38 protein-coding genes and 1 riboswitch (1 of these 39 running past the window's edge) are annotated in these 57,671 nt (G+C 46.0%); of the genes, 35 read left to right on the forward strand and 3 right to left on the reverse strand.

The features are described 5' to 3' along the window. Positions 1-340: 340 nt before the first annotated feature. From AC58P7_RS26790 to AC58P7_RS26900, 23 genes are all read left to right on the forward strand, one after another. Entirely contained in the window at positions 341-1,693 is a 1,353-nt protein-coding gene (locus tag AC58P7_RS26790; protein WP_497348453.1) for an ABC transporter substrate-binding protein, read from the forward strand. A gap of 161 nt (positions 1,694-1,854) precedes the next feature. Then, complete coding sequence (locus tag AC58P7_RS26795; RefSeq protein WP_497348455.1) at positions 1,855-3,609, forward strand: sensor histidine kinase; 1,755 nt, start codon at positions 1,855-1,857, stop codon at positions 3,607-3,609. Between the two features lie 8 nt (positions 3,610-3,617). Further along, entirely contained in the window at positions 3,618-5,240 is a 1,623-nt protein-coding gene (locus AC58P7_RS26800) for a response regulator transcription factor (protein WP_497348457.1), read from the forward strand. A 401-nt stretch (positions 5,241-5,641) separates the two neighbouring features. Then, positions 5,642-6,982, forward strand: coding sequence for an arsenic transporter (locus AC58P7_RS26805; RefSeq protein ID WP_497348459.1), 1,341 nt, complete (start codon positions 5,642-5,644; stop codon positions 6,980-6,982). A gap of 36 nt (positions 6,983-7,018) precedes the next feature. Then, complete coding sequence (locus AC58P7_RS26810) at positions 7,019-7,687, forward strand: YwrJ family protein (RefSeq protein WP_497348460.1); 669 nt, start codon at positions 7,019-7,021, stop codon at positions 7,685-7,687. Positions 7,688-8,036: 349 nt separating this feature from the next. Beyond that, positions 8,037-9,884, forward strand: coding sequence for a GH32 C-terminal domain-containing protein (locus tag AC58P7_RS26815; protein WP_497348462.1), 1,848 nt, complete (start codon positions 8,037-8,039; stop codon positions 9,882-9,884). A gap of 25 nt (positions 9,885-9,909) precedes the next feature. Next, positions 9,910-10,842 carry a carbohydrate ABC transporter permease gene (locus AC58P7_RS26820; protein ID WP_497348464.1) on the forward strand — a complete coding sequence of 311 codons (933 nt, stop codon included), beginning with the start codon at positions 9,910-9,912 and terminating at the stop codon, positions 10,840-10,842. 19 nt (positions 10,843-10,861) lie between these two features. Further along, positions 10,862-11,698 (forward strand): carbohydrate ABC transporter permease, encoded by an 837-nt coding sequence (locus AC58P7_RS26825; RefSeq protein ID WP_497348466.1) that lies wholly within the window; start codon positions 10,862-10,864, stop codon positions 11,696-11,698. A 23-nt stretch (positions 11,699-11,721) separates the two neighbouring features. After that, positions 11,722-12,699 carry a carbohydrate kinase family protein gene (locus AC58P7_RS26830; protein WP_497348468.1) on the forward strand — a complete coding sequence of 326 codons (978 nt, stop codon included), beginning with the start codon at positions 11,722-11,724 and terminating at the stop codon, positions 12,697-12,699. A gap of 135 nt (positions 12,700-12,834) precedes the next feature. Beyond that, positions 12,835-14,295 (forward strand): glycoside hydrolase family 32 protein, encoded by a 1,461-nt coding sequence (locus tag AC58P7_RS26835; protein ID WP_497348553.1) that lies wholly within the window; start codon positions 12,835-12,837, stop codon positions 14,293-14,295. A gap of 102 nt (positions 14,296-14,397) precedes the next feature. Further along, entirely contained in the window at positions 14,398-15,525 is a 1,128-nt protein-coding gene (locus AC58P7_RS26840; RefSeq protein WP_497348470.1) for a glycoside hydrolase family 88 protein, read from the forward strand. A 212-nt stretch (positions 15,526-15,737) separates the two neighbouring features. Further along, a complete protein-coding gene (locus AC58P7_RS26845) occupies positions 15,738-16,697 on the forward strand; it encodes an ABC transporter permease (RefSeq protein WP_497348472.1) in 960 nt (319 codons plus the stop codon). 18 nt (positions 16,698-16,715) lie between these two features. After that, positions 16,716-17,597 carry a carbohydrate ABC transporter permease gene (locus tag AC58P7_RS26850; RefSeq protein ID WP_497348474.1) on the forward strand — a complete coding sequence of 294 codons (882 nt, stop codon included), beginning with the start codon at positions 16,716-16,718 and terminating at the stop codon, positions 17,595-17,597. Between the two features lie 121 nt (positions 17,598-17,718). Beyond that, positions 17,719-19,284: an extracellular solute-binding protein gene (locus tag AC58P7_RS26855; RefSeq protein ID WP_497348476.1), complete on the forward strand. Its 1,566-nt coding sequence runs from the start codon at positions 17,719-17,721 to the stop codon at positions 19,282-19,284. A 100-nt stretch (positions 19,285-19,384) separates the two neighbouring features. Beyond that, positions 19,385-25,669 carry a fibronectin type III domain-containing protein gene (locus tag AC58P7_RS26860; protein ID WP_497348478.1) on the forward strand — a complete coding sequence of 2,095 codons (6,285 nt, stop codon included), beginning with the start codon at positions 19,385-19,387 and terminating at the stop codon, positions 25,667-25,669. Positions 25,670-25,848: 179 nt separating this feature from the next. Then, positions 25,849-27,639, forward strand: a complete 1,791-nt coding sequence (locus AC58P7_RS26865; RefSeq protein WP_497348480.1) for a cache domain-containing sensor histidine kinase — start codon at positions 25,849-25,851, stop codon at positions 27,637-27,639. A gap of 18 nt (positions 27,640-27,657) precedes the next feature. Beyond that, positions 27,658-28,746 (forward strand): response regulator transcription factor, encoded by a 1,089-nt coding sequence (locus tag AC58P7_RS26870; protein WP_497348482.1) that lies wholly within the window; start codon positions 27,658-27,660, stop codon positions 28,744-28,746. 133 nt (positions 28,747-28,879) lie between these two features. Beyond that, positions 28,880-30,220, forward strand: coding sequence for a glycoside hydrolase (locus tag AC58P7_RS26875; RefSeq protein ID WP_497348484.1), 1,341 nt, complete (start codon positions 28,880-28,882; stop codon positions 30,218-30,220). Between the two features lie 84 nt (positions 30,221-30,304). Then, positions 30,305-30,532 (forward strand): hypothetical protein, encoded by a 228-nt coding sequence (locus AC58P7_RS26880; RefSeq protein WP_497348486.1) that lies wholly within the window; start codon positions 30,305-30,307, stop codon positions 30,530-30,532. 536 nt (positions 30,533-31,068) lie between these two features. Next, positions 31,069-31,782 carry an ABC transporter ATP-binding protein gene (locus tag AC58P7_RS26885; protein WP_497348488.1) on the forward strand — a complete coding sequence of 238 codons (714 nt, stop codon included), beginning with the start codon at positions 31,069-31,071 and terminating at the stop codon, positions 31,780-31,782. A gap of 16 nt (positions 31,783-31,798) precedes the next feature. Then, entirely contained in the window at positions 31,799-33,019 is a 1,221-nt protein-coding gene (locus tag AC58P7_RS26890) for an ABC transporter permease (protein WP_497348490.1), read from the forward strand. Between the two features lie 184 nt (positions 33,020-33,203). Beyond that, positions 33,204-35,234 carry a Na+/H+ antiporter gene (locus tag AC58P7_RS26895; RefSeq protein WP_497348492.1) on the forward strand — a complete coding sequence of 677 codons (2,031 nt, stop codon included), beginning with the start codon at positions 33,204-33,206 and terminating at the stop codon, positions 35,232-35,234. A gap of 107 nt (positions 35,235-35,341) precedes the next feature. Further along, positions 35,342-35,557 carry a hypothetical protein gene (locus AC58P7_RS26900; RefSeq protein WP_497348494.1) on the forward strand — a complete coding sequence of 72 codons (216 nt, stop codon included), beginning with the start codon at positions 35,342-35,344 and terminating at the stop codon, positions 35,555-35,557. A 96-nt stretch (positions 35,558-35,653) separates the two neighbouring features. Here the strand turns inward: AC58P7_RS26900 and pdxR are convergent, their stop codons facing one another. Continuing rightward, on the reverse strand, positions 35,654-37,093 hold the full coding sequence (pdxR, locus tag AC58P7_RS26905) for a MocR-like pyridoxine biosynthesis transcription factor PdxR (protein WP_497348496.1): 1,440 nt from the start codon (positions 37,091-37,093) through the stop codon (positions 35,654-35,656). Between the two features lie 430 nt (positions 37,094-37,523). On the opposite strand from pdxR, the gene AC58P7_RS26910 reads away from it, so the two are divergent. From AC58P7_RS26910 to AC58P7_RS26965, 12 genes are all read left to right on the forward strand, one after another. Beyond that, positions 37,524-38,810, forward strand: coding sequence for a hypothetical protein (locus AC58P7_RS26910; protein ID WP_497348498.1), 1,287 nt, complete (start codon positions 37,524-37,526; stop codon positions 38,808-38,810). Positions 38,811-38,815: 5 nt separating this feature from the next. Beyond that, positions 38,816-39,313 carry a hypothetical protein gene (locus AC58P7_RS26915; protein WP_497348500.1) on the forward strand — a complete coding sequence of 166 codons (498 nt, stop codon included), beginning with the start codon at positions 38,816-38,818 and terminating at the stop codon, positions 39,311-39,313. A 357-nt stretch (positions 39,314-39,670) separates the two neighbouring features. Further along, positions 39,671-39,763: riboswitch (cyclic di-GMP riboswitch) on the forward strand. Positions 39,764-39,814: 51 nt separating this feature from the next. Beyond that, positions 39,815-39,991: a hypothetical protein gene (locus tag AC58P7_RS26920; protein ID WP_497348502.1), complete on the forward strand. Its 177-nt coding sequence runs from the start codon at positions 39,815-39,817 to the stop codon at positions 39,989-39,991. 111 nt (positions 39,992-40,102) lie between these two features. After that, the gene (locus AC58P7_RS26925; protein ID WP_497348504.1) at positions 40,103-42,121 is read left to right on the forward strand and encodes an S-layer homology domain-containing protein; all 2,019 of its coding nucleotides are present in this window, start codon (positions 40,103-40,105) and stop codon (positions 42,119-42,121) included. Between the two features lie 21 nt (positions 42,122-42,142). Beyond that, positions 42,143-48,208 (forward strand): RHS repeat-associated core domain-containing protein, encoded by a 6,066-nt coding sequence (locus AC58P7_RS26930; RefSeq protein ID WP_497348506.1) that lies wholly within the window; start codon positions 42,143-42,145, stop codon positions 48,206-48,208. 12 nt (positions 48,209-48,220) lie between these two features. Next, entirely contained in the window at positions 48,221-48,973 is a 753-nt protein-coding gene (locus AC58P7_RS26935) for a hypothetical protein (protein ID WP_497348508.1), read from the forward strand. Positions 48,974-49,210: 237 nt separating this feature from the next. Continuing rightward, a complete protein-coding gene (locus tag AC58P7_RS26940; protein WP_497348510.1) occupies positions 49,211-49,564 on the forward strand; it encodes a hypothetical protein in 354 nt (117 codons plus the stop codon). 17 nt (positions 49,565-49,581) lie between these two features. Continuing rightward, complete coding sequence (locus AC58P7_RS26945) at positions 49,582-50,148, forward strand: hypothetical protein (protein ID WP_497348512.1); 567 nt, start codon at positions 49,582-49,584, stop codon at positions 50,146-50,148. A 654-nt stretch (positions 50,149-50,802) separates the two neighbouring features. Then, positions 50,803-50,988, forward strand: coding sequence for a hypothetical protein (locus AC58P7_RS26950; protein ID WP_497348514.1), 186 nt, complete (start codon positions 50,803-50,805; stop codon positions 50,986-50,988). Positions 50,989-51,601: 613 nt separating this feature from the next. After that, complete coding sequence (locus AC58P7_RS26955; RefSeq protein ID WP_497348516.1) at positions 51,602-51,844, forward strand: hypothetical protein; 243 nt, start codon at positions 51,602-51,604, stop codon at positions 51,842-51,844. Positions 51,845-51,937: 93 nt separating this feature from the next. Continuing rightward, complete coding sequence (locus AC58P7_RS26960) at positions 51,938-52,786, forward strand: stalk domain-containing protein (RefSeq protein WP_497348518.1); 849 nt, start codon at positions 51,938-51,940, stop codon at positions 52,784-52,786. A gap of 175 nt (positions 52,787-52,961) precedes the next feature. Further along, on the forward strand, positions 52,962-54,449 hold the full coding sequence (locus tag AC58P7_RS26965; RefSeq protein WP_497348520.1) for a protein adenylyltransferase SelO: 1,488 nt from the start codon (positions 52,962-52,964) through the stop codon (positions 54,447-54,449). Positions 54,450-54,495: 46 nt separating this feature from the next. On the opposite strand, the gene AC58P7_RS26970 is transcribed toward AC58P7_RS26965, so the two are convergent. Together AC58P7_RS26970 and AC58P7_RS26975 are read right to left on the reverse strand one after the other, a co-directional pair. Further along, entirely contained in the window at positions 54,496-55,968 is a 1,473-nt protein-coding gene (locus AC58P7_RS26970) for an oligosaccharide flippase family protein (protein WP_497348522.1), read from the reverse strand. 150 nt (positions 55,969-56,118) lie between these two features. Beyond that, positions 56,119-57,671: the 3' portion of an immune inhibitor A domain-containing protein gene (locus AC58P7_RS26975; RefSeq protein ID WP_497348524.1), read on the reverse strand. Its footprint extends 820 nt past the window's final position; the window shows 1,553 of its 2,373 coding nt (coding positions 821-2,373); the start codon falls outside the window, past its right edge; it ends in the stop codon at positions 56,119-56,121.

Below are 57,671 nucleotides of genomic sequence, written 5' to 3' on the forward strand. Positions count from 1 at the left end.
CACATTAGCACTAACTTAAGTATCGCGTCCTACGTAGTATCATTTAACTAGTCTAAGTTCTCCTAGCGCCCCAATTCCCACATTAGCACTAACTTAAGTATCGCGTCCTACTTAGTATCATTTAACTAGTTTAAGTTCCCTTAACGCCCCAAGTCCCACGTCAGCATCATGCAGTTCCTCTCCCACCCAGCACTCGCCAGCAACTCACCCCCTTTTACTTTCACATCCGGGCATGATAATTTTATAAGTTAGAAGCAGAGCATTTTGAATTTAATGTTCCGTCCCCTTTGATAAGATGATGACAAGAACAACAACAGATAAATGAGAGGGGTAACAATCGATGAAAAAGCTCAGTCAAACAGTCGTAAGCGTTATCGTAGTTGGCGGTTTATTGGCGGGATGTTCCACGCAAAGTGATAGCGGGAGTAAAACATCGGCAGCACCAAGTCAAACAGACACAGCCGTGAAAAAAGAAGAAAAAGTAAAACTCACGTTCTGGAGAAACTCAGGGAATGATACGGAGAATGCGGCCTACGACAAATTAGTGGCATCCTTTATGCAAAAATATCCGAATATTTCCGTGGAAATGACACCGATTCCCTACTCGGATTATGACACGAAATTACGTGTATCCATCGCTTCTGGAAGTCCTCCGGACATCATGGCACTAGATGCACCAACTGTCGGTTCGTATGCAAACGCGGGAGCTCTCAAACCGTTAACGGCTTACTTCAAGCAGGACGGTCATATGGACGATGTTCCGAAATCAACACTAGCCACCTACACGTATCAAAATGAAATCTACATGGCACCGCTGACCGAATCTTCGATTGCGATGTTCTATAACAAAAAGCTTTTCCAAGCGAAAGGCATTCCGCTTCCTTCCAAAAACCCAGACGAGCCTTGGACTTGGGATCAAGTTTTGGATGCTGCGAAGAAAGTAAATGATCCGGCGAATGGGATCTTCGGTATCGATCCTGCGCAAGGGTTTGGAAACGCGGGTGGTACAGCGTATTTCAAGTATCCGATCATTTGGCAGCTCGGTGGCGAGATCATGAGCCCAGACGGTAAAACGTCCAAAGGCTACCTAGATTCCCCACAAACAAAAAAAGCCGTACAGTTCTTCTCTGATCTATATAACAAAGATAAAGTATCTGCGTTGGAGTATCCACCGGATCCGTTCCCGAACGGCAAGCTGGCAATTACGATCGACGGCTCGTGGTCCCTTGCTAATTTGAAGGATAAATTCCCGAATTTCAAGCTAGGCGAAGACTATGATATTGCACCATTGCCAAAAGGAACAACGCAAGCTGTTGCCAACGGCAGCTGGGCACTCGGTATTTCCGCGAAAAGTAAGCACCCAGATGAAGCTTGGAAGTTCATTAACTGGGTGACTGGAGAAGAAGGACAGAAAACGTACGCAGGCATGACGAAGGATATTCCATCCCGTTATTCATCTGCCAAGGCTTTCCCAGAGTTGAATGAATATCCGAAGAATATCTTCGTTATTCAAAATCAGAAGTACGGCAGACCGCGTCCGATCACGCCGATCTTCCCGCAAATGTCTGATGCGGTGAACAAAATGTTTGAGGATGTTACGATTGGCAAACGGAACATTGATGCCTCCATTGCAGAAGCTGTTACGACGATTGATAAGGCGTATGCAGATGTCCTAGCACAGCAGAAGAAGTAAGCAGCTCCAGATAAGTGAGACGAATCATTTTGATGATCGTCTCTTTGTCGTTGTTTTGTTAGACGGCCCAGAGGTATGATAAGTAGATCATACTTTATAAAAGGAAATGCTTTTAGTCGTAACGGGGGGATATCATGTTTTTCTCATTGAGGAGCCGTTTGATGGCGGTTTTCTCGGTTCTACTACTTCTCCCTTTTGCCACATTGGCCTATATTCTTAGTGAGGAAGCGACGAAAACGATCAAGTCGTCCATCGAGGCTTCAACGTCTCAAACAATTGAGCAGTTCGCTTCGCATGTGGGGACGCTGCTGACGCAGGTTGAGGATACGGGCAATCAGGTGGTGAGTTCTCGAACGACGCAGGATTGGTTGACCGTACATTTGAATCCGGATAGCACCATTCAGGAACGAGTTCTCACGAAGCAACGTTTACGGGAGTATTTCTCGTCCTATGGGGTGAACAACTCCAGCGGCATATCCATTAGTGCGTTTGCCGAGGATGCTGGCGGCGTGTGGACGCAGGACAAAACCTACAAGAGCAGCGCGTGGTTTCAGGCTTTTCTGACAGAAAACAAGCGTTGGACGACCGCCCATAAGGATGTCGATCAGTCGGACGAATTCATGAGGGCGAGATCGATCAATAGTTTTCTTTTTCCACTCGTACAGCTGCAGTCGCTTAAAAATATGGGGTTCATCAAGGTAAATTATCCGACAACCCTGCTTCGCAATGCCATTGAGAAAATCCATGTTGGGAAGACAGGGAAGGTCGTTTTACTGACGCATGAAGGCAATAGTGTGCTGGATCAAAATTTGTCCGAAGACGGGGACATGCTGGGGAAAGGGCTGCAGCAAATCGATGCCCGTTTTGACGGGGATGCGAGCGGAATCTTTCCGATGGAGGCGAAAGGAGAGACGAATTTGCTCTTTTTCCGCAAGCTGCCTGCACAGAATTGGACGATTATCGGAAGCGTGCCCGAAGCCGAATTGTATGAAAAAATCACACAAATTCGCCAAACGATGCTTGTAGTTACCGTTGTCTTGCTGATCCTTGCGATCCTAACAGCTTTCTGGTTGTCCGCCGGCATTACCAAGCCGCTGAGCGTCATGGGGAAGGCGATGAAGCATGTCCAGCGCGGAGAGTTCAATCAAGCACTGCACGTGATGCCGAAGGTGGGCGAGGGTCATAGTGAAGTGAACTATGTGACGGGTGTTTTCGAACAGATGACCCATCGACTGCGCTATTTGATCGAAACGGAGTTCGAGACGAATTTACGTAGGAAAAATGCGGAATACAAGGCGCTGCTGCTGCAAATAAATCCGCATTTTTATAATAATACGCTTGAAATCATTAGCGGTCTAGCCGCCATGAAGCGGGAAGATCTTGTCATGGATGCGACCGAAGCTTTGGGCAAAATGATGAGATACTCGCTCAACCTCGGTAGTGATTTGGTACGTGTAGCTGAAGAAATGGCGTATATTCGGGATTATTTGTTCATCCTTCATTTGCGACATGAGGAGCGATTACAGGTTGTGATCGAGGAGGATCCCGCGGCAGCGCATTTCTTGATTGCCAAGTTCATCATACAACCATTGGTGGAAAATGCGGTGAAGTACAGCTTAGAGAAGGACGGCGTCGCACAGATTACATTGAGGACGAAGCTGCAGGAGGATAAATTGCTGATCTCCGTGAAGGATAATGGCATTGGCATGTCCCCTGAATTAGTCCAAAATTTACTGGAAGAGATCAAAACGGGAGATTCCGTAGCGATTCTCAGTACCGAGGGGCAGAGTATCGGACTTCGCAATGTATTATCCCGCTGTCGCCTGAATTATGGTGAGCAATTCGAATTAGACCTGCATGCCAAGCTGGGGGAAGGGACGGAACTGAATCTGATCCTGCCGCTGATAAGGAGCTGACAACCAAGATGTACAGAATCATGCTGATTGATGATGAGGTCGGTGTTCGTAATAGTATTAAAGCCAAAATCGATTGGACATCCGCTGGCTTCGAAATCGCCGTGGAAGCGGCTAATGGTCTGGAAGCTTTGCAGCTTCTGGAGGAGCATCCGCTGCCGGATGTTGTCATTACCGATGTTCGAATGCCCCAAATGGACGGGATTGCCTTCGTTAACGCATGCAAGGGAAAGTACCCAGCGCTTCGCATCATTGTGCTTTCGGGGTACTCGGATTTTGAATATATGAAGGCCGCGATTCAACTTGGGGTGAAGGATTATTTACTCAAACCTGTGGTTCGCAGTGAACTAACCGCACTTCTTGGCAAGTTAGCCGCGGAATTGGAAGAGGATCGCAATCGCATCCGTGAGCAGGATCAAGAGGAAATCAAAAATCACCAACAGCTGGGGCTGATGCAAGAGCAACTCCTTTGGCAGCTGGTGAAGGATGAATGGTTCAGCGTGTCCACCATGAAGGAACGGATGGAGCAATTGAAGCTTGCAGCGCTAGCAGTTGATGATGTGCATGCGCAGTTTATCACCGTGGAGATGCGTATTCCGCCAGGGCGGTTGGACGATTGGAGTGAGCGGAAAGACTTGCTCTACTTAGCTTTTCAGATGCTGTGCCGGGAATCTGCGCAGAAATGGGAGCACATCTATCCGTTCTACGCGATGAGTCATCCTGCGATGATACATTTTGTCATTCGGATTCAACATGCCGAGCATGACCGCTTCCTGGTCGACTTCGTGCGCAAGCTGAAGCGGGACATCCAAAGCTACCTCAAAGTAGACAGCGTGCTCGGCATCGGCGAGCCCATCCATGGCCTGAGGCAGCTCAAAAATGGCTACGCCTCGAGCATGCTGGCTTGGAGCCAAGGCACCATCCACTCCGATAAGGCCGAGCCGGATCGGAATATGCTCGCCATGACGCACACCTTTTCCCCCGAGGTGGAAAGAAAGCTGATGCAAACGATCGAAAATCTCGATATGTCCGCATTTACGAAGCAGCTGCATACCATTTTCTCTGCGGATCGCGACACGCCGATGTTTGTGTTTACCTTTTTGACCCTGCGCATTATTCTCTTGTTTAACGCCATTGCGAAGAAATTTGAGCTTGGAGATACTTCTCTGCAGAGTTACCTTTGGAATTGCCAAATGACCGTGAGGGACTACTCTTCCAGAGAGCAGGTGTTGGAGCAACTGCATGATATGGCCCAACTGGTCATGGAAGAAGTGAGGAAAACCAGGTTCTCCAGCGGACAACAAATGATGGAAGCCATTCGCAACTATGTGGATGAAAATTATTCCTACGAACTCACCTTGGCGTCGCTGGCAGACATGTTTCATCTCAATGAAACGTACTTGTCAGGTCTGTTTAAGCAAAGTGTAGGGGTTACATTTAGTGACTATGTCACGAAATTACGGTTGAGCAGGGCAACGGTTTTGCTCAAAGAAAGTGAGCTCAAGCTAACGGATATTGCTACGTTGGTGGGATACTCTAGTTCGAGCTATTTTAGCACGGCTTTTAAGAAGTTTTATGGTAAGGGACCGAAGGAGTATCGGGAGGAACTACGTGGGAGTGAAGTATTAGACTGACGTTCACTGAACTCATTGATGCTATGACAGGAGAAGTTGAATAACAATTTACTAGATTAACCACCGTTTGTTCAAGACGGTGGTTTTTTGCTATTGAACGAAAACAGCAGGTCTCACATATAAAAGTAGCCAGTTGTCACCACGTTCTACTCCTAAGCTAGGTCATAATAACAGTGCTATTAGTGGAAAATTATAGAATTAGTATAAACAACTAGTCCCCCCTATGTTAAATGAACATATTATGCTAATGAAACTATAAGACAACTATCATGGAGGGAGGAATAACTAGGAAACTGGAACTCACATACGGTTCGTTCAGTTCATTAGAGAGATAGTAAAGATGATATTTAAGATCTTCATTAAGATCTTAAATTACTTTATCGAAAAGAGGTTGAATTAAGATGCTGCAAGAATTCATGATTCCTATCACCATTTTGTCGTTTATATGCACCATTACTTTTATTATCTTTCGTCCTAATGTAAATGAATCTATTCCAGCAACAGTTGGGGCGATATTTGTCCTCCTTAGCGGTAGTGTTACTATAAATGATTTGGGTAAAATAACTGAAACCATTGGTGGAGCAGCCGTAACCATTATGGCAACGATTGTTATGGCTATTGTTTTGGAAAGTTTTGGATTTTTCAATTGGTCTGCTGAGAAACTTCTAGAACGAGCAAGAGGATCAGGGATACGTCTTTTCTGGTACACGAATTTATTTTGTTTTCTGATGACCCTTTTTGTTAACAACGACGGAAGTATATTAATTACAACACCGATCTTACTTATGCTGCTTCATCAATTAGGTCTTAAAAACCACCAAAAAATTCCTTATCTACTTTCCGGCGCTTTAATTGCAACAGCTTCTAGCGCACCTATTGGTGTAAGTAATATTGTAAATTTAATTGCATTAAAAATTGTTCATATGGACCTCTACATGCATACAGCGATGATGTTTGTTCCTGCTTCACTTGGTCTTGTACTCCTTACATTCCTTCTATTTATCAGTTTTTATCGCGTATTACCACGAAAACTACCAGCAATTAAAGTTGTACCCTTAAATCAAACCCATCCGCTGAAAGAAATTTCGTCACCGATTCCGAAAGAGAATCAAACCAAGTTCATGCGAAATATCTTAATTTTTGTATTCAGCGTTCGTATAAGCCTATTTGTTGCCTCTTTCATTCATTTTCCAGTTCCATTAATGGCTGTTATCGGTTCTACATTCCTACTGGGATGGCGTTGGTATTATTTGAAAATTGCACCTACAGACATGATTAGAAAAACGCCATGGTATATACTCGTGTTTGCCTTTAGTATGTATGTAATTATATATGGTTTGCATAATATCGGATTAACTCAAATGCTCATCCATCTTATGCAACCTCTCGTTTCTGGCAGTTTAGTTCATGCAAGTGTAATGATGGGAATTCTGCTTTCTATTTTATCGAATTTATTCAATAATCATCCTGCATTGATGGTAGGAACATTAACTTTGACGAACATGGGTCTTGATCCTCTTACCTTAAAAATTTCTTATCTGGCGAGTGTAATCGGCAGTGATATGGGTTCCCTTCTTTTACCAATCGGAACGCTTGCGACCATCATGTGGATGCATATTATCAAAAAAGGAAAAGTCAAATTAAGTTGGGGCCAATACGTGAAAGTAACTGCAACTGTCATCCCAATCACTGTGATTTTCACGTTAGTCATTCTAGCATTTTGGGTATCCTGGATTTTTTAATCCGGCTGATATGATCAAAAACTGGAGGTTATTCGTATGCGTGTGCTTCAACAATTTGTTGGTCAACAAGTGATCGTTGAAATATCAGGAAATAATATGTGTACAGGTAAATTAATCGATCTAGGATTGGATATTATGGTCATCGTTAATAAACAACAGTTCTTTTATATCCCCTTAGTCAACGTGCAAAATGTAAAATTGAATCCAGTGTCTAGTACGGATCCAGAACATATATTTGATGAAACGCCAATTGATTATCAAGAGGATGGCCTCTCATTTAGGAAGATATTAAATAATGCTAAAGGACGATTTGTAGAGATTTATGTAACTGGCAATAAAACGATCCATGGTTATTTAACGAGTATTATGAATGATTATTTTATCTTTTACTCTCCTGTGTATAAAGCCATGTTTGTGTCTATGAACCATTTAAAATGGTTAATTCCTTATCGCTCTAGTCTCACACCCTATTCGCTTAATAACCAATCACTTCCTTTGAGTCCTATCAATATTACTTTATCAAGAACTTTTGAAGAACAGTGTAAAAAGCTTGAGGGAAAACTAGTTGTTTTTGATCTTGGAGATAACACCAATAAAATAGGCTTACTTCATAAAGCGGATAGTGGTTCCATAGAGCTAATAAATGCCAGTGGAGATAAAGTAGTTTGGAATATACATCATTTAAAAACGGTATATACGCCATGATTGTTGAAGGATATTTCATCGAAAATAAAAAAAACGACCTTCAAGGGGAAGGTCGGTCGAAAAAAGGCTGAATTATGCATTTGCACACCTTATCTTATGAGAGTAAGGTCTGAGAAGTTTGGGTATCTAACTAGATGTCAAAAACTTAAGTAGGATAATTATAAATTGCTAAAGTCATATACTCTCATCAAAAAGATGAGAGTATTTTTTTGTTTTTGGACGAGGCCAGCCGCGTCACATTCTTCAAATCATTTTAAAAGCAAACTCCCAATGATATTGAAATCTTTCTACCTCCGTACTCGGTACAATAACGATACATCAAAATAGACAGCGACTAGAGGGAGGAACCATGCGCAAGAAATTAGGGTTATGGGTGGCAGGTAGCGCTGCGATCGTACTTCTATGTTGGGGGGTGACGGCTTTGGTAACAGGTGACGGTAAATCGAAGGACTCAGCGGAGGAATCAGCTTTCTCCTATGTGAAGGATCCGACTTATTATACGGAAAAGTTTCGCTCGCAATATCACTTATCTCCGGAGTCAGGCAATCTGAGTGATCCGAATGGCATGGTGTATTTCGAAGGGGAATACCATCAATTCTATCAAAATAGCGGTCAATGGGGTCATGCGGTTAGTCGGGATTTGATTCACTGGGAGCACCTCCCGGTTGCTCTGGCTCGGGACTCCCTCGGGGAAATCTGGTCGGGCAGCGCGGTTGTAGATGTGAAAGATACGAGTGGTTTCTTCGGCGGCAAAGCTGGCTTGGTCGCAATTTTTACGCATTTCAAAGGCGGACTACAGTCGCAAAGCATTGCTTACAGTACGGATAAAGGCCGGACTTGGACCAAATATGAAGGCAATCCGGTGATTCCGAATCCGGGCTTGAAGGATTTTCGAGATCCCAAAGTGATCTGGCATGAACAGACCAAATCTTGGGTCATGGTGGTGTCAGCAGACAACCGTGTTCAATTCTATTCCTCGCCGGACTTGAAAACGTGGAAGCTCACTAGTGAGTTTGGCAGCGATCAAGGCTCGCATGCGGCGGTTTGGGAGTGTCCGGACTTGTTCGAACTGCCAGTTGAAGGCACGAAAACGAAGAAATGGGTGTTAGCCGTAAGCATCGGCAGTAACAACACAACGAAAGGCTCCACGGCCCAATACTTCGTCGGCACGTTCGATGGGCATACCTTCAAGAATGATAATCCAGCCTCTGCTGTACTTTGGACGGATTACGGGAAGGATTTCTATGCCGCAGTATCTTATTCAGACATTCCAGCGAAGGATGGGAGACGCATCTGGCTAGGCTGGATGTCCAACTGGCGTTATCCGTTCGCGATGCCGACGGGTGCTTGGAAGGGGAATATGTCCATACCTCGCGAACTGCGGCTGAGGAATAGTCCTGATCAAGGCTTACGCTTGATTCAGGAGCCAATCAAAGAATTGCAGACCCTGCGAGGTAAGGAAGTAACGGTCACGAAGCAAAAGTTAGCGGCTGGAGTTAATCCTTTTGATAGTCTGAAAGGAACTTCGTATGAACTAATCTCGGAGCTCACCGTTCAGCCGAATAGCAAAGTAGAGTTCCAACTGCGCAAAGGAACCGATCAAGCAACGCAAGTCAGTTATGACGCGAATGCTGAAAAGTTGACGATAGACCGGACGAACTCGGGCATCACCTCATTCGAAAAGGGCTTCGCCGAGCAAGTATCGGCGCCGCTGAAGCTGAAGGATGGCAAGCTGAAGCTCCGCTTTTTCGTAGATGAAGCCAGCCTTGAGGTGTTTGCTAATGACGGCGAGGCTGTTGTAAGCAGCCTGATCTTCCCTGACCCAACGAGCAATCGACTGGAACTGACCGCGTCCGAAGGCAACATCACGTTGGACAAAGCGCAGTTTTATCCGATGGGGACGGTGTGGCGCGACGAAGATGTGAATGGCGTAACGCCTATAAGAGTAGTTCTGAACAAGACTACGCTTGATGTACCTGTTAACGGCAGTCAGCCTATTGAAGCTTCCGTAATTCCACTAAGTGCACCGCAGGAGTTGAAGTGGATATCTAGCGATGAAGGAATCGCGTCCGTTTCAGGGGGGGATGGTCGCGCGACGGTCAAAGGTGTCAAAGCTGGGCAGGCCGAGATCAAGGCGACAAGCCAGGATGGGACCGTCGTGTCGAGCCTTCAAGTGTATGTTTTTGATGGCATGTAACAGATGTGGAATGGAGAGATGACCTATGGCTACTATAGAAACTGTGGAAACAGTGAAAACGGTTATATCAAGTAAGAAAAAATCACAAAGCTTTCGCAAGCATGAGCAAGCTACTGCATTCTGGTTTATTTTCCCGGCGATAGCTTTGCTGCTCGTCTTCGTGTTCTATCCCATGCTGCAAGCTTTTTTAATCAGCTTCAAGAACTATTCCTTAGTCGGCGCAGGCGATGTGTTCGTCGGTATGGATAATTATGTGCATCTCCTGAAGGATCGTGCCTTCTTTAATAGCTTGAAGCATTCGTTTTATTTTGCTCTGATTGTGATTCCGATTCAAACGAGCATCGCGTTAGGGCTTGCCCTATTGATTCAGAAGAAAACCGCGACAGCAGGGCTGTTTCGAACGCTTTATTTTATCCCGGTTATTATTTCGACGGCGGTGGCGGCAACGGTTTTTAAGCTCATTTATAACAAAGAGTTCGGCCTCCTGAATAGTGTGCTCAAAGCGCTGCACCTGCCGGTTACAAGCTTTCTATCTGACCCGAAAACCGCGATGAACGGCATCATTGTGCTCGGCATTTGGAAGGGCGCCGGGTTCTTCATGATTATTTTCCTGGCAGGCTTAAACAATATATCGCCAGATCTCTATGAAGCAGCCAGAGTGGATGGTGCATCACGCATTCAGCAGTTTTACAAACTCACGCTTCCGCTGTTGAATCGAACGATGGCCTTCGTGGTCATCATGACGACGATCGATGCAATCAAGCTTTCGGGTTTAGTTTTCGTACTGACGAACGGCGGACCAAATAGCTCAACAGAGACGGTTGTTTTCTATATTTATAAGCAGGCTTTCTCGCAAATGAGGATGGGGTACGCGACGGCAGCGGCTTTTGTGCTGTTCGCGATTGTACTGACCATTTCGTTGATCCAAATGAAGCTTTTTAACAAAGACACAGATTAAGAACAAGGAGGGACTCGCTGTGAAAAGGCTAACTAACGTCGTAACGATGCTCGTCATGATTGTGATCGCGCTGATTTCTGTCGCTCCTATCCTATGGATGGTTACCGGCGCATTTCGGCCATACCAGGAGCTTTTCAAATACACATCGCTGAATATTCACTTAGTAGTTCCCGTAGAATGGACATGGAAGAACTTTCATAACGTGATTTTCAATGCGCGGAATCCATTTCTTCGCTATATCTGGAATACCTTATTCGTGGCTTCGGTCGTAACGATGCTTGTGCTCATCATTAATTCGATGGCGGCATTTGCGTTTGCGAAGCTCCGATTTCCCTTTAAAACGGTCGTTTTTGCCTTGTTTATGTCGGCGATGATTATTCCAGGCGAAGTAACACTCGTGCCTAACTACTTACTTATGCATGATTTGGGCTGGTTGAACTCGTACAAAGCACTCATTATTCCTTCGATGTTGTCCGTGTTCGGCATCTTTATGCTGCGGCAATTTTTCGCGGAGGTTCCCAATGAAATGATGGAAGCTGCCCGGATTGACGGAGCGAGCTTGCCGCGTACTTTTGTAGCGATCGTTTTGCCGGCCGCAGTGCCTGCGTTAATTACGCTGGGACTTATGACCTTCCTAGGGAACTGGGACTCCTATCTGTGGCCGCTCATTGTGATCAATGATCAGAAAATGCAGATGATCCAAGTCGGGATCTCTACGTTTTCCTCGAATGAGGGGACGGATTGGTCTAAGGTATTGGCTGCGAATACGTTATCCACTGTGCCTATTCTAATGCTGTTCTTATTTTTGCAGCGTTACTATATTCAAGGGATCACGATGTCGGGTATCAAGGGTTAAGGAAAAAGAAAGGAGCTTACGGCATGAACTATGATGTAGTTGCGCTTGGGGAGTACTTGATTGATTTCACACCGTATGGCCGCTCCGAGGCGGGACAGCCGTTGTTTGAGCGCAATCCCGGCGGAGCACCTGTGAATGTGGCAGCCGCGTTGGCGAAGCTCGGCAAGAAAACGGGGTTCATCGGGAAGGTCGGAAGCGACCCTTTCGGTATGTATTTGCGTGAGGCTTTACGCGACGTCGGCGTGTCAGATCGAGGTTTGGTTGAGACGGATGAGGCTCATACGACAATGGCTTTCGTTCAGTTGGATGCGGGAGGCGAGAGGTCTTTTCATTTTGCTAGAAATCCCGGTGCGGACCAGCTATTGAGAGCGGATGAGGTAAATCTCTCCATGCTGGAGGAGGCGCGGATTTTTCATTTTGGCTCGATTTCGATGACGGCGGAGCCTGCTTACACGGCTACTTTGAAGGCGGTTCAGCATGCGAAAGAACATGGCGCTTTGATTTCTTTTGACCCAAACTGGCGTCCTTCGTTGTGGAGGGATGAGGAGCACGCGCTAGAAGCGATCCATGTAGGCTTAAGCCTCGCGGATTTGGTTAAGGTTTCCGAAGAGGAGCTCGTCTTCTTGACGGATGAGAAGGATTTGGAGAAGGCAGCGAAACAACTGGTTGAGCAGTATGGGATCACCTTGCTTTTGGTCACGGCAGGAGGGGCAGGCTCCTTTTATCATATGAAGGATTGGTGGGGCAAGATCGAGAGTTATCCCGTTCATACGATGGATACAACAGGTGCGGGGGATGCGTTTTTCGGGGCTTTATTGTATGAAGTTTTGGAGATGGGAAAGCCATTACAGGCTTGGCAGGAAGAGGAGTTGCAAGCGGCTTTGCGCTTTGCTAATGCGGCGGGAGCATTGGCGACCACTCGGAAGGGTGCGATTCCGTCGCTAGGTACGATAGAAGAGATTCAGGCGTTGATGCAGGCTGGGGCTAACTTAGAAGGATAGATTTTGTGGATGAAATCAGAGGGAGGATGAGCTGGGATGAGTCATCAGGTAGGAGCGGAGCAAGGGCAAACAGATCAAGCTCAGGTAGATCAAGTACGGATAGATCAAGGGCAAGCAGTAAGGAATAAGCTGCACATGGAACGTGTGGAACAAGCGAATCAAGCTTTGGAGAAGGCAGCCGAATTGGTTGTGGAGGATGGATTCAGGCTTGGTTATCATCTTATGCCACCAGCAGGTTGGATGAATGATCCGAATGGGCTGATTTATTGGAACGGAGAGTATCACGTGTTCTATCAGCACTATCCATACGAACCGAAATGGGGCCCGATGCATTGGGGACATGCCAAAAGCACGGACTTGGTGCACTGGGAGCATCTGCCTATCGCTTTGGCGCCTTCGGAAGATTATGACAGTGGAGAAACGGGTGGCTATGGCTGTTGGTCAGGCAGCGCAGTGGATGTTAACGGCGTTCTGACTTTAGTCTATACAGGCCATGTTGATGGACGTACGCCGATGGAGGTTCAGTGCCTCGCGACCAGTACGGATGGCGTTACTTTTAACAAATCAGTGGCGAATCCTGTTATTGCAGGCGCACCAGAGGAAGGTGGCTTCGGCTTCAGGGATCCAAAGGTTTGGCAGCATGATGGTCAGTGGTACATGGTGCTCGGTTACGGTAAGGATGGCTTAGGCAAATCGCTGATGTACACCTCTCCGGATTTGCTAGCTTGGCGCTATCTCGGTGTTGCGGCGGAAAGTAATGGCACGATGGGAGATATGTGGGAGTGTCCAGATTTATTTCCTTTGGGAGATGGGGATGAGCATGTGCTTGTCATTTCACCGATGAATATGGGAACCACGAAGACAATGTACCTCACGGGTAAACTGAGCTATGAAACGGGAAAATTCGATTACGGTTATGATGAACGATTGGACTATGGCTTCGATTTCTATGCACCACAAACGTTGGTGGACGGCAAAGGACGGCGCATCCTGATTGGCTGGATGAACATTTGGGGCGCTCAAATGCCCGAGCAAGCGTACGGCTGGATGGGGGCTTTCACCCTGCCGCGCGAGCTGATTCTAGCGGAGGATGGCACGCTGCGGATGCAGCCTGTGGCGGAGTTGGCGGCTTTGCGGAAGGGACGGGAATGCGTCGACCGACAAGTGATTTCAGCTGACACGATTGTTCGGCTGGCAAACATTCAAGGCGACCAGTTGGAGCTGATTGCCGTGTTTAACACGAAGGAATCTGGCCCGGAGGCTGTGTTCGGGCTTCTCATTCGCTGCTCAGAGGATGGTTCCGAGTATACGGAAGTTTCTTACTCGGTGGCGGAGCGTATACTTCGCGTTGATCGTACACAATCGGGTTCAGGTGAAGCTGGTGTGAGTGAAGTGCAAGTAGATCCGCTGGAAGACGGTAGCATCAACATGCATTTGTTCGTGGATCGGTCTTCGCTGGAGCTGTTTGCGAATAATGGGGTGAAGACGATGACGAATCGGATCTACCCGAAGGAGGGCAGCCTTGGCGTCAAGCTTTTTGCTCGGGACGGGGAAGCAACGTTGGAGAGCTTAAACGCGTGGGAATTGTCGGTATAGACATAGCACTTATAACCAAAATTAAACAAGCCGAGCATTCCATGAAGACAGGTGGTATAATAGGTTAAGCGTTTCAATTCACCTGACGAAGGAGTGGCAAGGATGGCAATACAGAAAGACTGGGCACAAGAAGCATGGGCACAAACGGTAGCAAAAGTAGGCAAAACCAGCAAGCGCATTGGTGATGGTTTCCCGCATGCAAGTGTGGGTGGAGAATATAAGCTTGAGCCTGCTTATTGGTGGACGGCAGGGTTCTGGCCAGGGCTGCTGTGGCTTTTGTATCGAGACACGAAGGATGAGGGTCTTAAGAAGTTAGCGGAGTCTTGCGAGCAGCAGCTTGATCAAGTCGTCGCCGACTACTATCGTCTGGATCACGATATCGGCTTCATGTGGACGCTGACGAGCGTCGCACACTACAAGCTGCTTGGCGCAGATGACTCCAAGCGCCGTGCCTTGCTGGCAGCGAATCTGCTAGCTGCACGATTCAATGTGAAGGGAAGCTACATTCGCGCTTGGAATCCTTGGCGCGAAGGCGAAGACAATGCTGGCTGGGCGATCATCGACTGCATGATGAACCTGCCTCTGCTGCACTGGGCTACGCTGACCACAGGCGACCCGCGTTACAAAGAAATCGCCGTAAGGCATGCCGACATGGCGGTCGATCACTTTATCCGTCCCGATGGATCGGTGAATCATATCGTGATTTTTGATCCTGCCACCGGTGAAAAGCTTTCCGTGAACGGCGGGCAAGGTTTTGCGCCGGAATCGGCCTGGTCCCGGGGAACCGCGTGGGCGATTTACGGTATGAGCCTCAGCTATAAGTACACTGGCGATGAGAAGTATTTACAGGCGGCGAAGCGTGCCGCGCATTTCTTCTTGGCCAATCTGCCGGAAGACCATGTGCCGCATTGGGATTTCCGTTTGCCAGATGGCATTCCAGCGTACCGCGACTCCTCAGCAGGCGCATGTGCGGCTTGCGGATTGCTCCTAATCGCGGAGCAGGTGAACAGCCAAGAAGCTACTCTTTACCGCGAAGCGGGTGAGCGTATCTTGTATTCACTTTACACGAACTACGGTGCGTGGGATTCCGAAACCGAAGAAGGGCTAGTAACCCATGGCACAAGCCATTACCCAGAGGGGAAAAACATCGATGTTCCACTCATTTATGGCGACTACTATTTTGTAGAGGGTCTTTCACGGTTGCTTGGGCACGGCGAGTTGTTCTGGTAGTCTAAAGTCATTTATATTCAAAAAGAGTTGTCCTGGAGTAGCATCGAGCTACTTACGGGCAGCTCTTTTTTTGTTTTTCACCTAGAACTAGTGTGTTCATCCCACAAAAAGACTTTTACTACAGTAAATCGACATCCACCCTCATTGTTGGCTCCTCCCGCTCAAACCTATAATTAACACAGAAGACAAATAAATAGTGTAGGTGAGAGCAGATGAAATCCGCTACTGTGAATGAGGTTGCCCAGCGGTCAACCGGTGCAACAAAGAAGAAAGGTTGGTGGAAATACGTCCTGCAGCATCGTGCGTTTTATATCATGCTGATTCCTGGACTGCTGTATTTCCTCGTGTTCAAGTATGTACCCCTCATGGCGAGCTTCATCGCCTTTCAGGATTACAACATTTTCAAAGGCTTCACAGGAAGTGAATGGGTTGGGTTCAAGTGGTTCCATCAACTATTCACGTACGACAAGTTCGGACGATTGCTCCGAAATACGCTGTTAATCAGCTTATACCAAATTGTATTCGCCTTCCCATTGCCGATTCTACTGGCGATCATGCTCAATGAAGTGCGAACGATGGCCTTCAAGCGAATAACGCAAACGGTGCTGTATCTACCTCATTTTTTATCATGGACGATCGTTTTCGGACTCACGTATATGTTGCTTTCACCAACGCAGGGGCTTGTGAACCATATGATCACTGCCTTCGGTGGTGATACCATCGCGTATCTTCAGAAGTCGCAGTACTTCCGATCCATCATTATCATTTCGGGCATCTGGAAGGAAATGGGCTGGAATGCCATCATTTTTATCGCAGCGCTGGCGGGTATTAATCCTTCGTTGTATGAGGCGGCCAAAATGGATGGAGCCAATCGTTGGAAACAGTTTCTTCATATTTCGGTGCCAGGCATGCTGCCCGCTATCATGATTCTGTTGATGCTAAAAACGGGTCATATCCTGGATTCAGGCTTTGAGCAAATCTATCAGTTCCTCAATCCGGCTACACAGGAGACGGGTGATGTCTTGGATACATATACGTATCGGGCAGGGATTCTGCAAGGACAATACAGCATAACGACAGCTGTTGGGTTGTTCAAATCAGTCATTGGTTTTCTATTGCTCGTCATTGCCAACCGCGTAAGTAAATGGACAACAGGTGAAGGGCTTTACTAAAGGGGTGAACTATACACGATGAAAATTAAACGATCTTTGGGAGAAGTCGTCTTTGATACGACGAATGCTGTGCTATTGCTGCTCTTTTGTGCGGCTGTAGCGATCCCGCTATTGAATGTAATTGCAGGCTCGTTAAGCTCAAATGAAGCCATTATTCATTCCGAAGTGGCGCTGTGGCCTGTAGGTTTCAATTTGCATAACTATGAATTTGTTATACGCAATGTTGTTTTTTGGAGATCGTTCGGAGTTACGGTTCAAATTGTACTGATAGGTACCGCGATCAATATGCTGCTGACGATTCTCACATCCTATCCACTTTCGAAAGGGTGGTTGGGCGGCCGTAAGGCGATTCTACTTTTTATCATCTTCACGATGATCTTTCAGGCACCATTGGTTCCTATGTATATCCTGGTGAAAAGCTTCGGCATGCTCAACACGATCTGGTCGTTAATCATCCCAGGTGCGCTCAGCGCTTTTAATATGATGCTGTGCATCACCTTTATGCGGTCGCTTCCGGAAGAAATGTTTGAAGCGGCGAGGGTGGATGGCATGTCGGAATACCGAATTGTATGGCGCATTGTTGCTCCGTTATCGATGCCAATCAATGTGACATTAATTTTGTTTTATGCCGTAGGACATTGGAATAATTATCTAGGTCCATTGCTCTATATCACAGATCGGGAATTACAACCCTTACAACTGTATTTGTATAAATTGATCTCACAATTTGATGCGGATTCAGCTGGAGGCCAGTCGGTCTTGGAGTTATCCAGTGCCATAACCCCTCAAGGACTGCAAATGGCGACGATTGTGATCGCAACCATCCCGATAATCATTGTCTATCCGTTCTTGCAAAAGCATTTCATCAAAGGTGCCTTGCTGGGCTCGGTTAAAGAATAAGTTGTTGCCAAGGTACTTTCATATTTTATCCAGGAGGTGGTATAAGTCTAACCAGTATTACCCAGGTGATGTATGCAAATTATAAAATTATAATGAAGAAGCCTATGGGAGGGTCTACAAAATGAAAGTAAATTTTAAACAAATGGTAACGCTAGCGTGTGTTGTATGTTTATCCACTGCTGTGGTAGCCTGTTCATCCGATAAAGGTTCTACGACGACATCTTCAGCAGCACCCGCAGCGAGTTCAGTTGCAAGTACAAAGCCTGCTACGCCTGAGAAAATTACGATGTTCGTATCCAATAACGCGCAGCAAATTCCTTCTGGTAAATCGATGGATCTAGCTACGGTGAAATATTTGGCACAAAAAACAAACACAGATCTAGATATTACCTTTTTACCTCACGAAAATTACGATGATCAGCTTAAGCTGAAGTTCGCTTCCGGCGATATCCCGAATGTTCATATGGTATATGGCATTGAAAAATCGGATATTGTCACCAATGGTTTAGCCATGGATTTGAAGTCGTATATCGATAAATTTGGTCCGAATTTGAAGAAAAATATCCCGCAATCTGCTTGGGACGCTGTGACTATAAATGGTAAAATTATGGCAATTCCACAGCCTGCGGCAGGGAATGCGCCAGCTGAACGTTTGATTTACGTGCGGAAGGATTGGATGGACAAATTGGGCATCAAGGAGCCGAAAACGTCCGCAGAGTTCCTGGATATGCTGCGCGCTTTCCGTGATAAAGATCCGAATGGTAACGGCAAGAAGGATGAAATTCCGTTCTCCTCGCGTGAGAAGTTCGAGTGGGCGGATAATATTTTCGGGATGTACGGCGTTAACATCGATTCCAACACACTTTACAATAATGAGGTTATGCCGGGCTTCGTCAGCCCGAATATGAAAAAAGCGTTGGGCATGCTCAACACGATGTATAAAGAGAAGCTGATTGACACGGAATTCCTGACGAATACTCGGGCGATTTGGGATCAAAAAATTAAATCCGACCTTGTTGGTTCATGGGACCACGTCGTATTAGGCGTTTGGGATTCATGGCAGAAAGAATTAAATAAATTATTAGCTGATAAAAAACCTAACGTAATCGGCATTCCGACGCCAAAAGGGGAAGGCTATGACGGTAAAGTAGGACGTGTTGAGAAACCGGTACTCAAAACTTACGTTGTTCATAAAGATACGAAAAATCCAGAAGCGATCGTTAAATATTTTGATTGGCTTGCCTCCGATGAAGGTCAAATGTTCTCAGAGCTAGGCATTGAAGGGCAATCTTACACCAAAGAAGGCAGCACAATTAAGTATTTGGCAGATAAAGATCCAGATTTCAAGTGGCGTACGGCTGTATTCCAAATACATGGCTTTAATGCACAAGCTCAGAAGCTAGTTATTAACAACGATGAAGCGTATAACAAGCTTCTTCAAACGATTGATACGTCCCGCAAAGAAGGTGTTCCAGATCCAACAGCTGGTATGCCACCTATTGATGCCTTAACGAAGCATGCCGAATTGCAATACAAAGGTTCCTTCCAGGAAGCAGCAGCTAAAATCATTCTTGGCGAGAAACCGCTGGATTACTTCGATGAATTCGTAGCCAATTGGAAGAAACAAGGTGGAGACAAAGCGATTAAGGAATTGACTGACTGGTATAACGCAAACCGTAAGAAATAAGGAAGTCGCATGACTCACGCCCATCTGAAGCAAGCTTTACACTCGCTCAGGTGGGCAAACTTTTACATGTGTGCATTTGAATGTAGGAAGGAAGAGATGGATGATGATGAGAATGGGTAAAATGGGAAGACTACTCTCTCTCCTGTTAATCGGCGCGATGCTGGTTGTACCGTTCCAACCAAAGATTTCCCTAGCACAGGCGCTGACGGAAGAGGAACTGGGGCAACTGCCTGGGAGTGAAGTTCTTATTTCTGATATTAAAAAGCAGGGAGCGGCACTGAATCCTGAGGCTCCGGCTTACGGAACTGTTGCAAACGCTACCGTTGATGGGCAAGCTTTTACAGAAGCATTGCATTTTACGACGAATGTGCAGCCAGCCAGTACCTATCTTTTACAATATGTACTCCCGATTGAAGCGAGCATCGAGAAAGATGATATTATGTTGGCAACGTTCTACGCAAGGACACTGAGATCTACGGTTGAAACGGCTGAAGGTACAGTGGCATTGGTCATGGAGAAAAGAGGGAATTTCGAAAAGTCGATTACAGAGACGTTAACGGTTCCTTCACAGTGGAAGAAATTCCTTGTGCCGATTAAAGCTGCTTTGTTAATGGAAGCGAACACACCACAGATTGCCTTCCGTCTTGGCTTTAAACCACAAGAGATAGAAATCGCCAATCTTAAAGTCGTGAATTATAAGAAAGCGGTTACATTGGAAAGCTTGCCTAGTACTCCTGTCATTTACGAGGGGATGGAAGAGGACGCGCCATGGCGTGCAGAAGCGAATCAGCGTATTGAACAGATCCGTAAAGGGGATTTGCAAGTTGAAGTTAAGGATGCTGATGGCCATCCCATTCAGGGCGCAGATGTCCATGTGAAGATGACCAAGCATGATTTCAAGTTTGGTACAGCAGTGAATAGTACGATGATTAATGGTACGGATGCGAATGCAGAAACGTATCGAACCAAGCTCAAAGAAAATTTCAATTCTGTCGTCATGGAAAATGAGATGAAGTGGCAATGGTGGGAACAGGATCGAAGCCGAACGGTAAATCTTTACAATTGGTTAGGCGCTAATCATTTTGATATTCGTGGACATGCCTTGCTATGGGATGGGTCGACTCGATTACCGACAGATGTTCCAGGTTTGGTAAGCAATAAGACAGCGCTTGAGAAGCGTATCCAAGATCATTTTCATGAACTGGCCGGTTTCTTCAGAGGGAGGTTGTATAACTGGGATGTGCTGAATGAGCCTGTTCTGAACAGCATGATCCGCAGTACGTACGCAGACCAAGGGGCATTAATGGCGAATTGGTTCAAAATGGCCAAAGAAGCTGATCCTGCGGCTAAGTTATATGTCAACGAGACGCAAATTCTTGGCGTAGATGCGCCGGTGATCCAAAATTTCTCGAATATTTTGCAATCGATGAAAGATAATGGCGCACCTATAGATGGTGTAGGGATCCAGGCACATTTCGGCAGTACGCCGGTGAGTCCGATGGCTTTTTATAATCAACTTACTCATTTCACGCAGTATGCACCTGAAATTGCGATCACTGAATTTGATGTAAACTCACCTAAAGAAGATATCCAAGGGAAATTTACACGGGATATCCTGCTGGCTTCGTTTAGCCATCCCAATGTGAAATCGTTTACCATGTGGGGATTTTGGGATGGTGCTCACTGGCAGAATAATGCTCCACTATTCCGCAGCAACTGGACGTTGAAACCGTCAGGCGAACAATGGCGGAATCTGATCTACGGAACATGGTGGACGGATGTAACGGGCACAACGAATACAGATGGTCAGTATCAAACGCGTGGATTTTATGGGGACTATGACATCACGGTAACGCGGAATGGTACGAGTCAGACAGTGAAAACTTCTTTACATCAAGGGGAAGAGAATAAAGTGTCTGTTGTCTGGGGGACACCGTCGCAAGGTGCTGCAGCACCAAGCTTTGTACCCTTATCACTTCCAGCGCAGGATGCCGAAATTACCGCGCCGGTGTGGCCATATGGAAGCTCATTCGGTGTTTCAGAGGCATCACCGACTTCGGTGACGTTCAACTGGCCTGCCGCACACGATAATCAACATGTGGAAAGTTATTTGATCTATAAGGATGGCAGCCTACTGACACAAACAACAGCGAATGTGACGAGCTATGACGTTACGGGATTAACGCCAGGTCAATCCTATGCGCTGCATGTTGAAGCAGTGGACCAAGCGGGTATTCGTTCGCTTCCGAGCCCAGATATTCAGGCGATTACAAGCTCGGGTTCGGACCAGACACGTCCAGGTTGGACGAAAGGCTCATTCCTTACTGTTGCTGATTTGAGCCAAACAGGAGCTACACTTTCTTGGCCGTCCGGCGTGGATAATGATGGAGCAGCTGGCTACCGGATTTATGTGAACGGGCAAATCGCGGGTGATACCGTTAACCTAAGTTACTCGTTAACTGGTTTAACCGAGAATAATCAGTATTCCGTTCGCGTTGAGGCCAAAGATGGCGAGGGGAATTTATCCGCTGGAGGCCCAATTGTCACTTTCAGGACACTTGGTGTGGAAGACACAACACCTCCTGCTTGGGCCTCTTCTTCTCTGCTCAATGCGAGTGAAACGACTGCGAACAGTGTGAAGCTAATCTGGAGCGCTGCACAGGATGCGCGCGGAGTCACTGCGTATCGCGTGTTTCAAGGAAATCAGGAGCTGGTGACATTGCCTGCTTCCACGAGAGATTTCGTTGTGAACGGATTATCGCCAAACGCAAGCAATACCTTTAAGGTTGAAGCGGGGGATGGCAGCAATAATTGGTCACAGACAGGGCCTGTACGCACGATAAAGACAATCGTAGGTGTGGATGAGACTGCTCCGCAATGGCCGGCTGCTAGAATGCTGACCTATAGTGCAGTGAGCGATCGGTCGGTCACCGTAAATTGGACGCCTGCTCAGGATAACATCGGTGTTTCAGGTTATCGCGTGTATCAAAACAATTCGGTTATTGCCAATGTAGATGGGAATGTGCAGAACTATGTGGCAACAGATTTAGCTGCTGGCCAGCCCTATACGTTCCGTGTCGAAGCTCGTGATGCAACCGGAAATTGGACCGCCAATGGACCATCCGTTACGGTAACAACCATTGCGGGTGTCGTTAGAACACAGCAAGTGTTGTACCCAAGTGATGATGCTTTCATTCAGGCACCGGCAACACTTGGAGGAGCGGGAACGACGAATAATATCGCTTATCTTAGATACAAGAATGCGGCAGGTGTCACTCCGAGTGATACTAACAAAAACACGGGAAATAACAGACGAGCTTATCTGAAATTCCCTTTAACAACGGTTACGGGAAATGTGTACGATGCCTCTCTTAATCTTTATGTTTTTGCCGTACAAACGGCAAATATGGATATTAATATGGATCTCTATCAGACGGGTGATAACTGGTTAGAGTCAGGGTCGACGTCAGTGAACTGGCTGAACAAACCTAACGATGGTTCCAAAATAGCCTCTACCATTGTAAGAAATGCTGGCTATTGGAAGAAATTCACGGTCATAGATCAGGTGATAACGGAAGTAAATGGAGACCGAACGATCTCCTTTAAGCTTCAGGACGATGCCTGGCTAGACCAGAATGTCGATATTCATTCCAAAGAAGCTACGGGAGCTAATGCAGCATTTAAACCATACTTATCTGTCGGTACAGAACAATTACCAGCTGATACCACAGCACCTGCTTGGACTAATGCCACGCTAAATGCGTCACATGTACAACCGCAGGCAGCAACCCTAACTTGGTCCAGTGCACAGGATCAAAGAGGAATAAATGGCTATACGGTCTATCAGAATGGTACGGTGATTGCGACAGTCGCTTCTGATGTCTACAGTTATAACATAACTGGCTTGAGTCCTTCGACAGCTTATACGTTCAAAGTCGAGGCTCGGGATGCGGGGCTGATATCGTCTACCGGACCGACGGCTAGTGTAACAACTCCTGCAGCTGATTCCGTTGCGCCAATGTGGTCACCAAATGCTTCTTTATCAACACAAGATTTGTCTCGCTTCGGCGTTACCTTGCAGTGGCCAGCGGCTGTAGATCAATATGATGTGACAGCCTACGATATTTATAATGGAAATACGGTTATGGCTTCTGTATATGGTGATGTCCTTTCCTATCACGTAACGGGACTTACTGCTGGAACGAATTATGATTTCCACATAAAGGCTCGAGATGCAGCGGGTAATCTAGCCGCCGGTCTTACTTTGAATGTGACAACACTCGCACCGGATACAACCAAGCCTATCTGGAGTGGGGGAAGCCAATTAACAGCACCGGTGGTCACCTCATCTGGCTTCGCATTACATTGGTCAACTGCCGCAGACGAAACGGGTGGTATTCATCACTACCGCATTGAAAAGAATGGTTCGGTAGTTGCTGAGGTTGCCAAGGATGTAAGAAGCTACTATGTGAATGGATTGAATGAGGATACGCTATATCCGCTCGCAGTTGTCGCTGTGGATGAAGCGGGTAATCGCTCGGAACCTCTTGAACTCTCAGTAAATACGTTGAAGCAGGACTCGATCACACCACAATGGACGACAGGGTCCCGCCTCACGTCCACACGTGAGGAAGATCGAGAAACCCTGCAATGGGATGCGGCTGAAGACAATATAGGGATTAAACAGTATGCCCTATACAGGGACGGTGTTGAAGTCGCTCAAGTAGATGGAAGCGCGACAACATATACCATCATGGGAACTCCGGGCGCAGCAGCAGTTTATAAAGTAGAAGCTCAGGATTTCGTGGGTAATGCGACTGTTTTTGGCCCGAGCACGAATGATCCAGAAATCCCTGTACCAAGTGATACAACGGCGCCTGGATGGCCAGCTGGAAGTACTTTAAACCAAGGTGCCGTAACAATCACATCCGTGCAGCTGTCATGGAGCGAAGCGGTTGACCGTATGGGCGTAACCCAATATAAACTACTGATGAATGGAAACGTCGTTGCAACAACGGCAAACACTTCATGGCAGGTAACTGGATTAACAGCAGCCACAGTTTATGATTTCGAAGTTGAAGCCGCAGATGAGGCGAACAACTGGTCTAGCGATGGACCGAGCTTGCAAGTCAAAACGTTAGCTGTTTCTTCCCCAGTAGTATCGACAGAGACGCAACCAGCGCCTCCTAAACCAACTATTACTGTCAACAATGGGGAAACGGTGATTACATTCCCAGCAACAAGCCTAACGACTCAAGATGGGAAAGTAACAGCAGCTGTTGATAAAGCGACACTGGAAGAAGCCTTTAAGAAGGCTGAAGGGCAAGTGGGGGGAACTAGTCAAAAAGTAACCCTGCATGTACCGCAAGTTACAGGTGCGAATGCCTATGCACTTGAACTCCCGACCGAGTATCTGACACAGAAAGCTTCAACTCACGGTCTAGAGATTTCGACGGAACTTGGCACGGTTGTCCTACCTAACAATCTGTTTGCCAATAACGCAGAAGCAGCCCAGCATGCGAGCATGACGATCAACATTTCGTTAGATAAGCTCCCTGCACAAACAGATCTTAAGGGCAAAACAGGGGTCGTCGTGGATCTGCAGTTCACAGCATCCGGACAACCGCTGAAATTCGAGAATAAGGACGCTGCAGTATCAGTCAGTATTCCATATGTACTATCGGCAGAAGAGAAAGCTCATCCTGAACTGCTAAATGTCTGGTATGTGAATGCACAGGGCAAAGCTCAACTAGTACCGACAGGTTACTACGATCCTTCTACTGGCATCATACAATTCAGCACGAACCATTTCAGTCTGTACGCTGTTTCCTACAGCAAGCCTGCATTCGAGGATTTAACCTCCACGCCGTGGGCGCAAAAATCCATTGAAACGCTTGCTGCTAAAGGCATTATTCAAGGGGTTAGTGCTCAAGCGTTCAACCCGACGGCTACCATCACCCGAGCAGATTTCACGAAATTGCTGGTCGAAACCTTTGGTTTACAAGCGACGGGCGAGACGCATTTCGAGGACGTTCAGAAGGGTGCGTATTATGAGCGAGCCGTTGGCATCGCGAATAAACTGGGTATCGTCAATGGCTTAGACGATCGTCACTTTAACCCGCAGGATGCGATCAAGCGCCAAGACATGTTTGTGATGATTACGAGAGCTTTGGCTCAAGTGAATAAGTCATTACCAACCGCGAATAACACAAGCAAATTTATGGATGGAGCCGACATCGCTACTTATGCGGTAGATGCCATTCATGCTCTCGTTCAAAAAGGCTTCATAGAAGGTAACGCCGGCAAAGTGAATCCTTTGGGCAATACAACCAGAGCCGAAACTTCCGTTATGTTGTACAGATTATTCCAATTTTTATTTCAATAAATTGCAAGTCTCCAACCGTGCCTATCCGTAGGCGCGGTTTTTGTCGTATTTTTTTTAAAAAAAGTACGATCCCTGCAGTGAATCCAACGCTTACCTCATTGCTCAAGAGCGAAATTGGGCATATTATTTAAATATTAGACTTTTGGCGCATCATCGCTGTTCACAGGAGGAAGATCAACTTGTTCACCTATATGGTCAAGAGCTTGAAGCGTTCTCTGAAATGGAGGCTTATCTCCATCATTGTGACGATTTTGATTTTTACCGTGTCAACGATTGGTATCTCCAGCTATATCCAGACGAAGAACTCTGTTCGAAAGGATATCGATCATCTTAGTATGCAAGTACTGAAACAGGCGAACATGAACTTAAACCGGTATTACTCGGAGTACGAGTTAGCCTTCCTTATGCTAAGCAACAGCCTTGAAGTTCGGGATTGGATGCGTGTTTCATCACCTACCGTTTCTTCTGAGCTCATTCGAACGTACGAGAGAATCAAAGACAATTATTTAAATCGCTTATTTTTGCAATATCCGGAGGTACTATCAGTCTCTTTATATAATCCGAGCGGGTTTGAGCAGCATTTCGTCAATACGTATGCCCTTCCCTTAAAATACACGATCAAAAATGAACCCTATTTTGCCCAAAGCGGCAATTATGAGAAGGTTAAATTTATTACTGGCATTTCCGAAAATTATATCGATGCGACCAATCAGAAAATGAAGATCCCTGTCCTGACCCTTTTTAAGCAGCTGAGCAACGGTTACCTCAAAATCGATATTTCACTGAAACCATCTCAGAGTGTCATGTCTCAAATTAATATTGCGAACTCGGGCGTTGCCCTCGTCATGGACCAAGCGGGTACGATTATTCATCATTCCCATTCCGAAGAGGTTATGGGGCATATGGATGACCATATTGTGCAAGCTGTGAAGGATCAACAGGAGGGGTCTGTTTTCGATAAGTCGGGGAAAGAACTGATTATTTTCCAAACTATTCAGATGACGGGCTGGAAGATTGTTGCGATCCTACCTTATCAGGAAATAGCCAAAAGCATTAATTATACGCGAAATGTAACGATTATCATTGCGATTTCGGCTTTAATTATTTCGGTTTTGCTCACGTATTTTGCAGCCTCTTCCATCACAAGACGAATTCTGGGCTTGCGTAAAATGATGAAAGCGATGCAGCTAACGAGCTCCTTCCATTTGCGGGCTGAGGTGGAGGGAATTGATGAGGTTGCAGATTTAAGCATCTCCTTTAATAACCTGCTCGGGCATTTGGAGCAATCGATCCATGATCACGCGGAGACGCGGGTTCTTCAGCATCGCGCTGTGATATCCGCACTTCAGTCGCAAATTAACTCGCATTTTTTATATAACACGCTCGAAACGATCAATTCCATGGCTGTCATTTCCAAGCAAGCGCATATTGGCCATGTAGCCGTCAATCTTTCTAATATGTTGAGATACACGTCTGATTTCAAAAATGTGCAAGTCATTCTCAAAGAAGAGCTCAAGCATTTGGAAAATTATTTGACCATCATGAAAGTCAGATTCAAAGATGAAGTGACTTATAGCATCGAGGTACCTGAGGAGCTTTTACAGGCAGTATGTACGAAGGCTCTCTTGCAGCCACTGGTAGAAAATAGCATTAAACATGGCAGGGAAACGACGGGGGAATCCGTACATATTCATGTATGCGGGGAAGTTGTGGAAGGAGACAAGCTTCTCCTGACGGTCGCGGATAATGGACCTGGCTTCACAGCGGAAACGCTTGTCAGATTAACGCAGGAGCAAGCAGATTCACATGCGCATCAGTATCGGTACAATCAAGTCGGGCTTTCGAATCTGATCTACCGTTTGCATATGTTTTATTCGGGGGAAGCTAAGATCACCTTCTTTAATGATCCCGTTTCTGGTGGAGCGGTTGTTGAAGTCTTTTTACCATTGCAAGCTAATCTTGATAAATAGAAGGGGGACCGCAAACAGATGAATAGACTTATGATCGTAGACGATGAGGATTTAATTCGGGAGAGTCTAGCTATCCAAGTATCTGAAATGGATGGGATCACGGTATCGGCGACCCTCCCCAATGGCAGGAAGGCCTTGGATTGGCTCAAGGATCATTTTGCTGATATTTGCATGACAGATGTTCGGATGCCCCTGGTTGACGGCCTGCAATTAATGAAAGAGATCAATCAGCTCTATCCTTGGATGATCTGTATTGTGATTTCAAGCTATGATGATTTTCATTATGCCAAAAAGAGTATTGAACTGGGCGCCGTCGATTATGTGTTGAAGCCTATGGATAGCGTCCTTCTTCAGGAGGCCGTGCAAAAAGCTTGCAACAGAATTCGCAGCACTCGCCGCAATGAAGCGAATCAGCTGCTGCTGCACAAGCTGCCCGTGTATAAGCCGATGCTGGATCGCTGGCTGGAGATGGTATTGTCCGTTTATTTACACGGGCAGCCGCTGCTGATCGTAGATACACTTGCGATGCTGGAATCGTGGGTCGAAGGACGTTATGAAATTTTGAATGAGCTGACTATGGCTTGGACCTCACTTGTGATCGAAGAGCTGAAGAAGCAGGACATCCATGTAAACTATGAGGAAGGTGAAGACTTAGAGCTCGGCGAGCAAAGCTTGAAGCACTCAGAGGTGCGGCAGTATTTCCGTTTGTGCGCGGTGAGGCGGCTGGAACAGGCAGCGAATATCCTTATGGATCGCGCGCGAAAGGCGAAGAACCTGCAGAAGGAGAGCGTTGTCGACCAAGTCAAAAGATATATCGAGGTACATTACGCCGAAAGCTGGGGTCTACAGGAGCTGGCGGACCACGTTGCGATGAGCCGTTCGTATTTAGCGAAGCTTTTTAAAGAGCAGGCTGGGATGACGATCTGGACGTATTGCGTCAACGTTAGAATGCGTAAAGCAAGGGATTTACTGCTCACTTCCTCTTTGAAGAGCTATGAAATTGCCCTGCAGGTTGGCTATGAAAACAGTATTCACTTCTCGCGGATTTTCAAACAGTATCATGGCTTGAACCCAATGGAATATAAGGATCGGTTTGGAGGTAATTAAGGCACTCTTGCAGGCAATTTCGTCGCATTGGTGCAGTAAATAACCTTTTTACCTCAGTGTTTTGTAAGCGATTTCAGTCTATCTTAAAGGGAGGTCAGAACTGGCCAATTTGAGAAAAAGAGGTGCATGCAGGATGATTTCACGAAGAAAGAAGGTTTATGGTGTAATTGGGTTGGCAATTTCTATGTTGGTGAGCGTGGCTCCCCCAGCATTAGCAGCAAGTACGGTGACTCTGTATAAGGACACGACGTATCAGACGATTTGGGGATTCGGTGCCGCTGCTAATCATCCGGTGAATGAGTTGAAAACGAATTACAATGCAACCACACAAGGAGAAATTCTGGATAAACTGTTCCGAACAGATGCCTCAAATGCGGGGTTATCGATCGTCAGGATGGAGATCAATCCGTATACGGCTGCGCAGGATGCTGTGCAAACGACGTTCATGCCTTCGTCTGGTGTCGTGGATTGGAATACGGACCTGCATCAACGATGGTTCGCTCAAGAGGCGGAGAATCGTGGGATGGACCAGTTCTATGCGGTGCCTTGGAGTCCTCCTGGCTGGATGAAGACGAATGGTTCACCCAATAATGGTGGTCATTTGAGCACCTCGCAATACGACAATTTCGCTAATTACATGAAAACGTATGTGGATCATTATCGGAATGTGTTCGGATTTAATATTAAATGGGTTAGTGTGCAAAATGAACCGGATTTATCTACGCCTTATGCGTCGGCGCAATATACGACTAGCGAATTGGATCAAGTATCGGCGAAGGTGGCCGATGCTGTTCACAGCTTGAATCAAGGCGTGTTGGTGGGTGCGCCAGAAGGCTCCAACCGTACAGCCTCTAACAACTACATGGTCAATTTCAGTACAACGACCAGAGATAAACTGGATTTTGTCTCGGTGCATGATTACAGCACGTATACGGATGTGAATCACTTCGGAAAGCCGCTGATCGCTACGGAGGTTAGTGATTTCCAGAATCCGAATGATCCTTCTATCACCGATGGGTTGAAGTGGGCCAATATGATCGCTGCTGATTTGAAGCGTGGCGAGCGAGGTTGGCTCTATTGGTGGGCGGTGAATCCGGCTTCCTCTACGACAGGGGAAGGGCTTATCAACTTAGGCGCAAATAATACGTACACGGTGAATAAAAGGCTCTACGTGATGGGGCAATTCAGCCGTTACCTACGGCCGGACGATACCCGCATTCTTGCATCTTCGAGCGACAGCAACCTCGTTGCCATCGGGGGCAAGAATGGCACGGGCCGAGCATCCGTCGTTATTATTAACAACAGTTCGTCGGCCATCACGACGACGATTAGCGGCCTGACGATGGCCAATGTGTCAGCTAGACGCACAAGCGCCACCGAGGATCTGTTTAAATTAGCGGACGTTGCGGTGACTGGCGGTGCAATCACCGTTACGTTACCAGGTAAGTCTGTGACGAGCTATGTGGAGTATTAAGCGAACGCAGTAGTTTAATCTTTGCTAGATTTGGGCATCCTTTTACTAGATTGAAAGAATCTAGTGAAAAGGTGGAGTGGTTCGATGTCAACGATACTAATGCCGGTCATTCCTAGCAAAATTGCCGAATCCATTGAAAGCCTGCGGGGCGAAGGATGGACGGAGGACGATTTTTTTAACTTTCCGCGATATGACGAAGAGTGTACGGAGGCGCGTATTTTGTATCACTTTTTTCGGAACAACCGTGTCACCTTTGCGGCGGCGATCATTAATAGTTACAGCGTTCAGGAGATGGGGCAGTTGGGGGATTAGCACATTTATAGGAGGAAAATGGAAATTTCGGAGCGATGCGACTGGATATACTTCCGAACCGCATGTCCAATGTCATATTACATGACGTAATTTACTGTTCGATTACAATAAATAGCGTAAACAACCAATTGTGTCATTATAGTTGACATGCAGAAAATCAGCCGTTATAATTCAATTAACCGCACGACGATGTGCAACTAATATTCGAGGCAATGGCGCCTATCCTACCACAGGATAGGCGTTTTCTGTCTTTTTGAAAGGGTGAATACGATGATGAAACGCTTGGAGAACCTTGTTTTGTTTATCCAATGTCTGCCTGTCGCTTTGAGATGGTACTAATCGTTTCATGTTAGGTTTCGCCCCATACTAGCCCAAATTGTTATAACCTACCCTCTAGACGCGGTCGCTCATTTTCGGGTGACCGCGATAGAGGTTTTTTTATTTTTATCTAACTTTCATACTTTGGGCAAACTTTCATGATACGATATTGGCAAAGTGTACTTGATGCACGATAAGGATGGAAGGGAAGTCACGGAATGTCAGACGAACAATTAGCTGTATTAGATGTTCATATTGAACAGGCCGGTTACGATGAGGTGCCGGATATGATTAAGGGGATTCATTTTACGGTGAGGCAAGGCGAACTCGTGGGACTGTTAGGTCCGAACGGCGCCGGCAAAAGTACGACCATCAAGAGCATCCTCGGTTTACTGAAGGATTTTAAAGGCAAAATCTCCTTCATGGGTCAAAGCAAAAGCTACGCGTATATTCCCGAGCACCCTATTCTGTATGATGAGCTGACATTGTGGGAGCACATGGAATTCGCAGCTTCGGTGTATGAACTGGATCGAACGGTATTCCTCGAGCGAGCAGACGATCTCTTGCATCGGTTTCGATTGCTGGATGAGAAGCATCAATTGCCTGGGAAATTTTCCAAAGGCATGCAGCAGAAGATTATGCTCATTCTTGGCTTTTTGAATAAACCGGATGTGTACATCGTGGACGAGCCCTTTATTGGGCTAGATCCGAAGGCGATTAAGGATTTCTTAGGGATGCTGGAAGAGGAGCGAAAGCGGGGGGCAGGCATTCTCATGAGTACCCACGTGTTAGATACAGCGGAACGGATTTGCAGTTCATTTGTGCTGCTGTCGGGTGGTAGATTGGTAGCGAATGGCACACTGCAAGACATCCAGCAACAATGTGACATGCCGGATGCTACTTTATTCGACTGTTTCCATTCGTTATTATGAGAGGGGTGACAGCGGTTTGAATAGCAGCTTTCAGCTTTTTACACGCAGAGTACGTTCAGATATAAAATTCCAGTATCGTGCCTTACGTATGGCCGTAGATTGGGTCATTGCGATTTATTTCGTTATTCCCCTGCTGATCGTGGCGGGCTATCACTATTATGCGTGGTATATGACGCCGCCTGCTTGGTTAAGCGGAATCTCGGTACATACTGTGGCAACACTTTTCTACATTTTCACATGGATGGGCACGCTGCGTTACTTTGTTGAAGAGGGCGATCAGCTCTTTCTCCGGCAAAATGAAGGCTGGTTCCGACACCTCATGCAGCTCGGCTATCGCTATTCGGTCGTGTTGCAGGGCATCACTTCGTTGCTAGGTGCGCTTCTTTTTCTGCCATTATTAGTGCCCGTTTATTCGTATAGCATCACGCAGGTCGTATGCTTCTGGTTACTAACCTATGTGGTTAAGCTGAATGTAGGCATAGTTCGCCAGCTGCTTGCACTCCGATTCCAGAGGTTCATACTTTGGTTGCTGCGAATTGTAGTTTTTGCAGGCGGATTCTTCCTATTCCAACTGTTAGTTACGGAGATCACGGATCGAACCTTCTATAGTTGGATTGCAATCTTGTTACTGCTTGTTACATTCATACTCCTAAGCCGGACGCGGCTGCGTGAAAAAGGCACCTTCTTCGCGGATATCGCGAGAGAGCGAGATGCACGGATGCGTATCGTCTCTTTGATGTTAATTCGTGTGATGGAGCGCAAAAGAAAGCCGACACGCAGATACCCGCTTTTATTCAGCAGATCCCAGCGATTGCTCAAAGGCAAAGGAGCCGGCAATGGGATTGCTGAGCTGTTGGTGAAGTCATATTTCCGGAATGGTCTGCAATGGCGACAATCGATTCAGTTCGTTGTTGTCATCAGCGTTGCTATGTTTGTTTTACCGGGGGCGATTAAAATTCTCGTCTGGATCCTTGCGGCAGTCCTGTTAGTCTTCTGGCGCAAATCATTCTGCAAAGATGAGCTGACGACCCCGTTCCTGTCCCTATTCCCGATCCAAGATACGATGAAACACCAAGCGCTTCAGACAGCTATTCCCATCTTAGTTCTGCCAGCGATCATTGTCATTAGCCTAGTTGCGGGCATCTCGATGTTCACCTGGTGGGGACCGATCATGATGATTGGAGCAGCCATTCCGTTGGCGTATGGAAGTTCATCGGTGTTTACAAGCTGGTACTGAGTAGAGCGAGTGTAGCACATAAATAAGGTTAGCCAAAGTATGTTGGCTAGCCTCTTTCTCATTTTCATAGCGGTGTCTGCGAGTGTGATGTGTGTGGTAGTATAGCCGAATAGAACGCTACGTTTAGGTGGATGCTACCCAATAAATCCCTTTAAAATGGTAACGAAAGAGAGGCCGGATTCCGTTGGATCTTCTACTGCCCTTATTAATTGTAGCGGTCGTAATTGTGGTAGCAACGCTCCTCCATAAGCGCTATCCCCAAATCCCACTGCCCTTTTATTTAATAGGACTCGGTGCTGTGGTTTCGTGGCTCCCCTTCCTTCCGACAGACTTCGAATTTGAACCAGAGGCTTTCATGGTTTGCCTAATCGCGCCTATTCTTTTTGGAGACGGACGGGTGATATCGCGCAAAGAATTGTGGGAATACCGCAAGCCCATTCTCCTCATGGCGATAGGGCTTGTTGTCTTTACCGTAGTTGGCATCGGCTATTTTATCCACTATCTCATCCCATCCATGCCGCTTCCGGTCGCTTTTGCTTTGGCTGCGGCGATGTCTCCCACGGATGCGGTTGCTGTTAAATCCATGACACGGGGGCGAACATTCCCCACAGGCTTAATGACTATTTTGGAGGGAGAGTCACTGTTGAACGATGCGGCTGGACTTGTCTCCTTTCAAGTAGCGCTGGGTGTCGTGATGACAGGCGTATTCTCTGTAAGGTCCGCTGCTTTGGTGTTTTTACTTGTAGCTCTAGGTGGCTGTATCGTTGGTCTTGTACTGGGTGCCGTCTTGGTGAATTTCAGGCTTTTTTTACGGAGGAGAGGCTTGGAAGAAGTACATTCGCTTGTCACGATTCAGCTGATGACGCCATTTGTGATCTATCTTGCCGCAGAGAAACTCCATGTTTCCGGCATTTTGGCCGTCGTTGTCGCGGGTATCGTGCATGGATTAGAGCGCGAACGGTTGCAGCAAACCACAACCAAACTGCATATCATATCGACGAATACGTGGTCGATGTTAAGTTTTATCCTGAATGGACTCGTATTTGCGTTGCTCGGTTTATTGCTCCCAGAAGTGATAACAGGTTTGCTGCATAGCGGTGAAGCTTCGTTCTTCAAGGCACTTGGTTTGGCACTTGTGATATACACGGCGCTTTGTGCGGCTCGGTATTTATGGGTATATTTCTTACATAACGACTTCCTGCCTGCCAACCCAAAGGACCCTAGCACATCAACGAATACCAACCGAAAGAGCTATGCGCTCGCAGCTAGTTTGTGTGGCGTTCACGGCACGATCACCTTGGCAACAGCTTTATCCATTCCCTTCGAATTGTCCGATGGAACGCCATTCCCATTGCGGAACACAATATTGTTTATTTCGGCCAGCGTTATCTTGATCAGTATGTTTGCTGCGACGGTGGCCATGCCTTTCCTAGGTAAGTCAGTTGTAGCAGAAGCCGATCAGGCAGCATTGTCGTTAAAAGAAGCGAGCATTCATCTGGCTAAGAAGACGATTCATGCACTCAAAACAGAGATGGATGCGACTAACTTCGATGCTGCCCTCGCAGTTGTACAACAATTGGAGGAGCAGATTCGGATTGATTGCTATGGTTCAGTCAAACTATCTGGATCTCATATTCGTGAGCTGCAGCAAATTGGGAGAGAAGCGGAAGCCGCGAGACTGTGTGAGCTTATTGAACAGGGCGTGATTTCTCCTCAGCTGCAGACGGTTTTTGCACTGCTCCATCAACCGCATTCTGAATCTTTTTTTCTTGCGAGGCTCCAATACCTCTGGGTTAGATTCAAATTGAACCTGCTTAATCGTAAGATCAAGCAGCACCGTAAAGAAGGAATTCCCGAGAAATTCAGATCTGTTTCGGAGATGTTTGAAGAACTCCAAACGATTGAAAAACAATTGCAGCAGTCAGCAGTTAGAGCAATTCATAAGCAAAAATCAAATGAGCATAAGCTCGAATCTCTGCTTGTCATTCAGCATTATTCGCGGATGTTGAATCGCGAGAAATATAACGAAAACGAGCACGCTGAAGCGGACTTCCTAGATCAGCTGAGGCTTGTGCAATTGCGAAGTGTACAAATTAAAAGAGATGGGATTCAGGAGTTGGAAGAAACAGAGCAAATCTCAACAGGAACCGTGCATGAATTACTGCAAGCGATTAATTATGAAGAAATGCTAATTTTGGATAATGGGAAGGAGTAAATGGACTGGATGGGTTAAAAAAAGGCTGAGTGGTTGATGTGAGGGAAGGCGCTATCCAATATAATTTAGATGTTGGGTATCAAAATCACTCAAATGGAGGTTTGATTATGAATTTGACGATTTATTTTACGATATTTTCAGTTATATTAGTGTTCGCACTAATTTCAACGTTTATGATTGGTATTTCTCACAAGAACAGAGAAGGGGACGCAACCTATTTTCAGCAGACAGGGTTGAAATGGGGACGGTTAACGGCCTTCTACGTAATTGCCATTGCTGCGGGCTTATTAGCTTTACTTGCGTATATCCGTACTCTGAATTAATGTTGTACACATACAGAAAACCGTTGAGTTTCCTCGATTTGAGAGAACTTAACGGTTTATTTTTTTTCTCCAACTATTCGTAATAACATTACATATCTAGCTGTTTCGGCGAACAACCTCAGCAAATGTATGGATCCCACTCTCAATCATGTGATCGTCAACACGGCTATAGGTAAATCTCATGAAACGATCACTGGTACCTAGCGTGCTTCCTGGGGCATATACGATACCATGGCTGACACATTCTTTAAATACTTGTTGTTCATTCCATTCTCCGTTCATCTTACACCAGAGATGAATTCCCCCGCTAGGTATCTCAAACTGGATACTGTCCTTACATGTCGTGTGAAAAGTCTGGATGGCTATATCTCGCTTTCGCTCTAACCCGCTTCGCAAATGTTGAAGGTGAGTTTCAAAACCTTCGGAGGAAAGCAATTGCGCCGCGATCCATTGCGGATAGTTAGGATGGCCAAAATCAATTTGCTGCTTGGCATCAGTCAATCGCTGAATGACAGACCCTGGGCCGACTATCCAACCGATTCGAAGTCCTGAGGATACGATTTTGGACAATGAACTGACATAAAGAACGGTACCGTCCTCATCCATGGATTTTAACGAGTTGACGGGCGTGTTGTCATATCCTGTTACACTATAGGGATCGTCTTCAACAATGGGGATGCCATATTGGGTCGAAATTTCCAACACCCTTTTACGCTTTTCATAAGACATCGTTGTCCCGGTTGGATTCTGGAAGATGGGATTTAGGAAGACCATTTTAATTCTATGTTTTTTATACAAAGATACAATCTGCTCAGGGTCTATCCCATCTTGTCCAACTGGAAGCAGGAATGTCTTAATGCCGGCAGATTTAAAAAAAGGCAGGGAATAGGCATAGGATGGATTTTCAATTGCAACCGAATCTCCGCGCCCAAGAAGACATTGGATAATTAAATGCAATGCTTGTTGGGCTCCGGAGGTAATTAAGATTGACGAAGCATTCGTATTCACGTTTCGATGGGTCATGAGATGAGAAGCGATAGATTCCCGTAATCTCAAATTGCCTTGCAAATGTTCATACCCCAAAAAGTCGTACATTTCCGTTGATTTGTAAACATCTTGCATCAATCCGATCGGTAGCAGATCCGAACTTAACTCGCCAATAGCAAAGTTAATGCACTGTTCATCGGATTGAATGATTTTGTGAATTTGTTGATTCAAGGGATTATTTAATTGGAATTCTCCGCTTTTCACATATTCTTTCCAGTTGGGGAGGCGTTTGAAGGTATCTCCATGTTTATTTTCCATACTGACAACAGTGCCTATGCCCTTGACTCTTCTTACGAGCCCAACCGCATCTAGTTCATCATAGGAAGAAATAATGGTACTTCGATTAACTTGAAGCTCTGCAGCCAAATGGCGCTCAGAAGGCAAGGTACTGCCAGATGGAAATTCACCATTCATAATACGTGATTCCATATAATTTGAAATTTGTTTATACACGGGTATGTCAATCGATTTATTTGGTTTCCAACTCATTACGTACCTCCATCACTGCTGTTAAATGTCATATTAACTCACCTATTTTTATGAATCAATATTTTTAATACTAGCAAGATACTTATGGCCAAAAGTGACAATGAGATGAATGGGCACAAATTGGATGGCCGAAACTTTAATGTCCCTTTATCTGTTTGTTAACAGCTATGGAACAGCACAACTTTTTCATGTAACAAAATGGAAGAGGTTGATTGTGCCTGTAGCAGCGTCGATTTTTTTACTATCACTCATTGATTCGTTCCATTTTACATCCCAGCCGAGGGCATCTATCTCATGATGGAAATGTGGCTTGTCTTATGTATTTTAGTGTAAATTTATATGTTGTTTACTGCATGTATATCTAAGGAAAATTGAACTATTATTGATTTATTAATAAACAAAATAGTGCAAAGATACTGGAGGGGTACATGTGTTACATCCATTCATGGGAATCAAGGATTGGGATCGTATTGGAATATCAGTGGAAGAGTCGGCAAAAACATTACAACGAATTGCCTATGTAGATCGTCAATTAATGCGGATCGAGGCCGGTCATATGGCGGCTAGACCTGAATATGAAATAAAAGGAGCGCTTGCTCGCTTAAGCTCGCAGGATGCGGAGCACCACGATCAAATTCGCACTCGGATTAAGCAACTCCGCATGAGCACTGTGGCGTTCGACAAATGCCCAGATGCGTGTCTGAATGAACTTATGCAAACGGTGCTGAATTCACCGACGACATTGTGTTTGTTGACGGCACTTTTTGAAGTTGTGAAGCCAGCACAAATCGATGCTATTCATGCCTACAGGGGCAAAGCTCAGCCTCTAGTTGACGATCCTACGCTTCAAATAATGAAGCATCAACTCATCGATCGCGAGGAGCAAATGGACTGGAGCCGCGAGGCGCTTCAGCATCTGCTGCTTATCTCATCAGATAAGGAAAAGGATCAAGCCTATCACTGGAGAGTCTATGTGGAACAGCTGCTTGCAGCGGCTGGCGGTATAACTGGCTGGGAAGAAAGGGTACTTGTGGATCCATCAGTTCGGATAACAACGGAGCCCTTTGCAATGCCGCAGTCGAGTACACGGGATAGTCGGTTTAAGCCGCAGGTTGTGAAAATGCAAGGGTTTGCAATTCCGGACAACGATGAAGGACGATTTATGCAAATGATGCTAGCTCGTTATTTCGAGATGTCCCCAGCGGAAGGTGTTGCATATGTTCATTTCACAACAGAGGGCAAGCCATGGCATTTCTACCGCGATACCGCTAGGCATATGTGGGATGAAGTCCGTCACAGCTGGTTCGGTGAGGCGGCACTTCGCGCGAAAGGGTACGATGTGTATCAATACCCTAACTGGACGGGGTGGTACGATATGACGGCACAGTTATTCGAGGGCACCGAAGCGTATTCGCATTTGACGATTGCCATTGAGAAAGCCGCGATGAAATATCCGCCTGGCAAACGTGAGGAGTGGGAGTTTTGCCGAGATATTGCGAAGGATCCGCTTATGACGACGTTTCAAGATTTTGATTGGGCAGATGAAGTTGTACATGCAGGTTTCGGACAGCGTTGGATGATTGAAGATGTCCATGGCGGCGATGCGCGTGCGGCTCAAGAAGAGGCAGAGAGAACGATGAAGAAACGTGCCGTGTACATGCAGGAACATGGTGATCTTAATAAAAACAAACCGGCGGGGAGCCTAGGAGGATACTAACGCTAATGGTGGCCAAATTCGATAATACTCGAATCAATGATGGCTCTCATCGCCCTCCACGACTCGAAATTCATCAATCCATGTGGGCGATGATGAGGCTGGGGGAAGATGGAACGGAGCTTCCACTGGAGGAGAAGTTTGAGCGAATCGCGAGGGCTGGCTTCACAGGGATTCTAGGGAGAGTACCTGAAGCGGACAATAGGGACGTGTGGAAAAGTTTACTGCGTGAGTATGGGCTGAGCTTTGGTACGCATTGCTTCCCGTTTAGTGCGAGTGACTTATCGACTCATATGCAGAAGGCAGATGAGATCGATATGTTGTATGTGAACGCGCAGGTGGCCGACTCCTTTGTGGCCGTATTTCTTCAGGTGAGCAAATTCAAGTCGATGTTGGCTATTCGGACGCTACGCTGGGGCGTTTTGAGAAATGGTGGACCCAAGCGATGCGATATTGGTTGCAGGGTGCTAAGCCCGGCGATGTGCTGCCTTTCGTCTGCGAGTTAGGACCTACGCCTATGCGATTACGAGGCAGGATGGTAAAGAGCTCTCTAGTCGGTGGGAGCAAGCCTTGGTGCTGAAAAGCATCGCGGAAGCTTGCTGGAAGAGAGCTAAGGCGGAATAAGGGCGTACAATACAGCGTTGACTTTAAGGCCATACTCGCATGCAGCGAGTAAGGTTTTTGTCATTCCCTGCCAAGTTTTAATAGTTCACTTTGATTTTGTGAAATTCATCACAAAATTAAATATATTTCCATATTTATCAAAAAATATGTTGAATAATGAGAAATCTTGGGATATTATGGATTGAATTATGAATCTTTCAGACTATTAGTTAAGTATATCTACCTATTAACCAAGTGAAAATGAACAAAGGCAAATCCGTCGAAAGGCGGAGACGCAAAGCCACGGGTCTAATCCATAAGTCACATTATGGGATGATAGCCGGGTTGCTCTTTAGAGCTTGGTTTTTTTGTGCGCAAAAAATAACGATATGGGGGAAATAGCAATGAAGTTTGGTAAATGGGTGATAATGGTAGTTTTATTTATGGTGTTTTCATTAATGAATTGGAATAAGGCCTATGCATTAAGCGTCCCTGGAGGGGATGCTAATTACTCTGGTGAGGAAGTGGTTTGGAACGATTCGGACGCCTCAGGAAACACTCAAATTTATTTAAAAATTTAGCAACCGAAGAAACCAGGCAAATAACGAGTACTGCCACGTCCAAACGGTTACCCAAGGTAAAGAATGGGTTGATCGTATGGCAAGAGAAACCTAATAGGAGAGTGAGAGATTATGAAACAGATAAAGCAAAAATTATGGAAGCTTGGCGCACAAGCCATAATGGCGTCAATCATTGGACTTTCCCTACCGGCACAATGGACTTATGCGGAGGTCAGTTATACATCCTCGGACAGCTCGCAGGTAGCGGAGGTTTCCGGTACAAGCACCTACTTATCGGGTAACGGTATGATCTGGATCGGCGAGGATAACGTAGGAAGCTCACAAATCTATTATAAGGATCTTAGCACAGGGGAACAGAAGCAAATTACAACCGTAGGCTCTCCAAAGGATTCCGCTATGATCGGAGGAAATATCATTGTGTGGGAAGATAAACGGGATGTTTTAAGCGATATGTATAACAGAGATATCTTCAGCTACAATCTGCTGACCGGCGAAGAAAAGAAGCTGAATACGAAGCTAGGCGAGAACGTACAGCCTATAACGGATGGCGATTATGTCATATGGTACGACCGGGGCACGATGGGAGATATGTACCTCTATGACATTGCTGCGGGAACAGTTAAGCTCTTGGGGCAAGGGCGTTATCCAATGGTTGCTCAAGGAAAAGCCGTTTATTTGGATTCGCTGGACGGAGGGCTGAGCCTGACGGATATCCAATCAGGCCAAATGAAACAGCTTCTGCTCCCGACAAATGGCTCTCATGTAGACTGGTTTACATTTAATGGACGGTATGTGCTCTGGAAGCAAATGGACCTGAGTAAGACCAGTCAATATCGGATGATGGATCTAGAGGGCACTGATGCGGGCGTTCCCGTAGATTTAACGCCAAAGTCAAAAAAGACGAGAGAATATTCACAAATGACATTAGGGACCAACACGGCGGCTTGGCTGGAAGAGAAGAGCGGAGTTGCGCAGATTGTGGGCGCCAACCTGAAGGAGAAAGAAACCTTTCCCATCACACAAGCAACCAGCGATCAGAAGTTGCTTAATTATGTAGGGGACCAGTTAGCGGTTAGATCCGACGATGATAACATTGCCTTTCGTAATTTTGTTAGGGTTGAGACCCATTCAGATTCCTCCTCTGTTTCTCCAGCGGTTCCTGAAGCAGATACTAGTGTCAAGCAGCAGGTTGCTCCTATCGGCGGAGTCGTTCAGACGAAGAACAAAGAAGTGATGCTTTCCGTACCGGATGGGGCTTTGAAGGAAGCTGCCATGATCGGAATCAGCAAAAACAAGGATGCTGCCGCATCTGGTGGCCCTAAGCCATTGAAGCGGATAAGCGATATTTGGGATATTTCATCCGATCATCCGTTTGAAAAACCAGTGGCATTGAGCTTGTCATTTAATAAAGCATCCATCGCGCCCAATCAAGTTAAGAAGCTTTCGTTGTATAAATACAATGAATCATCCGGCAAATGGCAGTTGTCTGGAGGGGTCGTGGACGGCGACGCTGGGACAGTGACGGTATCGACGAAGGCAGCGGGAACCTTTGCTATTTGGCTAAACGATAAAACATTCGGGGATGCCCAAGGACACTGGGCACAACAGATGATTGAAATATTAGCTTCGCGGGGGATCGTAGACGGGGTTAATGAAGATCAGTTCCATCCAGAGGATAAGCTTACGCGAGCGCAGTTTACGAAGATGCTCGTGGGAGCGGTCGGAATCTCGCCTTCAGGCAGAGGTAACGCGCCCTTCAACGACGTACCCGCAGATTATTGGGGGCAAGAGTGGATCAAGGCAGCTGCTGAAGCGGGTATTGTAGAAGGGGATTCAGGCCATTTCCATCCGGAAGAGCCTCTTACTCGCGAGCAAATGATGGCCATGTTGATTCGAGCGTTAAGTTTGAATGGGCAGGCTGCGGAGCTGAAAGAGAGTGAGCTTGCTTCCTTGCTCCCTTTTCAGGATGTACAGGACCTAAGCCCTTGGGCTAAAGCGAGCGCAGCTCTTGCGGTAAAGCTTGGTCTGATTCAAGGAAGCGGCGGCGAGCTGATGCCGACTCATGAATCGACCCGGGCGCAAGCAGTTGCTGTCATTTTCAGAATCCTTGTAAGAGAGAAATTAATCTAGTAGGGCTAGGAGAGATTGTACATGAAGAAGAAATCGATATTTGCCGCATTCATGGCCGTTATGATAGGTGTGAGCGGAATCCCTTTTATCCCCGGAGCAGGCTTGCAGAAAGCTTATGCAAGCACAAGCGTACGCGTGTCACCGAATGAGGTAATGGCTGTATATGGCGGTAAAATGGATATTTCCTGGAATTATACGGACCCCGGCAAGGGGCAGACATCACATCCTACGGATGTGGATATTTGCGGACAGCAGAGTCTGGTAAGCGGCGCAGATTATCCGGTAACCGAGACGAATACGGTAACCTGGAATGGGCAAATACAAGGAAAGCCGGCATTAGATGGATCCTATGAAGCATGCGTAACTCCAACAGATTTCGATTTTCCTGGAAGGTCAGACTTCCGTGTATTTAATCCAGCTCCGCCTGCGCCAAAAGCAATAGAGGTGCTCCCTAATCTGGGCAGTACGTCACATGTGATTCGAGGCATTGCGGAAATCGGCACCAAGGTTACCTTGCAAATGTGGGTTACGAAGAGAGTTGGGAATGACCGGCTGGTTCAAGATCCTGTTGAGGTTCCTTTAGCTGTGGATATTCCAGTTGCGCCTGGGCGTACATGGTCTGCTGGGATACCCATTGATGGTTATTTCCCCCAATTCCCTTCTTATACCGACAAGACGCCATCCGACTTCGTCGGAGAATGGCAAGCGGTAGTGACATTGCCTGAATATGAAATTGCCCATATTACGGCCACGGCTAACCGAGAACTGGATCATAAATCATCCGGGCGGTCTGAAATGCTGCAGGTCCTGCGGTATTCGGCTCCGAACTGGGATGTCAAATGGGCTGAGCTTGCGGGTTATTATTATAATGCGGATACGACGGACAGCATGTCAGCTAGGATCAGTGATACAGCTTCGTTTAATCATGTGGAGATTAAGAAATGCAGCGATGGCCAGAACTGTCCTGGATTTATCGATAAAGGCACGAATCTGCTCCTTATGAATCCATTAGAGGCTGGCAATATTTTGAGTGGGGATATTACCGATATTAATAACGCTTATGTCAATAAATATGGGCATCCGATCCCGGAGCATTTGGACCCTATCAACTTGGCAACGGGGGATTTCAGCTTCCACCATACGAATATGTCCTTACAAGCGGCTATGCCCCTGTCCTTCACGCTGAATTACCATACCCGTGACAGCTATAATGGGATGAATAGGGTAGGCTGGCACCATTCCCTGGATTGGCATTTAAGCAAAAGCGACGGCGGGAACATGGTTGTCGTCTCTCCTGACGGAGCTAGCGTTGTCTATGTCCCTGCGGCAGACGGCCATTATTTGACACCGCCGGGCGTGTTCAATACATTAGTACGTCAGCCAAACCAGACCTTTGAGCTGGAAACCCCTCAGAAATGGAGATATATATTCAGGGAGGACGGCTTGTTGCATCAAATCGTGGATGCTAACGGCAACGCCGCTGCATTCACTTACCAGGATACTATCCTTCAACGGGTGACAACAGAAGGCGCTAGCATGAGCTTTACGTATGGAGAAGGCGGAAAGCTGGCGCAGCTTACCGATCAATCGGGGCGCTCGGTTCGCTATCGCTACGATGCGATTAACCACGACCTCTTGGCGATGGTATTGCCGGATGGAGCGGAGATCGGCTTCGACTATGATGCGAAGCATCGCATGACGGCGATTCATAATCCGAATAAAACGGCTTCTTTGGTTAATGTATACGATGATCAGGACCGGGTGGTCGAGCAGCAGGATTTTTCCGGACTGTGGTCTTTTGTGACCTACGACTCCGAGCACCGCAAAACGACAACGAAGGATGCCAGAGGCAAGTACCGTACGTTTACATTCGACGAAAGATACCGACAGACCGAAATCGCCTACCAAGATGGAACGACCGAGGCGTTCACTTATGATGCGAATGATAACATGACGTCCATGCAGGATCGGAATGGAAATACGACAACGTACACTTATGACGAGAGGGGCAATCTGCTGCAGCAAATAGACCCGACCGGCGCTATCACAAATATCCTTTATAACGAATTCAACAAACCGAAGCAGATCACGGATGTACTCGGCCATATCACCCAAATTGGGTATGACTCTAAAGGGAACGTCAGCTCCATCACCAATGCTTTGAACGAGACCATGGCGGTCACGGTGGATGGAAGAGGCATTCCGACGAGTGTCCAAAATGCGAATGGAGAGACATCCGTATTTACCAATGATGCTTTAGGCTTTGCCAGAGCCATTACGGACCCTGCTGGCTTCAGCAAGGAGCTGACTCGCGATGCCTTGCATCGGGTCACGGATGTAAGGGATTCGCAAGGGAATCTCACCCATATGGACTACGATCCCCGAGACCGTGTGAAGACCAAAGTGGATGCCCTTCTTCAGGAGGAAGGCTTTGCGTACGATGACAACAGCAATCTGGTCCGCCATACGGAGTCTCATGTGTCCGGTGATGCCAATCCAGCAAGTACGCATTATGTATACGATAAGTTTGATCGCCTGCAAGCTGTTACGGATGCACTCGGCCAGACGACTTCCTTTACGTATGACGAAGTAGGAAACCGCACTTCCATGACCGATGCCAATGGGGCTACAACCTTATACAGCTATGACGACGTCAACCGTCCCGTTGAAATCAAAGACCCGGAAGGAAACGTGACCAAGCTATCGTATGACGGCAACGGAAACCTCCTAACGAAGGAGGATGCCCGTCACGGCAAAACCGTGATCACCTACGATAAGCGTAATTTACCGTTAACGGTTACGGATGCGGCACAAGGCACAACCACTTACGCGTATGATGCTTTAGGGCGCGTTACTTCGGAAACGAATGCACTTGATCAAGTAACCCAGTATGCCTATGATGCCGCAGGAAAAATCATCCAGGTCATGGATGCCGCCCAGCAGGCGACGACATTCCAATACGATAAGGCGGGACGTTTGATCAAGCAAACGAAGCCTAACGGTGCCATATGGACTATGGAGTACGATGCGCGTGGACTTTTAACGGCAACCGTAGACCCGCTTGGACACCGTAAGGAGCTGATTCGCGATGATCTGGGAAGGGTTCAGGTTTCCAAGGATGAGCAAGGCATGGAAACAAGCTACAGCTACGATCCGCTAAACCGCGTGCAGTCGATCATGGATGCTTTGGGAAGCAAGACTGAATTTGCCTATGATCCGCTGGGCCGGATGAAGCAGGTGAAGGATGCCAACGGACATGCCACTTCTTATGATTATGACAAACTGGGCCGTTTAACAAATGTCATCAATGCGCTGAACCAAACCACAAGCTACGTCTATGATGCAGTTAATAACCTGGTTGCGAAGACAGATGCGAACGGACATAGCACGCTGTATGAATACGATCCGCTTCATCAACTAACGAAGGAAACCGATTCTCTGGGCAAAACGACCGAGCTATTCTATGATAGCGTGGGCAATGTAACGACGATGAAGGGCCCGGACCAAGCCACGACCCAATACTCGTATGATTTGATGAGCCGCTTAACCGGCATTCAATATCAAGACGGCAAACAGGTCAACTATACATATGATATGCTGGGCCGCCGGGTATCGATGACAGATTCCATAGGGACCAGTTCCTATCAATACGATGTGTTAAACAGGCTTACGCAAGTAACGGATGCCTATAACCAAACCATTCAATATGAATGGACGCCGACAGGCCAACGCAAAAAAATGGTCTACCCGGATCAAAGCATCGTTACGTACGATGTCGATTTATTGGATCGCATTACCGGTGTCACCGATGCTTCAGGAGGGCATACGTCCTACACCTATGACGCCAGAGGCCTCCTTGCATCGAAGACATTGCCTACTCAGGCTATCAGCACGTATCAGTATGATGCCATTGGGCAATTGCAGCAGATTAAGCATGCGAACCAAAACGGCAAAGTGCTGGAGCTATTAACGTATGCCTATGATCCAGTCGGGAATAGAACGCGGATGGAGCGATTGCAGGATGGCGACGATGAGGATGATGAGCATTCAGCGGGTGAATCGATCGTTACCCAATACGCTTACGACGCATTAAATCAATTAGTGCAAGTGCAGCAGCAAAATGGCTCAGATGCCGCCTCCCTCATCAACACGAGCTACTCGTATGACCAAGCGGGCAATCGCGTATCCAAAGGGATGGCATGGGGAGAACTGAACAAAACGGAGCTGTATACTTACAATGCAGGAGACCAGTTAACCCATTGGCAAAGCGGAATGAGCTACAAAGACTATACGTATGACCTGCGAGGCAATCTGCTCAAAGTGATGGGGATTGTCGCTGATGAAGAAACCAATGGAACGTCAGTAAGCAATGATGTGTATGCTAGCGTCAGCCCAAATGTGTATAGCGCCTCTGGAACAAGCGACGAAGCTAATCCTTCGCCAGAAGAAGAATGGTCAGAACAATACGTTTGGGATACGGCTAACCGCCTGATGAAACAGATTAATCCACAAGGAGACATTACGCAGTATAAGTACGACGGAGACGGCAACAGGATGAGCATGATCGTTGACTTAGCTCATGGCCCGGATGGACGTAACAGTGGAAATGGCAATGGGAATCACGGCAATGGTAATGGAAACGGCAACGGAAATGGAAATAGTAACGGTAATAGCAATGGTAACGACAACAGCAATGGCAATGCCAGCTCTAAATGTGACCATGTCGTTCCAGCGGGTTTTGTGCCTCCAGGATTAGCGAAGAAATGCGATCAAGCTGACGATTATCCATCTGAACATCCAGTGAGCCCTAGAGACGGTTGGGAGCATGAATACAAGCAAAAGCACAGGGAAATCAAATTCACGAATGATATCAGCTTAGCGCTGCCAGAACCGATTGCGGCCCAGGAAACAGACGAGAGCATGTGGAAGGAAACGTACGTCTACGGCGCAGGCGGAGAACGATTGAGCATGACCTACCGCCATACCCTGGACGCCAACAACGGTTGGGAACCAACACCTGGCCAACGGCCAGACAATGCTACCGTAGTTGGACCGAACACGCTCTATTACTTAACGGATGCGCTGGGCAGCACGGTAGGGATGCTGGCAAGCGATGGCAAAGTCTCAGCACGCTACCACTATGACGAATTCGGGACTCCGACGGATGCCAAGAAATTTGATCCTAACTGGCCAGGACCGGATAACCTTTTCGGATACACAGGTTTAGGGTATGATTATACTAGCAGCCTTACTTATGCTAGAGCTAGGTACTATAAACCGGAGATTGGACGGTTTATTAGTGAGGATACGTATAAGGGGCAGTTAGGTAATCCTCAGAGTCAGAATGGGTATACGTATGTAGAAAATAATCCTTTGAGTTTTATTGACCCGAGTGGGCATAGTTCATTAGAGCCAACAATGGTTAGCAATTGGATAGATTATGCAAGAAAACAGGGGACTGGTAATAAGTCATTTTGGAATATCAGATCGGAACTTGGCAGTAAAGCAAAGAGTTTCATTGACGATGCCTATAAAGACGACAATAACTTGTTTAAGTATTGGTTTGCATTAGCAACAATGACGAGTAGTAATCAAGAAGATAATACTCTTGGAAATGCTGATTGGGCAAAGCAACTTTTGGTAGATATATTTGCTGAAGAGTACATGTATGAGTACAATGATTTTAGCAATATGGTTGCTTTTGTAACGATGAGCCCAGAACTTGAACCATTATTCCTCAGGTCTTCGAAAGTATCAACTGTTCCAGCTCAATTTGCAAAAGGTATTAGGTTTGAGCAAGATGTGTTAGGGGAACTAAATTTGAAACCTAACACAACGAAAATAGGTATGAGTATTCCAGATGCTATTAACGCAGGCAGGATTTACGAGGTAAAAGATGTTGCATATGTGTATAGGTCAGGACAGTTTAGGGACTATTTAAATAGTGGGATGCCCATTGATTTAATAGTAAATACTAATTCAGTTGTGTCAAAACCTCTACTCGAAGCAATTAAGAAAGGTGGAGGAACTATTAAAGTAAGAAGAGGAGCTAATGACTTTGTGGATTATGAATATTTCCATAGTTAGGCGGAGGACACTATGTACGAAATGACTGCAGTTATTTTTACTATAACGCCTTTTAATACGGCTGAAATTGCTAATAAATTTTTTGAAAATCTTGTTAAGAAAGGTTTTACGCCTCAAAAAATTGGTACATATGAACCTTTAAGGAAATCATATACTCCAAGTGAATCTATGGATATGTGGACACGTGAGGAAGCAGGTTGCTTTGATGAGAAAGTGGGAAGGATGGTCGGTAAAGCTGGGGGAATGCTTGGGAAAAGCATTTCTCCCGCATTTCAATTTACTACTCAATGGTATAAGTGTCCAAATAAGATATCGTTGAATTATATTGATTTTTATTTCTCATTAAAAACTTTCATGAAACACAAAGAAGCAATTGTAACTCTTTTTAAAGAGACTATTGAACTAGTCGATGGTATTTACGGCTACATTTCACACGATAAAGCCCAAACTCGCCAACACGTGACAGGTACACTAGAAACAAGGATGCCAGGGGTATTTTGGTGCAATTACTTTGGTAAGACTTACGTAGATTTTTTTAGGCAGGATACTATTCTATCATTACCGTGGCAGAAAACTGAATCTCTATCTAACGGTTTGCTTACTTTTCTAGCAAATGAACCACATCAAGAATTGCTGGATTCTCCAATTTTAGAGACAAAAGCAAAAGAGCATCTTGGAATAGACTCATTTGGTAATAAAGCTGAATATGATAACATACCTAATCACTTCGGTCCACAATACAAAAGAGTTCCTCCTTTAGGTTGATAACTAAACCATCTTACGACATACCATCGTAGGGTGGTTTCTTTTTGTCCGCCGCTGTATCGCTAACAACACAAATAACCTCTCAAAAGTATGAGTGGCTGATGTTCGTCACATTAACAACAATTCTGACGAACAGCTTTCACCCTCTAATCACTTTCAAGCGTAGCAAGCAAATACTACTCACTTAGCATTCTATCGCCAACAGAAACAAATCAGCGATGACAGGAACAATGTAATGTGTCTGAGGCGGTTGCAAATGCAGTTGCCAATAATAAAAATGCTATTACATTTAATCCCGCAAAACCAGATTTAAGTGAATATGGTTTAAGTGACCTAGACTATACCGCAAGTGTAACGAATTATGTTGTTACGGGTGAAGTTTTAAACGGAATTTTTGGTGAAGTACCAACTGGGACAACGGTTTATTTACCACAGCAGGTTTTCTTTGATGAGAATAATGTTAGAGAAAAGAAGTGGTATAATGGTGGGTTGGTACTATATGATATTGCGAAGGAAGAATCGAGAGTGGCAGTAGATAATCACTCGATGGATTCAGTAATAAGTGCTTTAAAGGAGGCTGGGCATAACTGAAAGCAAAAACATTTTTAATGCTAGGTATTCCATTGTTGGTGGCATTTGTATTTGTAGCGTATCTTGCTTTGCCTTGGATTCTCATATTCATAGGTATTCATAGCAAACCAAATCCTCCACGCCCTGAAATCACATATGGAGAATTTCCATTTCGTTTGGAGTATGAAATTAACGGAGAACGAAAGGTCATTCAAGATACTTTAATATGTGAATTTGATGGTATTGGCGCAGATGAAGCCAATGGAAAATATCGTAAGTGGAAAGATAGATTGGCTAACGGAAATAGCTTTCGGCAACCGTTGCTAGAAGTCAATGGCAAAGCGGAAATATCCTATTATCCAGGGATTGCAAAATACTTTATGGGTGATTTGGGTCACAATGAAGAGTTTCAGCAGACTATTGCTGACTCTATAGTTATTGAAAGAGGAGGCAGAATTATCAAAAAAGATGGAAGGGTTTTTGAAAATGATGGAAGGACTGTTAGCACTCAATTTTCCAATGCAAATGAATTTCTTGATAAGTACCATATTAAACTGATAAGCTGGGACTCTACCCCACCAATCAAAAATATTTTTTCTAAATGATTAATCCCTACCGCCGTGCGACTAACCATCGTAGGGTGGTTTTCTTTTTGTTCCGCCGCTGTATCGCTCACAACGTAAATAACCGCTAGGACGATATCAAGCGGCAGAGCTTTCAATTCAGACGACGACTTTTATATGCTGCAAATTACAGTATCTTGCGACGGAGAACCACGTAACTACCCTGACCGATTCTGAAAACGTCTGCGACGTTGTATGCTTAGCTGTTAATCAACATCAACACGACAAACAAGAGAGAACAGCGTGACGTTTCTGTTTGTCAGAAATCATTGTAGGGCTTATCATACACCTTAGATAAAAGTCATCTTTTATATATGGGGGTCTTTTGGTCATGGATCGCCCTCCTGCTGTGCATACCTCTCTGCGGAAAAAGCCATATTCAATACGGGTAATTACTACCCCTCCACCCCTCACGATAAATGACCATCCCCAAATAATCGCATTCGGCAACAATTCGACTTCCTACCTAACTCAGGTCACACAATCATAGTTTTGTTGCATTATGAAAATAAATGAAAGCTTGTCAGCTATGCATTCATCGGAAACTTCGAAAATTTAGACTGGACAATGCAACATATTGGATGATACAGTCCCAGCCAAAGACACATATTGTATGGATGGGAGAGTTACCACATTATGAACCTTGTACAACCAATTAGAAATAAAGCTAAGATCGAAGAGATTAAAGATCGACTTCGTCACCAATCCATACGGGACGAATTTCTCTTTACGCTAGAGAGTATGAGTGGCGGTAGGTATCCCTATCCCATCAACATCAATTCTGTAGAGCAGCTTTTACCCTCTAATCACTTTCAAGCGTAGGAAGCAAATACAACTCATCAACCGATCTATCTCCATCAGAAACAAATCAGCGATGGCAGGAATGATGTGATGTGTTAGAGCATGAGAATGGGCTTTTTATTGAGTCTTTTAAATCACCTTATACTGAGGATGATTCTGATTAGCAGAAATACTCATACCACCTTGCGACTAACCATCGTAGGGTGGTTTCTTTTTTGTCTGCCGCTGTATCGCTAGGCTGATACTCGTCACATTAACATCAACTCTGAGGAACAGCTTTTACTTGCTGGTTACTTTCAAGCGTAGCAAGCAAATACAATGCTCAGTTAGCTCATCACTATCCAAGCTATCGCAGGTTTTTTAGTGAACTGGATGAGTATGAGCGACACATTGGGGTTGGGTACCGCGGCGGCTACTCAAAAGACCTCACAGTTGTATGTATAATGCTTAAACTGTTAACGTCATTCACTGCCTCAAGCGTCAACGTATGAAATGACAAAGCTACCTGTACAGAAGGCTAGTATTATACTACAATAGGCTGTAATTGGTAAAAAAATCCCCCCATAATCGCTAGAGTATTACTGTTTATTAACTATATCAGGGAATTACTAGTAGTTCATCAGGAGGTAAACAAATGGCTACCTATGTAATTCTAATAAAGGAATATGAAGATACAGAAAGCGTAGTTTATAAATTTGGTCCTACTGAGGATAGAATGGGAAGAATTGAATTTAATAAAAAAAACGAGATGTTTTCAGAGCTTGAACCTGTGCCTAATACATCTAATGAACATACATTTATGAGAGCGGTATCTGCTATTGCTAGACATTACAAATCAGGCGAAGGGTTTCCTGATAAAACATTTTTCGCTTCTTGATTCGAGCCACCCATCCAAAATCAGGAAACCTTTCGAATACTAATATAGTGATAAAGTTACATAATAAGCTACATAAAAAAAGGAGTCGTTATTATGAAAATGAGTAAAACCTGGATGATTACTGCTTCATGCATCGTTGCAACTAGCCTTATGGCCGGATCGGCATTCGCCAAATCCGAGAATGGTAACAATCCAGCTAAACCGGATACGACCAAATCAGGGGTAGAAATCAATGTGAATGTAGATGGAGGGACGGATGCAACGGTCACTTCCGATACGTATGGCCATGGCAAAAACGGTTATAAAGGTCTTCTTAATGCGTTGGGAAATGTAAAAGATAAACCTGCTGGGGCTGTTATTGCTGATCTTCTACTAACTAACTATGGTGCTCATATTAGTGATGAATTGAAGGCTGAACTTGATTTAATTAAGGATCGAGATGCTGCACTATCTGCTGTCGCTGACGTATTGGACGAGCAAGGAAGTGTAACAGATGCGGTTTATGTTCAAAAGGAAGCTGTGAAGGTAAACCTGAAGAACATTAATTCTTACAAGAAGTTAACCAAGCTGTATCACAAACTAGGTAAACAAGGTGTTTTCTTATATGTGAATGGTGAGGAGCCATCGTTGGAAGTGAATCCATTCATTAAAGACGGCAGCACATTGGTACCATTCCGTGCCATTTCGGAGGCGTTAAAAGCTGAAGTGAAATGGAATCCAGAAGAACGTTCGGTAACAGTTACGCGCGACGGTGTTAGTGTGAAGCTCTTTATCGACAGCACGAAGGCTTTGGTAGACGGTAAAGAAGTGACTTTGGAGGTTCCTGCGACCATCGTCGAAGGCAATACCGTAGTGCCGGTTCGTTTCATTAGCGAATCTTTGAAAGCAACGGTTAAATGGGAAGACGAGACCAAATCAGTCGTCATTTACGAAGAAGAATAAGCTTTCATTCCACATAGGAGCCTACCATGCGTAGGCTCTTTTTTATCGGGAAAATGTAAGGAATGACGGTTGAAAATGAAATAACAAGGTGTCATCTACACGGAAAGGGTATAATATAGGAGTATTATGTAAATGAAGAAATTAAGATACTATTGCCGCAAGTAAAGGAGCTACAATGACAGAAAATCAAGCTAATAAACATACAGGATGGAACTTTGACAACAGTTATGCGCGTTTGCCCCAAGCTTTTTTTACAAAGGTGGACCCAACCCCAGGACGCGCACCGAAGTTGATTATTCTTAATGGTCCGGTGGCAGCATCCCTCGGGCTGAACGCAGAAGCGCTGCAAAGTGATGATGGTGTTGCTGCTCTCGCGGGCAATCAAATTCCCGAAGGCGCGTTACCGCTTGCGCAAGCTTATGCAGGGCATCAATTCGGACATTTTAACATGTTAGGGGACGGTCGGGCTATCCTACTTGGCGAACAAATCACTCCAGCAGGGGAGCGAGTGGATGTTCAGTTGAAGGGCTCAGGTAGAACACCATACTCCCGTCGGGGAGATGGTCGAGCCGCCCTTGGGCCGATGCTGCGTGAATATATTATCAGCGAAGCCATGCAAGGACTAGGCATACCCACGACCCGCAGCCTAGCAGTTGTAACAACCGGTGACGTCATTTACCGCGAAACCGAGCAACCTGGTGCCGTTCTTACCCGAATAGCTTCCAGTCATGTGCGTGTGGGCACCTTTCAATATGCCGCACAATATGGCACCACCGAGGATCTCCAAGCACTGGCCGATTACACCATGCAAAGACATTATCCAGAAGTTGCCGCGGATGAGAACCAGAGTGAGAATCGCTACCTTGACTTCCTTCAGGAAGTGATCAAGCGTCAGGCTAATCTCATTGCGAAATGGCAGCTCGTTGGCTTTATTCACGGGGTGATGAACACCGACAATATGGCCATCAGCGGAGAAACCATTGATTATGGTCCATGTGCTTTCATGGATGCCTATGACCCAGCCACGGTGTTCAGTTCCATTGACACGCATGGTCGCTACGCCTATGGCAATCAGCCGCGTATTGCCGTGTGGAATCTCGCGAGATTTGCTGAAACTCTTTTACCGCTGCTGCATGCAGACGAAGAGCAGGCAATCCAATTAGCCGAAGGTGCATTGTCCGATTTTTCCAAAACTTATCACCAAACATGGCTCACGGGAATGAGAGCGAAGCTAGGGATCTTTAACGAAGAGCAAGAGGATCATGCACTTATCGAAGGCCTGCTTAGTATGATGGAGAAGAACAGTGCGGACTATACGAATACGTTCTTAGCATTAACGTTTGATAAGCTAGAAGACACAGTTCTGTCTAGCACCCCAGAATTTGCCCCGTGGCAAGAACTATGGCAGGCGAGACTAGGCAGACAGCAGGAAAACAAAGCCGCCTCACATGAGTTGATGCGCAGCAGCAATCCGGGGATAATTCCTCGCAACCATCGGGTAGAAGAGGCATTGGAAGCTGCGGTGGAACATGGTGATTATAGTGTGATGGAGCGACTTCTTTCTGTTCTTTCAAGCCCCTTCGCACACACACCTGAACAAGCAGAATATGCCACATTGCCTGAGCCATCTTCCTGTGCATACCAAACTTTCTGCGGGACCTGATAAAATAGCATAAGATGAAAAAGGGCAAATTAATTTGCCCTTTTTTCTATGAGGATATGTTTATATGGGTCTCGTTTTTGGGACTCTTTTCAATCAAGATAGTTAAAATCACTAGACACACAAGACCGGCTACGAGGAAGATCGGATACCAAGCTTTTGCAAGCAATCCGGCTTCCATAATGGCTATCATCCCAAGAGTGGGGAGGAGCGGCGCGCCATAAGCTTTCCACCAATCCAGCGGGAATTTTTCATAGTAAAAGAATCCAATCATCGCGATCGCAGAGACCGCCCATCCCCCTGTATACATCCACACCGCCAATACCGGGTTATCAGCCGCAATAAAGGGCACGATGGTTATGACGAAAACACCCGCCACGATCATGACCCAGAAGTTTGCTTTCGTCTTCCCGATCCCCGCAAGAATACTACCGCCAAGTCGACCCACAGAGGAGAATAAGACGCCTAGGGCCATCAAACGAATATAGGTCGCAGAGTCTCCTGTCGTAAAGCTTTCTCCGAATAAGAAGCCATTAATTTGATCTGGAAATAAACAGATGATCGCCGTCAGCGGGTATAGAAAGATGTTGTTATACCGGACACAGCTCGTCCCACGGTACTTGCTTTCTTTTAGATCCTGCGAGCTTTCCGCTACAAACGGGAAGGTGACGATCATAAACGCCCAAGTAATAATTCCGATGAATCCCGTTATACGGAACCCATTGGACAAATAACCGACAGCTACAACCGAACTGGAACCGACCATCATGACCAGAAAAGGCTGTTGAAACGCTTTCGCAATGTTCCCTGCCCAGGAGGGCACACCGTACGTCATCATGCTCCGCATCTCTTGAATAGGGAAATTACCGAACCATTTCGGTTTATGCACACGTTCAACTTTCCAACAAATAAAAAGAGCAGTCAGAATCGAACCAACGCCCATCCATACCGATATATTTTCTAGAAGGCTCAACGTGCCTAACGGCAATAAAACCCCGATTACCGTACCTGAGGTGGCAAGGGTTGTGGTGATGACCATGAAGAAAGCCTGGACGCCGAAATCACGATTTCCAGAGAAGGAAGCGACCCCGATATTCACGATTGAGTTGAAAATAAACATGATCGAGCTTAGGATCAAGGCTCCTTTTAGCTCAGGTAGATGATAGAAATGCGATAGCAACGGAGCCAACAAGGCGAGGAGTATTCCGAAAATGACCCCGAATAAGGAGCTCCCCATCAATGCAACGCGAAAATTGGTTTGTACGGCCTCAACCGGCTTCCTAGAAAATGTATAAATCAAAGAGGAGTTAAACCCGACATTGAGAAACAAGGAAGCTAGGCCGAAAATTTGCAATAACAGATTCACTTGACCGAATTGAGTGGGATCGTGCAGCACACGAGCTAGAACGATGCTTCCCACCGTTTGCAGCATTTGATTGATGAAGAGACCTAGCACAATGATGGAAACATTCCGAAGTAAAAAACGCTGTGTATCCGTTAATATGACATTCCGATTCAGCATGGGGGTAGCCCCTTCTCCCGTTTATAGGTCTTGTTATCCAAAGAGTAGCAGACCCTCATGGTGTTGACAACCTAGGAAATGGAAGATAGGGAGAGATATATCAATACACAACAGAAAGGCAGCCGACTCGGCTGCCTTTTCCGCTTATCCTTATTTATGAATCCAAATTAATCCAGCAGAATTATCTTTGGCTTCACCAACGACTTTGAATTTTAATCCATAATTCGGCACGAGGCGACCGGCATCAGGGATTAACGTATTCATATAGCTCTTAGCATCCGAGAATTCCTCAACACCTTGCAAAGATGTATACGTATACTCGCCTCGGGTTGGGTTGTTGATGTACCACGATGGCGTTTGGTCCAAGGAGAAAGCTGCATCTGCTACTTGATACCGTGTCGTTTGCGCGACGGAATCCTGCCCATCTTTCTTGAATACTAAAGCATCCGCGTGAGAATCTACGACACCAAGGAAACCTTGTCCAGGGTGGATACCAACCCAGTTGTCTAAATAACTATCATCTGCGTACCAAACGACAAGTCCAGTGTTGTATTTGACACCTCGGCTAAAAGCAAGTGCTTTATCGGATCCCGCGTAATTTCTCCATTCGAGATAGTAATAGTGCTTCTTAAATTCAATACCATTCGAGACAACAAAGCCGTCCATGTTAAATTGAGGTGTACCTTCGGCATCGTCGGAGAATACGACTTGACCATTTACCGTTAATTTCGCATTATCCATGGCAAAACCATTTAACGCCAGCCCCCCATCGGTGACGTAGTCAAAGTGGAGGGTTACTTTTTTACCAGCGAATTGACTTAAATCATAGGATTTATCTACCCAAGCACCGTTTGTAGATTCTGCTCGAGCATCGCCGTTCGTGTCATTATCACCAATGATATCAAGGGTAACTTGTTCATTATAGGTCGAAGCTGTAACCGTTAAGTAATCATACTCGAACTCCACATCGTAGAGGGTTTTAAAGTCAAATGTAGCTGTTTGTGCTTGGGATAAATCGAACTCAGGTGTTGAGAGCGTGGTATGAAGGTTATCACCCTTCGTGCTGTAATAATACTTAGCTCCGAACGCTGGCTGGATACCTGCAACAGCTTTATCTGGCAAATTCACTTTGACGATACCTGGGTTTTTCGACTTCGTAACACTCTGATCAATGATGGCAGCCTTACCTAATTTCGTAATGTCAGAGGCATTAATTTCAGTTAAATTTGCCCAGTTTCCGCCCATGGTTTTCTGGAAAAACTCTTTATTTTGAGGTGAAAAAGAGCTGGGCATTGTACCTGCAATGTTACCGTTCCAGCTGCCGCCGCTCATGATGGACCAAGAAGCAATGGGCTCCCCTTGTCCGCTATACTGGGTATCATATTCATCCGGTAACCCTAAATCATGGCCGTACTCATGAGCAAATACCCCCACAGCTCCGTCTTCAGGCTGAATCGTGTAATCATAAGCCGCCATTTTGCCGCCCCAATAATCGACCCCCGCCGTTGTGCCAGGAATAGCATACACACCATTCAGCGTCCAACGGTGTGACCAAATGGCATTATCGCCTAATTGTCCGCCCCCTGCTTCTTGACCCGTACCTGCATGAATAATCATAAGGTGGTCAACCAGACCATCGGGTTCATTTTGATTGCCATCGCCATCCAAATCATATTGGTCAAACTTGTCATAATCAGCTAAAT

Source organism: Paenibacillus sp. J22FR5, assembly GCF_059691975.1.

Bases quoted from the DNA above. Each gene is read 5' to 3' on its own strand.
- AC58P7_RS26790 (WP_497348453.1), top strand. From the start codon at position 341: ATGAAAAAGCTCAGTCAAACAGTCGTAAGCGTTATCGTAGTTGGCGGT.
- AC58P7_RS26795 (WP_497348455.1), top strand. From the start codon at position 1,855: ATGGCGGTTTTCTCGGTTCTACTACTTCTCCCTTTTGCCACATTGGCC.
- AC58P7_RS26800 (WP_497348457.1), top strand. From the start codon at position 3,618: ATGTACAGAATCATGCTGATTGATGATGAGGTCGGTGTTCGTAATAGT.
- AC58P7_RS26805 (WP_497348459.1), top strand. From the start codon at position 5,642: ATGCTGCAAGAATTCATGATTCCTATCACCATTTTGTCGTTTATATGC.
- AC58P7_RS26810 (WP_497348460.1), top strand. From the start codon at position 7,019: ATGCGTGTGCTTCAACAATTTGTTGGTCAACAAGTGATCGTTGAAATA.
- AC58P7_RS26815 (WP_497348462.1), top strand. From the start codon at position 8,037: ATGCGCAAGAAATTAGGGTTATGGGTGGCAGGTAGCGCTGCGATCGTA.
- AC58P7_RS26820 (WP_497348464.1), top strand. From the start codon at position 9,910: ATGGCTACTATAGAAACTGTGGAAACAGTGAAAACGGTTATATCAAGT.
- AC58P7_RS26830 (WP_497348468.1), top strand. From the start codon at position 11,722: ATGAACTATGATGTAGTTGCGCTTGGGGAGTACTTGATTGATTTCACA.
- AC58P7_RS26835 (WP_497348553.1), top strand. From the start codon at position 12,835: ATGGAACGTGTGGAACAAGCGAATCAAGCTTTGGAGAAGGCAGCCGAA.
- AC58P7_RS26840 (WP_497348470.1), top strand. From the start codon at position 14,398: ATGGCAATACAGAAAGACTGGGCACAAGAAGCATGGGCACAAACGGTA.
- AC58P7_RS26845 (WP_497348472.1), top strand. From the start codon at position 15,738: ATGAAATCCGCTACTGTGAATGAGGTTGCCCAGCGGTCAACCGGTGCA.
- AC58P7_RS26850 (WP_497348474.1), top strand. From the start codon at position 16,716: ATGAAAATTAAACGATCTTTGGGAGAAGTCGTCTTTGATACGACGAAT.
- AC58P7_RS26855 (WP_497348476.1), top strand. From the start codon at position 17,719: ATGAAAGTAAATTTTAAACAAATGGTAACGCTAGCGTGTGTTGTATGT.
- AC58P7_RS26860 (WP_497348478.1), top strand. From the start codon at position 19,385: ATGATGATGAGAATGGGTAAAATGGGAAGACTACTCTCTCTCCTGTTA.
- AC58P7_RS26870 (WP_497348482.1), top strand. From the start codon at position 27,658: ATGAATAGACTTATGATCGTAGACGATGAGGATTTAATTCGGGAGAGT.
- AC58P7_RS26875 (WP_497348484.1), top strand. From the start codon at position 28,880: ATGATTTCACGAAGAAAGAAGGTTTATGGTGTAATTGGGTTGGCAATT.
- AC58P7_RS26880 (WP_497348486.1), top strand. From the start codon at position 30,305: ATGTCAACGATACTAATGCCGGTCATTCCTAGCAAAATTGCCGAATCC.
- AC58P7_RS26885 (WP_497348488.1), top strand. From the start codon at position 31,069: ATGTCAGACGAACAATTAGCTGTATTAGATGTTCATATTGAACAGGCC.
- AC58P7_RS26900 (WP_497348494.1), top strand. From the start codon at position 35,342: ATGAATTTGACGATTTATTTTACGATATTTTCAGTTATATTAGTGTTC.
- pdxR (WP_497348496.1), bottom strand. From the start codon at position 37,093: ATGAGTTGGAAACCAAATAAATCGATTGACATACCCGTGTATAAACAA.
- AC58P7_RS26915 (WP_497348500.1), top strand. From the start codon at position 38,816: ATGGTGGCCAAATTCGATAATACTCGAATCAATGATGGCTCTCATCGC.
- AC58P7_RS26920 (WP_497348502.1), top strand. From the start codon at position 39,815: ATGAAGTTTGGTAAATGGGTGATAATGGTAGTTTTATTTATGGTGTTT.
- AC58P7_RS26925 (WP_497348504.1), top strand. From the start codon at position 40,103: ATGAAACAGATAAAGCAAAAATTATGGAAGCTTGGCGCACAAGCCATA.
- AC58P7_RS26930 (WP_497348506.1), top strand. From the start codon at position 42,143: ATGAAGAAGAAATCGATATTTGCCGCATTCATGGCCGTTATGATAGGT.
- AC58P7_RS26935 (WP_497348508.1), top strand. From the start codon at position 48,221: ATGTACGAAATGACTGCAGTTATTTTTACTATAACGCCTTTTAATACG.
- AC58P7_RS26945 (WP_497348512.1), top strand. From the start codon at position 49,582: ATGCTAGGTATTCCATTGTTGGTGGCATTTGTATTTGTAGCGTATCTT.
- AC58P7_RS26950 (WP_497348514.1), top strand. From the start codon at position 50,803: ATGAACCTTGTACAACCAATTAGAAATAAAGCTAAGATCGAAGAGATT.
- AC58P7_RS26955 (WP_497348516.1), top strand. From the start codon at position 51,602: ATGGCTACCTATGTAATTCTAATAAAGGAATATGAAGATACAGAAAGC.
- AC58P7_RS26960 (WP_497348518.1), top strand. From the start codon at position 51,938: ATGAAAATGAGTAAAACCTGGATGATTACTGCTTCATGCATCGTTGCA.
- AC58P7_RS26965 (WP_497348520.1), top strand. From the start codon at position 52,962: ATGACAGAAAATCAAGCTAATAAACATACAGGATGGAACTTTGACAAC.
- AC58P7_RS26970 (WP_497348522.1), bottom strand. From the start codon at position 55,968: ATGCTGAATCGGAATGTCATATTAACGGATACACAGCGTTTTTTACTT.